The organism is Amycolatopsis sp. NPDC024027, from assembly GCF_040638975.1.
In the GTDB taxonomy this organism is placed as follows: Bacteria; Actinomycetota; Actinomycetes; order Mycobacteriales; family Pseudonocardiaceae; genus Amycolatopsis.
In genome coordinates this window covers 265-56,027 of record NZ_JBEZYY010000008.1, presented here as the reverse complement: position 1 = coordinate 56,027, position 55,763 = coordinate 265, and the positions used below count along the sequence as shown (strand labels likewise).

54 protein-coding genes and 1 pseudogene (1 of these 55 running past the window's edge) are annotated in these 55,763 nt (G+C 71.6%); 19 read left to right on the top strand and 36 right to left on the bottom strand.

Annotation, left to right across the window (positions count from 1 at the left end):
• On the top strand, positions 1-169 hold the final stretch of the coding sequence (locus AB0F52_RS21170; RefSeq protein WP_360173381.1) for a hypothetical protein. The gene continues 497 nt to the left of window position 1, outside the view; only the last 169 of its 666 coding nucleotides appear in the window; the start codon falls outside the window, past its left edge; its stop codon occupies positions 167-169.
• Here the strand turns inward: AB0F52_RS21170 and AB0F52_RS21165 are convergent.
• The gene (locus AB0F52_RS21165; protein WP_360173378.1) at positions 166-639 is read right to left on the bottom strand and encodes a hotdog fold domain-containing protein; all 474 of its coding nucleotides are present in this window, start codon (positions 637-639) and stop codon (positions 166-168) included. The two genes, AB0F52_RS21170 and AB0F52_RS21165, sit on opposite strands and share 4 nt — an antisense overlap.
• Before the next feature lie 83 nt (positions 640-722).
• Here AB0F52_RS21165 and AB0F52_RS21160 point away from each other — a divergent pair, with 83 nt between their 5' ends.
• Together AB0F52_RS21160 and AB0F52_RS21155 are read left to right on the top strand one after the other, a co-directional pair.
• Positions 723-1,310 carry an acid phosphatase gene (locus tag AB0F52_RS21160; protein WP_360173375.1) on the top strand — a complete coding sequence of 196 codons (588 nt, stop codon included), beginning with the start codon at positions 723-725 and terminating at the stop codon, positions 1,308-1,310.
• 1 nt (position 1,311) lies between these two features.
• A pseudogene (locus AB0F52_RS21155) lies at positions 1,312-1,793 on the top strand (GNAT family N-acetyltransferase).
• A 118-nt stretch (positions 1,794-1,911) separates the two neighbouring features.
• On the opposite strand, the gene AB0F52_RS21150 reads toward AB0F52_RS21155, so the two are convergent.
• Positions 1,912-2,382, bottom strand: coding sequence for a hypothetical protein (locus tag AB0F52_RS21150; protein ID WP_360173372.1), 471 nt, complete (start codon positions 2,380-2,382; stop codon positions 1,912-1,914).
• 313 nt (positions 2,383-2,695) lie between these two features.
• Between AB0F52_RS21150 and AB0F52_RS21145 the strand changes: the two genes are divergently transcribed.
• Both AB0F52_RS21145 and AB0F52_RS21140 read left to right on the top strand, forming a co-directional pair.
• Complete coding sequence (locus AB0F52_RS21145; RefSeq protein ID WP_360173369.1) at positions 2,696-3,622, top strand: diacylglycerol kinase family protein; 927 nt, start codon at positions 2,696-2,698, stop codon at positions 3,620-3,622.
• A gap of 275 nt (positions 3,623-3,897) precedes the next feature.
• The gene (locus tag AB0F52_RS21140; protein WP_003059797.1) at positions 3,898-4,152 is read left to right on the top strand and encodes a WhiB family transcriptional regulator; all 255 of its coding nucleotides are present in this window, start codon (positions 3,898-3,900) and stop codon (positions 4,150-4,152) included.
• A 344-nt stretch (positions 4,153-4,496) separates the two neighbouring features.
• Here the strand turns inward: AB0F52_RS21140 and AB0F52_RS21135 are convergent, their stop codons facing one another.
• From AB0F52_RS21135 to AB0F52_RS21125, 3 genes are all read right to left on the bottom strand, one after another.
• On the bottom strand, positions 4,497-6,017 hold the full coding sequence (locus AB0F52_RS21135; protein ID WP_103341239.1) for a PAS domain-containing sensor histidine kinase: 1,521 nt from the start codon (positions 6,015-6,017) through the stop codon (positions 4,497-4,499).
• A gap of 216 nt (positions 6,018-6,233) precedes the next feature.
• Positions 6,234-6,554, bottom strand: coding sequence for a mycothiol system anti-sigma-R factor (gene rsrA, locus AB0F52_RS21130; RefSeq protein WP_103341238.1), 321 nt, complete (start codon positions 6,552-6,554; stop codon positions 6,234-6,236).
• On the bottom strand, positions 6,551-7,174 hold the full coding sequence (locus tag AB0F52_RS21125) for a sigma-70 family RNA polymerase sigma factor (protein ID WP_013229712.1): 624 nt from the start codon (positions 7,172-7,174) through the stop codon (positions 6,551-6,553). Before AB0F52_RS21125 ends, rsrA begins: the two co-directional genes overlap by 4 nt.
• A 192-nt stretch (positions 7,175-7,366) precedes the next feature.
• Here AB0F52_RS21125 and ybaK point away from each other — a divergent pair, with 192 nt between their 5' ends.
• Positions 7,367-7,843: a Cys-tRNA(Pro) deacylase gene (gene ybaK / locus AB0F52_RS21120; RefSeq protein ID WP_360173364.1), complete on the top strand. Its 477-nt coding sequence runs from the start codon at positions 7,367-7,369 to the stop codon at positions 7,841-7,843.
• 1 nt (position 7,844) lies between these two features.
• Here the strand turns inward: ybaK and AB0F52_RS21115 are convergent, their stop codons facing one another.
• The gene (locus tag AB0F52_RS21115; RefSeq protein ID WP_360173361.1) at positions 7,845-8,453 is read right to left on the bottom strand and encodes an alpha/beta family hydrolase; all 609 of its coding nucleotides are present in this window, start codon (positions 8,451-8,453) and stop codon (positions 7,845-7,847) included.
• Complete coding sequence (locus AB0F52_RS21110) at positions 8,450-9,208, bottom strand: SOS response-associated peptidase (protein WP_360173358.1); 759 nt, start codon at positions 9,206-9,208, stop codon at positions 8,450-8,452. The genes AB0F52_RS21115 and AB0F52_RS21110 overlap by 4 nt, the downstream gene beginning before the upstream one ends.
• Before the next feature lie 115 nt (positions 9,209-9,323).
• Between AB0F52_RS21110 and rsgA the strand changes: the two genes are divergently transcribed.
• The 3 genes from rsgA to AB0F52_RS21095 all read left to right on the top strand — a co-directional run bounded on the left by rsgA (position 9,324) and on the right by AB0F52_RS21095 (position 12,257).
• Positions 9,324-10,346 carry a ribosome small subunit-dependent GTPase A gene (gene rsgA / locus AB0F52_RS21105; RefSeq protein ID WP_360173355.1) on the top strand — a complete coding sequence of 341 codons (1,023 nt, stop codon included), beginning with the start codon at positions 9,324-9,326 and terminating at the stop codon, positions 10,344-10,346.
• Between the two features lie 101 nt (positions 10,347-10,447).
• A complete protein-coding gene (locus AB0F52_RS21100) occupies positions 10,448-11,332 on the top strand; it encodes a hypothetical protein (RefSeq protein ID WP_360173352.1) in 885 nt (294 codons plus the stop codon).
• A 172-nt stretch (positions 11,333-11,504) separates the two neighbouring features.
• The gene (locus tag AB0F52_RS21095; protein WP_360173349.1) at positions 11,505-12,257 is read left to right on the top strand and encodes a hypothetical protein; all 753 of its coding nucleotides are present in this window, start codon (positions 11,505-11,507) and stop codon (positions 12,255-12,257) included.
• Positions 12,258-12,344: 87 nt separating this feature from the next.
• Here AB0F52_RS21095 and AB0F52_RS21090 read toward each other — a convergent pair whose 3' ends face one another.
• The 3 genes from AB0F52_RS21090 to AB0F52_RS21080 form a co-directional block, all read right to left on the bottom strand.
• Positions 12,345-12,470, bottom strand: coding sequence for a hypothetical protein (locus tag AB0F52_RS21090; RefSeq protein WP_360173346.1), 126 nt, complete (start codon positions 12,468-12,470; stop codon positions 12,345-12,347).
• A gap of 183 nt (positions 12,471-12,653) precedes the next feature.
• Complete coding sequence (locus AB0F52_RS21085; protein WP_360173343.1) at positions 12,654-13,145, bottom strand: hypothetical protein; 492 nt, start codon at positions 13,143-13,145, stop codon at positions 12,654-12,656.
• Positions 13,142-14,548, bottom strand: a complete 1,407-nt coding sequence (locus AB0F52_RS21080; protein ID WP_360173340.1) for a wax ester/triacylglycerol synthase family O-acyltransferase — start codon at positions 14,546-14,548, stop codon at positions 13,142-13,144. The genes AB0F52_RS21085 and AB0F52_RS21080 overlap by 4 nt, the downstream gene beginning before the upstream one ends.
• Positions 14,549-14,582: 34 nt before the next feature.
• On the opposite strand from AB0F52_RS21080, the gene AB0F52_RS21075 reads away from it, so the two are divergent.
• Entirely contained in the window at positions 14,583-15,344 is a 762-nt protein-coding gene (locus tag AB0F52_RS21075) for an RNA methyltransferase (RefSeq protein ID WP_360173337.1), read from the top strand.
• Between the two features lie 3 nt (positions 15,345-15,347).
• On the opposite strand, the gene AB0F52_RS21070 is transcribed toward AB0F52_RS21075, so the two are convergent.
• On the bottom strand, positions 15,348-15,737 hold the full coding sequence (locus tag AB0F52_RS21070) for an HAD-IA family hydrolase (protein ID WP_360173334.1): 390 nt from the start codon (positions 15,735-15,737) through the stop codon (positions 15,348-15,350).
• A 170-nt stretch (positions 15,738-15,907) separates the two neighbouring features.
• On the opposite strand from AB0F52_RS21070, the gene AB0F52_RS21065 reads away from it, so the two are divergent.
• Positions 15,908-16,366 (top strand): Rv3235 family protein, encoded by a 459-nt coding sequence (locus AB0F52_RS21065; protein ID WP_360173331.1) that lies wholly within the window; start codon positions 15,908-15,910, stop codon positions 16,364-16,366.
• Positions 16,367-16,572: 206 nt separating this feature from the next.
• Here AB0F52_RS21065 and AB0F52_RS21060 read toward each other — a convergent pair whose 3' ends face one another.
• The 8 genes from AB0F52_RS21060 to AB0F52_RS21025 all read right to left on the bottom strand — a co-directional run bounded on the left by AB0F52_RS21060 (position 16,573) and on the right by AB0F52_RS21025 (position 28,424).
• On the bottom strand, positions 16,573-17,784 hold the full coding sequence (locus tag AB0F52_RS21060) for a cytochrome P450 (RefSeq protein WP_360173328.1): 1,212 nt from the start codon (positions 17,782-17,784) through the stop codon (positions 16,573-16,575).
• Between the two features lie 66 nt (positions 17,785-17,850).
• Positions 17,851-20,745, bottom strand: a complete 2,895-nt coding sequence (secA, locus tag AB0F52_RS21055; RefSeq protein WP_360173325.1) for a preprotein translocase subunit SecA — start codon at positions 20,743-20,745, stop codon at positions 17,851-17,853.
• Positions 20,746-20,951: 206 nt separating this feature from the next.
• Positions 20,952-21,638 carry a ribosome-associated translation inhibitor RaiA gene (raiA, locus tag AB0F52_RS21050; RefSeq protein WP_103341226.1) on the bottom strand — a complete coding sequence of 229 codons (687 nt, stop codon included), beginning with the start codon at positions 21,636-21,638 and terminating at the stop codon, positions 20,952-20,954.
• Between the two features lie 933 nt (positions 21,639-22,571).
• On the bottom strand, positions 22,572-22,877 hold the full coding sequence (locus AB0F52_RS21045; RefSeq protein WP_360173322.1) for a hypothetical protein: 306 nt from the start codon (positions 22,875-22,877) through the stop codon (positions 22,572-22,574).
• Between the two features lie 911 nt (positions 22,878-23,788).
• Complete coding sequence (locus AB0F52_RS21040; RefSeq protein ID WP_360173319.1) at positions 23,789-25,525, bottom strand: LpqB family beta-propeller domain-containing protein; 1,737 nt, start codon at positions 25,523-25,525, stop codon at positions 23,789-23,791.
• The gene (gene mtrB, locus AB0F52_RS21035) at positions 25,522-27,246 is read right to left on the bottom strand and encodes an MtrAB system histidine kinase MtrB (protein WP_360173316.1); all 1,725 of its coding nucleotides are present in this window, start codon (positions 27,244-27,246) and stop codon (positions 25,522-25,524) included. Before mtrB ends, AB0F52_RS21040 begins: the two co-directional genes overlap by 4 nt.
• 7 nt (positions 27,247-27,253) lie before the next feature.
• Positions 27,254-27,931 carry an MtrAB system response regulator MtrA gene (gene mtrA / locus AB0F52_RS21030; RefSeq protein ID WP_005150760.1) on the bottom strand — a complete coding sequence of 226 codons (678 nt, stop codon included), beginning with the start codon at positions 27,929-27,931 and terminating at the stop codon, positions 27,254-27,256.
• Positions 27,932-28,109: 178 nt separating this feature from the next.
• Entirely contained in the window at positions 28,110-28,424 is a 315-nt protein-coding gene (locus AB0F52_RS21025; protein ID WP_360173313.1) for a bifunctional 3-phenylpropionate/cinnamic acid dioxygenase ferredoxin subunit, read from the bottom strand.
• 165 nt (positions 28,425-28,589) lie between these two features.
• On the opposite strand from AB0F52_RS21025, the gene AB0F52_RS21020 reads away from it, so the two are divergent.
• The gene (locus AB0F52_RS21020) at positions 28,590-29,381 is read left to right on the top strand and encodes an IclR family transcriptional regulator (protein WP_360173310.1); all 792 of its coding nucleotides are present in this window, start codon (positions 28,590-28,592) and stop codon (positions 29,379-29,381) included.
• Here AB0F52_RS21020 and AB0F52_RS21015 read toward each other — a convergent pair.
• Complete coding sequence (locus tag AB0F52_RS21015; protein ID WP_360173307.1) at positions 29,360-30,340, bottom strand: WYL domain-containing protein; 981 nt, start codon at positions 30,338-30,340, stop codon at positions 29,360-29,362. The genes AB0F52_RS21020 and AB0F52_RS21015 overlap by 22 nt on opposite strands.
• A gap of 64 nt (positions 30,341-30,404) precedes the next feature.
• Between AB0F52_RS21015 and AB0F52_RS21010 the strand changes: the two genes are divergently transcribed.
• From AB0F52_RS21010 to solA, 3 genes are all read left to right on the top strand, one after another.
• Positions 30,405-30,854 carry a hypothetical protein gene (locus AB0F52_RS21010; protein WP_360173304.1) on the top strand — a complete coding sequence of 150 codons (450 nt, stop codon included), beginning with the start codon at positions 30,405-30,407 and terminating at the stop codon, positions 30,852-30,854.
• Positions 30,855-30,941: 87 nt separating this feature from the next.
• Positions 30,942-32,996 (top strand): FAD-dependent oxidoreductase, encoded by a 2,055-nt coding sequence (locus AB0F52_RS21005; protein WP_360173301.1) that lies wholly within the window; start codon positions 30,942-30,944, stop codon positions 32,994-32,996.
• Positions 32,993-34,123: an N-methyl-L-tryptophan oxidase gene (solA, locus tag AB0F52_RS21000; protein ID WP_360173298.1), complete on the top strand. Its 1,131-nt coding sequence runs from the start codon at positions 32,993-32,995 to the stop codon at positions 34,121-34,123. The genes AB0F52_RS21005 and solA overlap by 4 nt, the downstream gene beginning before the upstream one ends.
• Here solA and AB0F52_RS20995 read toward each other — a convergent pair.
• The 3 genes from AB0F52_RS20995 to AB0F52_RS20985 form a co-directional block, all read right to left on the bottom strand.
• Positions 34,112-34,765, bottom strand: a complete 654-nt coding sequence (locus tag AB0F52_RS20995) for a dTMP kinase (RefSeq protein WP_360173295.1) — start codon at positions 34,763-34,765, stop codon at positions 34,112-34,114. The two genes, solA and AB0F52_RS20995, sit on opposite strands and share 12 nt — an antisense overlap.
• Before the next feature lie 62 nt (positions 34,766-34,827).
• Complete coding sequence (locus AB0F52_RS20990; protein ID WP_360173292.1) at positions 34,828-35,577, bottom strand: hypothetical protein; 750 nt, start codon at positions 35,575-35,577, stop codon at positions 34,828-34,830.
• A complete protein-coding gene (locus tag AB0F52_RS20985; protein WP_360173289.1) occupies positions 35,574-36,170 on the bottom strand; it encodes a papain-like cysteine protease family protein in 597 nt (198 codons plus the stop codon). Before AB0F52_RS20985 ends, AB0F52_RS20990 begins: the two co-directional genes overlap by 4 nt.
• Positions 36,171-36,417: 247 nt before the next feature.
• Here AB0F52_RS20985 and AB0F52_RS20980 point away from each other — a divergent pair, with 247 nt between their 5' ends.
• A complete protein-coding gene (locus AB0F52_RS20980) occupies positions 36,418-37,416 on the top strand; it encodes a hypothetical protein (RefSeq protein WP_003085563.1) in 999 nt (332 codons plus the stop codon).
• Positions 37,417-37,698: 282 nt separating this feature from the next.
• Here AB0F52_RS20980 and AB0F52_RS20975 read toward each other — a convergent pair whose 3' ends face one another.
• The 5 genes from AB0F52_RS20975 to ahcY all read right to left on the bottom strand — a co-directional run bounded on the left by AB0F52_RS20975 (position 37,699) and on the right by ahcY (position 40,903).
• Positions 37,699-38,124, bottom strand: coding sequence for a YjdF family protein (locus AB0F52_RS20975; RefSeq protein WP_360173286.1), 426 nt, complete (start codon positions 38,122-38,124; stop codon positions 37,699-37,701).
• 133 nt (positions 38,125-38,257) lie between these two features.
• The gene (locus AB0F52_RS20970) at positions 38,258-38,599 is read right to left on the bottom strand and encodes a VOC family protein (protein ID WP_360173283.1); all 342 of its coding nucleotides are present in this window, start codon (positions 38,597-38,599) and stop codon (positions 38,258-38,260) included.
• Positions 38,596-39,039 (bottom strand): type II toxin-antitoxin system VapC family toxin, encoded by a 444-nt coding sequence (locus AB0F52_RS20965; RefSeq protein ID WP_360173280.1) that lies wholly within the window; start codon positions 39,037-39,039, stop codon positions 38,596-38,598. The genes AB0F52_RS20970 and AB0F52_RS20965 overlap by 4 nt, the downstream gene beginning before the upstream one ends.
• On the bottom strand, positions 39,033-39,320 hold the full coding sequence (locus tag AB0F52_RS20960; RefSeq protein WP_360173277.1) for a toxin-antitoxin system HicB family antitoxin: 288 nt from the start codon (positions 39,318-39,320) through the stop codon (positions 39,033-39,035). Before AB0F52_RS20960 ends, AB0F52_RS20965 begins: the two co-directional genes overlap by 7 nt.
• A gap of 110 nt (positions 39,321-39,430) precedes the next feature.
• Positions 39,431-40,903 (bottom strand): adenosylhomocysteinase, encoded by a 1,473-nt coding sequence (gene ahcY / locus AB0F52_RS20955; protein WP_360173274.1) that lies wholly within the window; start codon positions 40,901-40,903, stop codon positions 39,431-39,433.
• Positions 40,904-40,995: 92 nt separating this feature from the next.
• Here ahcY and AB0F52_RS20950 point away from each other — a divergent pair, with 92 nt between their 5' ends.
• Positions 40,996-43,266 carry a hypothetical protein gene (locus tag AB0F52_RS20950; protein WP_360173270.1) on the top strand — a complete coding sequence of 757 codons (2,271 nt, stop codon included), beginning with the start codon at positions 40,996-40,998 and terminating at the stop codon, positions 43,264-43,266.
• 62 nt (positions 43,267-43,328) lie between these two features.
• On the opposite strand, the gene AB0F52_RS20945 is transcribed toward AB0F52_RS20950, so the two are convergent.
• From AB0F52_RS20945 to AB0F52_RS20935, 3 genes are all read right to left on the bottom strand, one after another.
• Complete coding sequence (locus AB0F52_RS20945) at positions 43,329-44,009, bottom strand: LPXTG cell wall anchor domain-containing protein (RefSeq protein ID WP_360173267.1); 681 nt, start codon at positions 44,007-44,009, stop codon at positions 43,329-43,331.
• A 268-nt stretch (positions 44,010-44,277) separates the two neighbouring features.
• The gene (locus tag AB0F52_RS20940) at positions 44,278-45,804 is read right to left on the bottom strand and encodes an amino acid permease (RefSeq protein ID WP_360173264.1); all 1,527 of its coding nucleotides are present in this window, start codon (positions 45,802-45,804) and stop codon (positions 44,278-44,280) included.
• 97 nt (positions 45,805-45,901) lie between these two features.
• Positions 45,902-46,819, bottom strand: a complete 918-nt coding sequence (locus tag AB0F52_RS20935; RefSeq protein WP_360173261.1) for a cation diffusion facilitator family transporter — start codon at positions 46,817-46,819, stop codon at positions 45,902-45,904.
• A gap of 153 nt (positions 46,820-46,972) precedes the next feature.
• On the opposite strand from AB0F52_RS20935, the gene AB0F52_RS20930 reads away from it, so the two are divergent.
• Positions 46,973-49,900, top strand: a complete 2,928-nt coding sequence (locus tag AB0F52_RS20930; RefSeq protein ID WP_360173258.1) for a BTAD domain-containing putative transcriptional regulator — start codon at positions 46,973-46,975, stop codon at positions 49,898-49,900.
• 739 nt (positions 49,901-50,639) lie between these two features.
• On the opposite strand, the gene manA is transcribed toward AB0F52_RS20930, so the two are convergent.
• From manA to AB0F52_RS20905, 5 genes are all read right to left on the bottom strand, one after another.
• Positions 50,640-51,869 (bottom strand): mannose-6-phosphate isomerase, class I, encoded by a 1,230-nt coding sequence (gene manA, locus AB0F52_RS20925; RefSeq protein WP_360174005.1) that lies wholly within the window; start codon positions 51,867-51,869, stop codon positions 50,640-50,642.
• 54 nt (positions 51,870-51,923) lie between these two features.
• On the bottom strand, positions 51,924-53,018 hold the full coding sequence (locus tag AB0F52_RS20920; RefSeq protein ID WP_360173255.1) for a hypothetical protein: 1,095 nt from the start codon (positions 53,016-53,018) through the stop codon (positions 51,924-51,926).
• Positions 53,002-53,223: a Trm112 family protein gene (locus tag AB0F52_RS20915; protein ID WP_360173252.1), complete on the bottom strand. Its 222-nt coding sequence runs from the start codon at positions 53,221-53,223 to the stop codon at positions 53,002-53,004. The genes AB0F52_RS20920 and AB0F52_RS20915 overlap by 17 nt, the downstream gene beginning before the upstream one ends.
• An 88-nt stretch (positions 53,224-53,311) precedes the next feature.
• Positions 53,312-54,667, bottom strand: a complete 1,356-nt coding sequence (locus AB0F52_RS20910; protein ID WP_360173249.1) for a phosphomannomutase/phosphoglucomutase — start codon at positions 54,665-54,667, stop codon at positions 53,312-53,314.
• Positions 54,668-54,747: 80 nt separating this feature from the next.
• On the bottom strand, positions 54,748-55,101 hold the full coding sequence (locus AB0F52_RS20905) for a DUF3499 domain-containing protein (protein ID WP_026468546.1): 354 nt from the start codon (positions 55,099-55,101) through the stop codon (positions 54,748-54,750).
• A gap of 77 nt (positions 55,102-55,178) precedes the next feature.
• Here AB0F52_RS20905 and AB0F52_RS20900 point away from each other — a divergent pair, with 77 nt between their 5' ends.
• Positions 55,179-55,643 carry a metallopeptidase family protein gene (locus AB0F52_RS20900; protein WP_103341201.1) on the top strand — a complete coding sequence of 155 codons (465 nt, stop codon included), beginning with the start codon at positions 55,179-55,181 and terminating at the stop codon, positions 55,641-55,643.
• Positions 55,644-55,763: the final 120 nt, after the last annotated feature.

Genomic DNA, 55,763 nt, shown 5'->3' with positions numbered 1-55,763 from the left:
GAACCCGCCGACGTTCCACTTCGGCGTCGTGGACCCGGATCTGGCTCTCCCGGCGACGCACGGCTGTGGCCCGCTCGGCGAGCTCGTCGACCGGAAGCTGGGGCTGCCGTCGCCGACCGGGCAGAACACGTTCCACCAGACGACGTACGTGCAGTACAAGCAGCTCTAACGCTTCTTCGGCGTCACCCAGATGGTGATCGTCCCGGTGACCACGGGCAGCCCGCCCGTGTCCGAAATGGTCACCGGGACCTCGAGGTCGAAACCTTCGTCGCCGAATTCCGGCAGCGCGGGCAGCGCCGCCACCGCGCGCAGGCCCGTCTCGGCCTTCGCGACGTACTCGACGGTCATGCCTTTCGGCAGCCAGCGGTGCGTGGTGGGGACGGTCGCCTCGGCGAGCATGCCCATCGCGATCTCGGCCAGGTTGCAGGCGGCGATCGCGTGGAACGTGCGGATGTGGTTGTAAACACCCCACCACTTCGGCGCGGTGACCTCGCAGTGGCCCGGACGCAGCTCGCGCACCGAGGGCAGCACCGTGCGGAAGTACGGCACCCGCAGGCACATCGCGGCACTGAACAGCTGTTTTCCGCCCGGCTTCCCGGCCAGCTTGTGCCACATCGTGAACGTCGGCGTCTGGGACATGGAGATCTCCTCGAGCTAAGCTACCGTTCAGTAGATAACCAGACGCCCAGCCTGCGCGCAAACGGCCGGGTATGTTCGGCCGCGTGGCGAACCGTCTCTTCCTCCTCCGGCACGGGCAGACCGAATGGTCGCTGAACGGGCGGCACACCGGCCGCACGGACATCCCGCTGACCCCGGCGGGCGAAGGCCAGGCGCGGGCCGCGGGCGGCACCCTTCGCAGCCTGGTCGGCGGCCCGTCACTGGTGCTGTCGAGCCCGCGTGCCCGGGCGCTGCGCACGGCCGCGCTGGCCGGGCTGCGCGTCGACGAAGTCACCGAAGACCTCGCCGAGTGGGACTACGGCGACTACGAAGGCATCACCACGCCCCAGATCCGGGAAACCGTGCCCGGCTGGACGGTCTGGACCCACCCGAGCCCCGGCGGCGAGAGCGCTTCGGACGTCTCCGCCCGCGCTGATCGCGTGCTGGAGCGCGGCCGGCGAGCCAGCGAAGCGGGCGACGTGATCCTGGTGGGACACGGGCACTTCAGCCGCGTGCTGGTGGCCCGCTGGCTCGGCCTGGCCGCCACCGCCGGTGTCCACTTCGGACTCGACGCGGCCGGCATCGCGGTGCTCGGCGACGAGCGCGGCGAACCCCAGATCGAACACCTCAACCTGCTGCCCGCGGAGGACTGACGTGCCCGACGACCGCATCCGCCGGATCCGCCCCGACGACGTCGAAGCGGCCGTCCGCCTGGCGTACGACCTGGCGGAGTACGAGCGCGCCCCCGACGAGTGCCACCTGACGCCGGCGCAGCTGCACGACGCGCTGTTCGGCGAGGCGCCGAAGCTGTTCGGGCACGTGGCCGAAGTGGACGGCGAGGTCGTCGGCTTCGCGGTCTGGTTCCTCAACTTCTCGACCTGGCGCGGGGTGCACGGCATCTACCTCGAGGACCTTTACGTGCGGGCGTCCCACCGCGGCTCGGGCCTGGGCAAGGCCCTGCTGGCGGCGCTGCGGCCGAGTGCGTCACGAACGGCTACGCGCGGCTCGAGTGGTCGGTACTGGGCTGGAACCCGGCGACGGAGTTCTACAAGGCCCTCGGCGCGGTCCCGATGGACGAGTGGACGGTCAACCGCCTCACCGACGCCCCGCTGCACGCCCTCGCCGCCCAGGCGTAACCCGCCCGCCCGCGGTCTCGAACGGCTCATCACACGCACCGAGGAACGTCGCGAATGACTCATTCGCGGCATCGGAGGTCCCGAATGAGTCATTCGCGACCTCTCGGCGGGGCCTGAGTCAGTCTTCTTCGTGGCCTTCACGCTCGGCACGGCGGCCGGCGAGGCCGCCGCGTTCGGCGGCTTCCGTCTCGGTCTCGCCTTCGCGCAGGCCCAGCGCCCAGGCCCGGGCCGAGCGGCGGAACAGCAGGGCCAGGGCCACGATGCCGAGCAGGGCGATCGGCACGCCCCACAACGGCTCGCCGGACGGGCCCAGCAGGTACCAGCCGAGGCCGATCACGATCAGCGCGATCACCACGCCGGGGGAGCGCGCCCACGTCTGGCCGAGCACCAGCCCGGCCGACGCGGCCAGGAATGCCAGCGCCACCACGATGAACGTGCCGGACTCGACGAAGACGTTGTTGCCCGGCTGGGCCGGCGACCGCAGGCCGTTCACCAGCACGATCACCCCGAACACCAGCAGGGCGAGCGACGGCACCGCGGTGACCACGCCGGCCAGCCGGACCTCGCGGGGAGCGGGCGAGAACTTCACTGCTGCGGCCTTCCCAGGGGTTTTCGCGAAAAACACAGTGGCCTCGACCAGGGCGAGTCACCGTGCGTGAGCCAATTCGATCGTATGCCACCCGGTCGGCCGTTTTCGCGGGACCGCCCGGGCGCCGAAAATTCAGGTGTCGTCGATGAGCGGGCGGTCGGCCCGGGTGCACTTGTCACGACGAGCGGACACTCGCGTGCGAAGGAGGACCGCCCGGCACAGGGTCGCGAAGGTGCTGTTCCCCGGGGTTGCGCCCGTCACCATGCGGCGCCGGAAGGTTCTCGGGCCGCCGGATGTCACTTACCCTGCGGTAATGCGCGCAATCCTCGTCGTGAACCCCCAGGCCACCTCGACCACCGCCGGTGGCCGGGACGTGCTGGCGCACGCGCTCGCCAGCCAGGTGAAGCTCGACGTGGTCGAGACGGACTACCGCGGCCACGCGATGGCCGTCGCGCGCTCGGCCGCGCGAGACGGCATCGACCTGGTCGTGGCGCACGGCGGCGACGGCACGGTCAACGAGGTCGTCAACGGCCTGCTCGCCGACGCCGACGGCGATCCGAACGAGATCGGGCACGTGCCGGCCCTCGGCGTCGTCCCCGGCGGCTCGGCCAACGTCTTCGCGCGCGCCCTCGGCATCTCGGCGGACTCGTTCGAGGCCACCCACCAGCTGCTCAACGCGCTGGAGAACGACCGCTCGCGCCGGGTCGGGCTCGGCCTGGCCGACGGGCACTGGTTCACCTTCAACTCCGGCCTCGGCTGGGACGCCGACGTCGTCGGCCGGGTCGCCAAGCGCCGCGGCAAGCAGACGACGGCCGGCCTCTACCTGCGGGCCGCCGTCCGCTCCTACTTCCGGCCGCCGCTGGGCCGGCCGGCCCTCACGATCCGCATCCCGGGTGAAGAACCCGCCGAGGCGTTGACCGCTTTCGTGTCGAACACCGATCCGTGGAGTTACCTCGGTGAGCGAGCCATCCACCTCAACCCGGGTTGCTCGTTCGAGGCAGGATTGGGTTTGTTCGCGTTGAACGGTCTGGGGTTGCCGACGGTGTTCAAGCATGTACGCCAAGCTTTGACTACGAAGAGCAACCAGCGCGGCCGGCGTCTCGTGCGTCACGATGACCTGCCGATGATCCGCATCGACGCAGCTGAACCGGTAAACTTCCAGGTGGACGGCGACCTCGTCGGCCAGCGGACCCGAGTGGAATTCTTCAGCGTCCCGAACGCACTCACGGTAATCGTGTGACGACGGGACCGCTGATCGCCTGCGGATAAGTGCAGGTGCCGTTCGTCGACGGAGAAGCTCCACTCAGCGCATCAGCCTTCCCTTCTGGCGGCTGTCTCGGAGAGAAACCGCAGGTCAGAGGGGTCGCTCGGCCGGGTGACCTGACTCACCGATCTTCCGGAAACCCTTGTCGAAAGCGATGCTTCGTGAAAGCATTCACAAGCACCCAAGAACACGACCGCCATTAAGACGACTGTGGCGCGGCCCTCCCGCGCCATATGAAGGAGCTCACGAACATGGACTGGCGCCACGACGCGGCCTGCCGAGACGAGGACCCCGAGCTGTTCTTCCCGGTGGGAACCAGCGGTCCGGCTCTGTCGCAGGTTACGCAGGCGAAGGCCGTGTGCCACCGCTGCACCGTCGCATCCGACTGCTTGGCCTGGGCTTTGGCCAGCGGCCAGGACGCGGGCGTGTGGGGCGGCATGAGCGAGGATGAGCGACGCGCGCTCAAGCGCCGCCGTACGCACATCGGCACGCGGACCAACGCCTAAGTTTCTCGAGATCCACCCAGGCCGAGCAGGAATTTCACCCGGCGGGCATTTGTCGTGCCCACGCCGTCTGGGGTGATACCTACCCGGTCTGAGCTTAACAACCGAGGCGAAACCACCTGGCGACGGGTGCGGTGAAACCTCACCGGGACTTCAACCTCCCACGAAGCGCTGAACGGCCCGGCACCACGCACCTGGTGCCGGGCCTTCATCGTCTCCGCGTCCGTACCCGACCGGACGACACGCGTACCCAGAAAGCGAACACGCGTACCTGGACGGACGACACAAGTCCCAGTCGTGTCGTCCGTCCAGGTACGCGTGTCGTCCGTCTGAGTACGCGGCGGGAGTCAGAGGCGGCGGGAAAGCGGGATGCGCAGCGCGGCTTCCGTCCCCGTCACGCGGGTCGCCGACGTCTCCGGCCGCACCTTCCGCAGCGACAGCGAGCCCCGCAGCTCGGACTCCACCAGCGTCCGGACGATCTGCAGCCCGAGCCCGTCCGACCGCTCCAGCGAGAACCCCGACGGCAGGCCGCGGCCGTTGTCGCGGATCACGACGTCCAGCCAGCGGGCCGAACGCTCCACGATCAGCTCGACCTTGCCCGACCGGCCCGCCGGGAACGCGTGCTCGATCGCGTTCTGCACCAGCTCGGCCAGCACCATCACCAGCGGCGTCGCGATCTCCGCGACCACCACCCCGAACGAGCCCTTCCGCGACAGCCCGACCTGCGACTCCGCCGTGGCGACCTCGCCGACCATCGGCAGCACGTTGTCCAGCAGCTTGTCGAGGTCGACGCGCTCGTCCACGGAAATCGACAGCGCCTCGTGCACCAGCGCGATCGACGTCACCCGGCGCACGGACTCCGCCAGGGCGAGCCGCGCCTCCTCCGACGACGTCCGCCGGGACTGCAGCCGCAGCAGCGCGGCCACCGTCTGCAGGTTGTTCTTCACCCGGTGGTGGATCTCCCGGATCGTCGCGTCCTTCGACAGCAGCGCGCGGTCACGCCGTTTCACCTCGGTGACGTCGCGGACCAGCACCAGCGCGCCCGCCGCCTGGCCGGCCGGCCGCAGCGGCAGCGCGCGGAACAGCACCACGGCGCCGCGGCGCGAGTCGGCCTCCGTGCGGCTCGACGGCTTCCCGTCGAGGGCCTCGATGATCCGGTGGGACACCTCGGTCGCGTCGAACGGGTCGCGGATCAGCGACCGCGTCAGCGGCGCCAGCCGCGTCCCGACCAGGTCGGACTCGTGCCCCATCCGGTGGTAGGCGGACAGGCCGTTCGGGCTGGCGAACACGACCGTGCCGCTCGAGTCGAGGCGGATCAGCCCGTCCCCCACCCGCGGCGACGTGTGCGTGTCGGTCGCGTTCGTCCCGTTCGGCGGGAACGTGCCGTCGACGATCATCTGGCACAGGTCGCCGGCACTGCCCAGGTACGCGATTTCCAGCGGCGACGGCACCCGCGGCGCGGCCAGGTTCGTCTCGCGGCTCATCACGGCGATGACCTCGTCGTGGAACCGCACCGGGATCGCCTCGCGCCGCATCGGCAGGTCGCGGTACCAGTGCGGGTCCTCCTCGCGGCAGATCCGCACCTCGCGCATGGCCTTCGCCAGCTGCGGGTGCTCCTGGACCGTGAACCGCGTGCCGACGACGTCCTCGGGGTGCGCCGTGGGCGCCGTCGTCGGCCGCGCGTGCGCGACGCAGACGAAGTCACCGCCGTCGGGCTGCAGCTCCTCGGTCACCGGGACCCAGAGCAGGAAGTCGGCGAAGGACAGGTCGGCCAGCAGCTGCCACTCCGCGACGACGGTCTGCAGGTGATCCGCCGCCTCCCCCGGGAGGCCGGTGTTGTCGGCGAGCAGTTCGGCGAGCGTGGACACGCACCCCATCCAACCAGAGCGGGACGCCATGACACACTTGAGAGGTTGACCAGCTTTGACGACGAGGAGTGAACATGTCGAAGCGCGCCCGCAAGCGTCGCGACCGGAAGAAGAACGGCGCGAACCACGGCAAGAAGCCCAACGCCTGATTCCCGGCGTCGGCATGACGAAGGCCCCCACACACCAGCGTGGGGGCCTTCGTCGTGCTCAGGCGCGCTACTCGGAGCGCTGCTCGAGGGTGATCTCGGTGCGTTCCACGGTGACGCCGCCGCGCGTGGCGACGGTCTGGCGGATCGACGCGCGCAGCCGGCTCTTCAGCTCGGCCGGGGCGTGGTCGCCGCCGCACTTGCGGGCCAGCAGCTGCTTGATGTGCTCGTCGATGCCGTACTCCTCGAGGCACGGCGGGCAGTCCTCGATGTGCGAGCGCAACGCGGCGTCACGCTCGGGGCTGCACTCGCGGTCGAGGAGCAGGTAGATGTCGGCGAGCGCCTCTTCGCAGCGGACCTTGTCGGACGCGCCTTCGCACATGTCGTTCATCGCCCGGCCACCTCTTCCTGGGCACCCCGGATGAAACCGCGCTCCCGGGCCACGTCGGCGAGCAGGTCGCGCAGCTGGGCGCGGCCGCGGTGCAGGCGGGACATCACGGTGCCGATGGGCGTGTCCATGATCTCGGCGATCTCCTTGTACGCGAAGCCCTCGACGTCGGCCAGGTAGACGGCCAGCCGGAACTCCTCGGGCAGCTTCTGCAGGGCGGCCTTGACGTCGGTGTCGGGCAGGTTGTCCATCGCCTCGACCTCGGCCGACCGCAGCCCGCTCGAGGTGTGGTTCTCCGCCTTGGCGATCTGCCAGTCGGTGATCTCCTCGGTGGGCGCCTGCACCGGCTGCCGCTGACGCTTGCGGTAGCCGTTGATGTAGGTGTTGGTCAGGATGCGGTACATCCAGGCCTTCAGGTTCGTCCCCGCCTTGAAGGAGGCGAAGGCCGCGTACGCCTTGAGGTAGGTCTCCTGGACCAGGTCCTCGGCATCGGCGGGGTTGCGGGTCATCCGCATCGCGGCCGAGTACAGCTGGTCGAGCAGCGGCATCGCGTCCCGCTCGAAACGCTCGGCGCGCTCGGCCTCGGTCGCTTCTTCCGGCGCTGAGTTCTGCGTGCTCGGCAAACCGTTCCCTTCCCGCTCGGCGTCGATGCGCGTGCGCGCATACGGCGGACCCGAGTTTACGCGGGGACCGGGCACGCCGCGGTTCGCCGGTGCCTGGGAACTGCGGCGGCTGCGTGAGCGTGCGGTGGCGAGCGTTGTTGTCACATCCGGTACAACCGATCGGGGGGATCGGGCATTCCCTAGACTTCCGCCATGGCTGGCAAGGGCACCCCGGCGACGGCGTTGCTGGTGAAGCAAAAAGTGGCGCACACGCTGCACGCCTACGACCACGACCCGCGGGCGGATTCGTACGGGCTGGAAGCGGTGGAAGCGCTGGGCCTGGACCGCGCACGCGTGTTCAAGACGCTGGTCGCGGAGGTGGACGGCCGGCTCGTGGTGGGCGTGGTCCCGGTCACCGGCCAGCTGGACCTGAAGGCGCTGGCGGCCGCGGCGGGCGGCAAGAAGGCGAAGATGGCGGACCCGGCGGCGGCCCAGCGGGCGACGGGGTACGTGCTGGGCGGGATCTCCCCGCTGGGCCACCGAAGCCGGCTTCCGGTGGTGATCGACGCCTCGGCGGAGGGGTTCGAGACGGTGTTCTGCTCGGCCGGGCGGCGGGGGCTGGAAGTGGAGCTGGCACCGAGCGAGCTCATCCGGCTGACCGGCGCCGTGGTGGCGCCGATCGGGGCCTGAGTCAGGCCAGCGGGCGCAGCACCCGCGACAGCCACTCGGTCGCCGCGCGCGAGATCGACTCCAGGTCCTTGCCCAGGTTGTGGTCGCCGTCGACCAGGACCAGCTCCTGGTGCGGTCCCGGCTTCGGGCGTCCGAAGGGGTCGCGCTCGCCCTGGATCACCAAGGTGGGGACCTCGACCGCGGCGAACTCCGGCTGGCGCGTCTTCTCCGGCCGGCCCGGCGGGTGTTCCGGGAACGCCAGGCAGAGCACCGCCACCGCCTGCCCGGCCGACGCCGTCCGGCAGGCCACCCGCGCGCCCGATGACCGGCCGCCGAACACGAACGGCAGGCCGTCGAAGCGCTCCGACAGCTCGTCCGCCACCGTCAGCCACGCCGTGTCCAGCTGGTTCGCCGGGGCCGGCGCGCGGCGGCCCGCCACCCGGTAGGGCTGTTCGACCAGCGCCACGTGCACGCCGGCCGCCCGCGCCGCGCGCGTCACCGCCACCAGGTCCTTCGCCTCGAGCCCGCCGCCCGCGCCGTGGCCGAGCATGAGCACCGCCACGCCCTCCTCGGCGCAGTGCAGGTACACCCGCGCCGGGCCGTGGGCGGTCTCGATCGGGATGGCCGTCATGACTTCGGCGCGTCGAACAGGGCGCCCTCTTGCGCCGGATCGACCCGTTCCAGCAGCTCGGGCCCGTTATTGCGGACGTTGTTCACCTTGCTCGAGATCGGCCGCAGCTCCAGCGACGCCACGATGTCGTCCGGCGTCGGCACCAGCAGGTCGGTGACGTCTTCGCGGTCCGGGTCCAGCCAGCCGTCCCAATGGGAGCGCGGCACGATCAGCGGCATCCGGTGGTGGACGTCGGTGAGCTGGCCGGCCGCATCGGTCGTGATGATCGAGAAGGTGATCAGGGGCGAGGCCTTGTCGTCGTCCTTCGGCCGCCAGCTCTCCCAGATCCCGCCGAACGCGATCGAGGAGCCGTCGGGCGCCGTCATGTAGAACGGCTCCTTCTCCTTGCCCGTGCGGCGCCACTCGAACCAGCCGTCGGCGGGCACCAGGCAGCGGCGCGACACCAGCGCGCGGCGGAAGGCCGGCTTCTCGGCGGCCGTCTCGGCGCGCGTGTTGATCATCCGCGAGCCGACCGACGGGTCCTTGGCCCAGAACGGCACCAGGCCCCACTTCATCATCCGCAGCGAGCGCTCGGCGGGCTCGTCTTCGAGGACCTGGCCGTCTTCGTCACGTGGGTGCCGCTGCACGACCGTGACCACGTTCTTCGTCGGCGCCACGTTGTGGTCGGCGCGCGCGTGGCCTTCGGTGAGGTCGATCGCGTCGAACTCCTCGATCAGCTTCGCCGGGTCCTTGGTGGCGGCATAGCGGCCGCACATCGCCAACCTCCTCCTGCCGCAGCGTCCGGGGTGCCATCGTTACACGCAGGCCAGGGCCGTGGCGAGCGGCGTGGGATCATTCGGGTGGGCACCGGCACACGAGAGGACGACGGGTTTGGCGCGCAACGACTGGAGCAAGCTGGACGAGTCCGACGTCCGGGTGCGTCCAGGCAAGGGCACCCGGCCCCGCAGCAAGCGCCGTCCCGAGCACGCCGACGCCGTCACGGCCATGGTCATCGGCAAGGACCGCGGCCGCTGGACCTGCGCGATCGACGCCGATCGGGCCCAGGTGATCACGGCCATGCGGGCCCGCGAAATGGGCCGGACCCCGGTGGTCGTCGGCGACCGGGTCGGCATCGTCGGGGACGTCTCCGGCAAACCGGACACCCTCGCGCGGATCATCCGCGTCGACGAGCGCACCAGCTCGCTCCTGCGCACGGCCGACGACACCGACCCGTACGAGCGGCTGGTCGTCGCGAACGCCGAGCGGCTGCTGATCGTCACCGCGCTGGCCGACCCGCCGCCGCGCACCGGCTTCATCGACCGCTGCCTCGTCGCCTGCTACGCGGGCGGCGTCGAGCCGGTCCTGTGCCTGACGAAGGCCGACCTGGCCAGCCCGGACGAGCTCCTGGCGGGTTACGCCGGCCTCGACATCCCGGTGATCGTCAGCCGGCACGACGAACAGCCCGAAGGCCTCGACGAGCTGCTGAAGGACCACCTGACGGCCCTGGTCGGCCACTCCGGTGTCGGCAAGTCGACCTTGGTCAACCGCCTGGTCCCGGACGCCGACCTGGCCGTCGGCGTGGTGAGCGGGGTCGGCAAGGGGCGCCACACGTCCGTCGCCGCGGTGGCGCTGCCGCTCCCCGGCGGCGGCTGGGTGATCGACACCCCCGGGGTGCGGTCCTTCGGGCTGGCCCACGTGACGGCGGACCACATCGTGGACGCCTTCGAGGAGTTCGCCGCGGCCGCCGAGGAGTGCCCGTCCGGCTGCGGGCACCTGGGCGCGCCCGAGGACCCGGGCTGCGCGCTCGACGACGTCGTCACCGAAGGGAAGGCGAGCCCGGAGCGGCTTGCGTCGCTGCGGCGCCTGCTGGCGTCACGTGGCGGCCACGATGTGACCCGCGCCACTGAGACGTGAGACAACCGGGAACCGATCGCCGATCGTCTCCGTCATATCGGTAACCAAACACCCGATCAGGCGATATGCCGAGCGGAAGATCCGACTCTGAGGGGAACTCAATGCGCAAGACCACTCTGGTCGCCGCGGGCGCCGCGCTGGTGCTCACGCTGACCGCGTGCAGCGGCAATTCCGCCACCGGCACCGCCGAACCGGCCGCCGCGGGCGGGCAGAGCCAGTCGGCGGGCCTCGCTTCGCCGTTCACCGACGCGATCCAGCTGGCGTCGGCGTCCAAGCAGAACACCGTGAAGTCGAAGTCGGCGAAGTTCACCATGGAGGGCTCCGCCGCCGGCCAGACGCTGAGCGCCACCGGCGCGATGGCGATGGACGAGACGGACACCCGGTTCTCGATGACGAGCACCGCCGCCGGGCAGACCACCGAGATGCGCCTGGTCGACAAGGTCATGTACATCAAGCTGCCCGCCGGCGAGCAGAAGCAGCTGGGTACGGACAAGGGGTGGGCCAAGATCTCGGCCGACGGCAACGACCCGTTCTCGCAGGCGCTGGGCGGCGCGCTGTCGCAGTCGGCGGAGCAGAGCGACCCGAGCAAGATGCTCGACCAGATCTCCAAGGCGGGCCGGATCATCTCGTCCGACCAGACCGAGCTGAACGGCGAGAAGGTCAACCACTACAAGGTGGAGCTCGACGTCGCCAAGGCCGTCGACCAGTTCACCGGCCAGGTCCCGGCCGCGGCGCGCGACAAGCTCACCGACATGCTCAAGGGCAAGGACGTCAAGCTTCCCGCCGAGCTGTGGCTGAACAAGGACAACCTGCCGGTGCAGGTGACCATGGACCAGGGCCCGATGATGCAGGCGCTGGGCGCGCCGGCCGGCGACGCGAAGTTCACGATGAAGTACAGCGACTGGGGCACCCAGGTCGACGTGACGGCGCCGCCCGCCGACCAGGTCGTCGACCTCGGCGAGCTGATGAAGAAGGCCGGTCGCTGACCGGACGACGCTGAGTACTGATCCGGCCGAAAGCAGGCCGGTCCGCGCGCGGCACGTGACCGCCGCGGCAAAGTCACCCGGCCGTGGCGGTGGCCGGATCAGTACCTACCGGCACAGTAGCGGCGGCTCCCCCGAACGAGATCGGGGGAGCCGCTGTGTTTTTGTTGGCGTCATGCGCAAAGCCGCCGTGGTGCTGCTGTTCACCCTGTTCGCCGGTGCGTGCACCGACCCGCCGCGACGTCCGGCGTTCGAAGACGCGCGAGCGCTGGCCGACGCCGCGACGGCGGCCACGACCAGCGGCGGCTCGGCGAAGTTCGGCACGGACGTCGCGGTCGGCTCGGTCCGGTCGAAGGGCCAGGGCCTGGCGCGGTTCGGCGCCGGCGGGACGGCCCAGGTGATGACGACGGACTTCCTCGGCGAGCCGGTGGAGCTGCGGCTGGTGGCCGGGAAGCTGTACGCGAAGGTGCCGGAAGGCTCGCGCGACGAGGTCGGCACCGGCAAGCCGTGGGTGGTGGTCGCGGCGGACGGCACGGACCCGTTTTCCCAGGTCCTCGGGGCCAGCCTGACGCAGCTGGCCGCGCAGAACGACCCGGCGCACACCCTCGGCGAAATCCGGACGGCGGGCACGATCGTCGCGGCCGAGCGCACGGACCTGGGCGGAGTGGCGGCGGAGCACTACCGCGTCGACCTGGAGCTCGCCCGGCTGGGCACCGACCTGCCGGCCGGATTGCCCGCGGACGCGGCGGGCCGGGTGGGCGGCAAGTTCCCGGTGGAGCTGTGGCTCGACGAGACGCACCGGCCGTTGCAGATCAGGCTGGACCTGTCCCCGATCCTGCCGGGCTCGGAAGCACGCATCACCACGCGCTATTCGGACTGGGGCACACCGGTGGACGTCCAGCCGCCGCCCGCGGGCGAGGTCGGCTAGTCAGGGTTGCGCGGCCAGGCCGTTTCACGCGGTCGGCCACGGCTCCGCACGGAAGGGTCCGCGGACTGACGACGCCCTCGTCCGCCCTCAGTGACGAGGGAGGTAATCCGTCGCGGTCATGATGCCGAAAACCAGGGCACCCAGGACGAGCACGATCATCGCGACGAGAACGAGCAGCACAGCGCAACCGCCGATGCCGTCCCGTTTGCGCATGCCGTCCTCATCAGCCGGGGAGGAGTTGTTCATTCACCGTGCGGTCCGGCCGGGCGGCTCCGACAAGCCCCAGCTCGTTGCGCCCCGCCCGCAAGCCCCCACAACATCCCCCGCCGAAGCCTTGGTGTGGCCGGCGCCGCACTCGCGCAGCAGCTCGACGAGGTAGAGGCAGAGGTAGGAGACTCAGAGCAGCTCCAGCAGGAACGGCAGCTCCTGCGGCGCGTACCAAGCCAGCTCGTGGTCCTCCGCGTCCCCCAAAGTGAACTCCGCGTCCGGATCCCCCAGGTCGGCCGCGTCGATCACCGCCGCCGCCGCGCTCACCGCCTCGGCCGCCTCCGGGGCGTCCACGTGGATCGCCGCCACCGCCGACAGCGGGATCGGGCCGCCGATCCGCACCACCGGTGCGTCCAGGTCCGGGCGCAGGGTCACCCCGGCGACGTCCGCCGACACCACCACCCGGCGTGGTTCGCCCTTCTCCTCCGCCGCGATCAGGCGCAACGAAGCCCGGGCCGCGTCCAGCAACGCCGCGTACTCCAGCTCCTCGTCCGACCCGCTCGAGTACGCCTCGCGCAACGCCGGCGTCAGCGCGAAGGCCGTTCCGCTGCGGGCGCGGAACTCCCCCGATGTCTCGAGGTCGCGAAGCATCGCGATGGTCGCAGGCAGATAAACCCTCACCAGTGCGCACCCTTCAGCTCTTCCAAGGACTCTTCGATCATCCCGGCGACCAGATCGACGTCGAACGCGGCCTTGCGGTCGCCGTTCAGTCCGAAGTAGACGCCGCCGTGGTAGGACGTCACCCCGATCGCCAGCGCCTGGGTGCGCATCAGCGGCATCACCGGGAACATCTCGACCAGTCTGGCCTCTCCCGCGTACATCGGCACCTGGGGGCCCGGTGAATTGGTCACCATGACGTTGAAGATGCGCCCGGACAGCGACCCCGCCGCTCGCGCGCCGAGCGAATGGAGCGTAGCCGGGGCGAAGCCACCGACCTTGAGGAGGCCGCGGGCCGCCACCGAACGGCCCGAATCGAGGTGCTCGGCCATCGCGTGCCCGATGTGCTGGAGCCGCAGGACCGGGTTCGGCTCGCCGACCGGCAGGTCCACCAGGTACGCCGCCACCTGGTTGCCGACCAGCCCCGGCGTCGAGTACGCCGGTGTCTCGGCGTCGCGGACCGCCAGCGGCACCAGCGCACGGACGGTCGTGTCCGGCGTGAGCTGGACCTCGCGCGAAAGCAGCCATTCGCGCAGCGCCCCCGTGATGGCCGCGAGGACGACGTCGTTGACCGTGCCGCCGTGCGCCGCGCGGATCTTGCGGAAGTCCTCCAGCCGCGTGCGGACCACGGCGAACACGCGACCGCCGGACACCCGGACGTTCAGCGGTCCCGGCGGCGCCGGGCTCACCAGGGTGCGCAGCGTCGACGCCACCCCGCCGACGGTCTCGGCGAACTTGCCCGCCGCCGCGAACGCGTCGTTCGCCGCCGACCGGACGTTCTCCACCACCTCGCCCGGCCGCTGGACGCCCTCGCTGATCGCGTCCAGCACCAGCTGGGTGCGGCTCGGCTCGCGGCGCGGCGTCCAGGTGTCCTCGAACGGCTCGGGCTCGGCCGGCTCCAGGTCGAGGATGAGCTGGCCGAGGTCGATCGTGCCGACACCGTCCACAACGGACTGGTGGGTCTTCGTCACCAGCGCCACCCGGTCGCCGGCCAGCCCCTCGATGAAGTACGCCTCCCAGAGCGGCCGCTCCGGCGCCAGCCGCCGCGACATCAGGCGGGCGACCAGGTCGAACAGCTGCTCGTCACTGCCCGGCTGGGGCAGCGCCGAGCGCCGGACGTGGTAGTTCAGGTCGAAGTCGGCGTCGTCCACCCACACCGGCCGCGCCAGGTGGCCCGGCACCTCGAGCACGCGCTGCCGGTACCGCGGCAGGTAGGCCAGCCGCCCGCCGATGAGGTCGACCAGCTGTGCGTAGCCGAACCCGGAGCGCGGCCGCTCGAAGATCGCCACGCCGCCGACGTGCATCGGGGTCGCGTGGTCCTCGAGGTAGAGGAACGAGGCGTCCAGCGCGGAAAGGCGGTCGGGCATGGGCCGATCCTTTCATGATGCGAGACTGCGGGGTGTGGGTGATGAGTCGACGATCTCGCCGAAGGACCGCTTCCTGACCGTGTACGGCCGGAAGCCGGTGCTCGAGGCACTGGCGGACGACGGCCTGCGCGTGGACAAGGTGATCCTCGCCGACACCGCCCGCGGGCCCGGCGCGGCGGAGATCCAGCGCGCGGCGAAGGAGGCCGGCGTGCCGGTGCAGCGCGCCAGTGCCCACCGGGTCAAGGTGCTCGCCGGCAACGGCAAGCAGGACCAGGGGGTGCTCGCCGACGTCCTCGCACCGCGGATGCGGGCGCTTTCCGCGGCGTTGGGCGACCGGCGGCCGCCGTCGCGGGTGCTGCTGCTGGACGGCATCACCACGCCCGCGAACGTCGGCATGATCCTGCGGACGGCGACCGCGGCCGGCTTGGACGGGGTGATCGTGCCCCGGCGCGGCGTCGCGGCACTGGACCCGCTGGTGGTCAAGGCGTCGGCGGGGGTGGCGTTCCGGGCGCCGGTGCTGCGCTGCGGCTCGGCGCGCGAGGCCGCGGAGATGCTGACCGAAGCGGGCTACGGGCTCTACGCGCTGGGTGCGTCGGCTCGCACGACGGTGTTCGACATCGACCTGCCGCAGCGCGCCGCGTTCGTCCTCGGCGGCGAGACGGCCGGAGTCGGCCCGGAGGTCGGCGAGCTCGTCACGGAGTGGGTGTCCATCCCGATGCCGGGTGACGTCGAGTCGCTGAACGTCTCGGCCGCCGCCGCGGTGCTGTCGTTCGAGCTGGTCCGCCGCGCGCGCTGACCCTCACCCGGCCGCGAACAGCACGGTGAGTTCGTCCAGCGTCTCGCTGACCGACCGGTGGTGCACCCCGACCATGCCCGCCTCGACGGCGCCGCGGACGTTCGTCGCCGAGTCGTCGACGAACGCGCAGCGCGCGGCGGGCAGCCCGAGCCGCTCGGCCGCGATCAGGTAGACCGCCGGGTCCGGTTTGGCCACGCCGACCTCGCCGGAAAACACCAGGGCGTCGAAGAAGCCGGACATCGTGTTCTTGACCTCGTCCGAGGCCCGGGGCGCGTTGGACAGCAGCGCGGTGCGGACGCCGCGCTCGCGCGCGGACGCCAGGTAGTCGTAGAACCGGCCGGCGTCGGGATCGGTGAGAACGCCGGCGAAATCGACCAACAACCCTTTCAGCATCCGGCACACCATAGCCGGGGCGGGGACGCGGTGTCTCGCCGAGCGGGGGTTTACCGCAATGGCCGGCGGGAATCCACGGCTTCGGCGGTTTCCGCCCGGATCGTGCGATTCCGGTGTCTTTTCGGACCTGTTCCCCCTCTAAGCGAATGCCGAGCCAGGGAGGGAAGGAAATGATCGAGGAACACCGGTTGCGAACGCTGGTCCACTGCGAGGTGCCTCGCCGGGCGGACCGTCCGGAAGAGGGGACACCGAGCGTGCACCACCGCGGCGACGCGCGGTACCCGGCGCCGAGGCAGCTCGACGCGGGCGAGGTGGGCCACCTGCTGAACATGCTGCTGGAGGCCTACGACGGCCGCCGCCCGGCGGCGCAGGTCCGCGCCTTGGTGGCGCCGGAGGTGTACGCGGGGTTCATCGGGCCACGCCGGACGCGGCCACGGCACCGGACGCAGACGATCCACACGTGCACGCCGGCGCCGGAGGTGGTCGAGGCGTGCGCCCGCGTGGAGGCGGACGGCCGCTCGTTCGCACTGGCGGCCCGCTTCACCCGCACCCCGACCGGCTGGCGGTGCGTGCGGTTCGCGCTGTTGAAACCGCAGCAGCCGGCCAACCCGATCCGGCGGGCGGCGTGAGGCGGGGAGGCAGCGGCCGTTCACCGCCGACGGCCTCGACAACGGCGGCCCGGGCAGGTTCCGGCAAAGTCGTGTCGGTTCGGGTCCCGGCGGGCTCCTCGAAGGTCGCGAATGACTCATTCGGGACCTCGGAGGTCCCGAATGAGTCATTCGCGACACCGCGGGCCACCCGCCGCCGGCCGGATCGGCGCGGGTTCGCGCTCGAACTAACCGCCGCTCGACACGGGGAGGGTCGACAAACCGCGCAAGGTCGCCGTCGGGTTCCACTCCGGGGTGCCCGCCAATGTCAGGCCCGGGCGGTGTCGGGCCAGTTCGCGGAATGCGATGCGGGCCTCCAACCTCGCCAACGGCGCTCCCAAGCAGAAGTGGATGCCCTGGCCGAACGCCAACTGGCGGCCCGGCTCCCGCGCCGGGTCGAAGGATTCCGGGGAGGGGCCGGTTGCCGGGTCGCGGTTGGCCGCGCCCAGCACCATGATCAGCTGGCTGCCCGCCGGTACCGCCAGCTCGCCCAGCTCCGTGTCGCGCAGGGCCGTGCGGGCCGTCAGCTGGACCGGCGAGTCGTAGCGCAGCACCTCCTCCACCACCCGCGCCGCGTTCTCGCCGTCCGTGCCCAGCGGTTTCAGGCCGTCCGGGCCGCGCAGCAGCGCCAGGACGCCGTTGCCGATCAGGTTCGTCGTCGTCTCGTGACCGGCGATCAGCAGGAGCGTGAGCGTCACCAGCAGCTCGCCCTCGGTGAGCACGTCGCCCGCGTCGGACACCGCCACCAGTGCCGAAAGCAGGTCGTCCCCCGGCTCGCGCCGCCGCTCGGCCGCCAGCGAACGGAAGTAGCCCACGAACGCCTGGCGGGCCTTGACCGCCGGTTCGAACGTCTCCGGGCGCTGCAGGAACGGCGGGTCCAGCGCCCGCGCCATCGCGTGCGACCACTCCGCGAACCGCTCGCGATCGTCCAGCGGTACGCCGAGGAGTTCCGCGATCACCTCGACCGGCAACGGCTTCGCGAGCGCCGTCATCACGTCGAACTCCGCCGGCGCGCGGGCGACGAGGGCGGCCGCGATCTCCTCGATGCGCGGCGTGAGCTGCTCGACCATCCGCGGCGTGAACGCCTTCGCCACCAGCCGCCGCAGGCGCGTGTGGTCCGGCGGGTTCAGCGAGAGGAACGCCCGGACCACGCGTCCTGATTCGTCGACCGGCTGGTCCGGGAGGCGGTCCGCCGGATCCAGGTACTCGGGTTCGGGGTGCCCGAACGCCGGGTCGCGCAGCACCTGCGTCGCCTCGGCGAGGCCGCTCACCACGAACATCCGCTCGTTCAGGGCCGCGACCGGCCACCGTTCGCGCCACCGCCGGTACGCCGGGTACGGGTCCGGCCGCCGTTCGGCCGCGAACAACGCGAAGAACTCCTGCGGATCCGCCGGCGTCACCAAGCCCCTCCCCCGTTCATGACACCGGGGCGCGCGGACCAGCCGCGCGCCCCGGTCACACCCGTGTCAGCGACGCGGGCCCTTCTTGCCCTTCTTGGCGGCGTCACGCTGGGCGGCGCGACGATCCCGGCGGGTACCGCCGGCGCCACCGCCCGCCGCCTGCGCCTCGCCCTCGGCGTGGGACTCGACCTCGCCGTCCTCGCCCGGCCCGGACAGCGTCATGCCCGGCTGCTGGCCACCGCCACCGAGGCCCTTGCCGCGCAGGGCGGCCGGGACGGACTCGGTGTCGGTCGTCGGCGGCTGCGGCGGCGCCGGACGCGCGTGCCGGCCCTCCGAGGACGCGACCGCCTGGCCGTTGCCGGTGGGGACGCCCGTCGGCACCGCCGCGGCTTCCTCGGCCGGCGGGGCCTCGGCGCGCTCGACCTGCAGGTTGAACAGGAAGCCGACGGCCTCCTCCTTCAGCGAGTCGAGCATCGCGCGGAACATGTCGAAGCCCTCGCGCTGGTACTCGATCAGCGGGTCGCGCTGCGCCAGCGCCCGCATGCCGATGCCCTGCTTGAGGTAGTCCATCTCGTACAGGTGCTCGCGCCACTTGCGGTCGAGGACCGTCAGCATCACCTGGTGCTCCAGGGTCCGCATGCCCTCCGGGCCGACGAGCGCGTTGATTTCCGCTTCGCGCTTGTCGTAGGCGTTGCGAGCGTCCTGGACCAGCGCCTCGCGCAGGCTGCTCTCGTCGAGGTCGCCGTCCTCCATGAGGTCGTCCCACTCGATGCTCACCGGGTACAGCGTCTTCAGCGCCGTCCACAGCTTCTCGTGGTCCCAGTCCTCGGCGTAGCCGCTGGCCGTCGCACCGTCCACATAGGCGTTGACGACGTCGACGAGCATGCCCTCGATCTGGTCGCGCAGGTTCTCGCCGGCCAGGACGCGGTGGCGCTCGGCGTAGATCACCTTGCGCTGCTCGTTCATGACCTCGTCGTACTTGAGGACGTCCTTGCGCTGCTCCATGTTGATCTGCTCGACCTGGGTCTGCGCGCTCTTGATGGCCTTGGAGACCATCTTGTGCTCGATCGGCACGTCGTCGGGCAGGCGCATGGTCGTCATGACGCGCTCGACCATCGTCGCGTTGAAGCGGCGCATGAGCTCGTCACCGAGCGACAGGTAGAAGCGGGACTCGCCCGGGTCGCCCTGCCGGCCGGACCGGCCGCGGAGCTGGTTGTCGATGCGGCGCGACTCGTGCCGCTCGGTGCCCAGCACGTACAGCCCGCCCGCCTCGCGGACCTCCTCGGCCTCGGCCTTGGACTCGGCCTTGACCTGCTCCAGGACCTCCGGCCAGGCGGCCTCGTACTCCTCGGAGTGCTCGACCGGGTCGAGGCCGCGCTCCCGCAGCACCTGGTCGGCGATGAGGTCGGGGTTGCCGCCCAGCACGATGTCGGTACCACGGCCGGCCATGTTCGTGGCGACCGTGACGGCGCCCTTCTGGCCGGCGCGCGCGACGATCAGCGCCTCCCGGTCGTGGTGCTTCGCGTTCAGTACCTCGTGCGGGACGCTCAGCTTGACCAGCAGCTTCGACAGCCGCTCCGACTTCTCGACGCTCGTGGTGCCGACCAGCACCGGCTGGCCCTTCTCGAACCGCTCGGCGATGTCCTCGGCGACGGCCTCGTACTTCGCTTCCTCGGTCTTGTAGATCAGGTCCGCCTGGTCGACGCGGACCATCGGGCGGTTCGTCGGGATCGGCACCACACCCAGCTTGTAGGTCTGGTGGAACTCGGCGGCCTCGGTCTCGGCCGTACCGGTCATCCCGGCCAGCTTGCCGTAGAGGCGGAAGTAGTTCTGCAGCGTGATCGTGGCGAGGGTCTGGTTCTCGGCCTTGATCTCGACCTTTTCCTTGGCCTCGATCGCCTGGTGCATGCCCTCGTTGTAGCGGCGGCCGTGCAGGACGCGGCCGGTGAACTCGTCCACGATCATGACTTCGCCGTTGCGGACGATGTAGTCCTTGTCGCGGTGGAAGAGCTCCTGGACCTTGAGCGCGTTGTTCAGGTACCCGACCAGCGGGGTGTTGGCGGCCTCGTACAGGTTGTCGATGCCGAGCTGGTCCTCGACGAACCGGACGCCCTTCTCGGTGACGGCCACCGTGCGCTTCCGGACGTCGATCTCGTAGTGGTACTTCGAGTTGATCAGGTTCGTCTTCTCGACCCGCTCACGCGACCCCATCGTGGTGGTGTCGATGCCGTTCATCAGCGGGACGAGCCGCGCGAACTCGACGTACCAGCGCGACGACTGGTCCGCCGGGCCCGAGATGATCAGCGGCGTCCGGGCCTCGTCGATCAGGATCGAGTCCACCTCGTCGACGATGGCGTAGTAGTGGCCGCGCTGGACGCAGTCGTCCAGGCTCCACGCCATGTTGTCGCGCAGGTAGTCGAAGCCGAACTCGTTGTTCGTGCCGTAGGTGATGTCGGCGTTGTACTGGGCACGCCGGACGTCCGGCTGCTGCTCCGAGAGGATGACGCCGACCTCGAGGCCGAGGAAGCGGTGGATGCGGCCCATCCACTCCGAGTCGCGCTTGGCCAGGTAGTCGTTCGTCGTGACGACGTGGACGCCCTTGCCGGGGATGGCGTTGAGGTAGGCGGGGAGGACGCAGGTGAGCGTCTTGCCCTCGCCGGTCTTCATTTCGGCGACCTGGCCGAGGTGCAGCGCCGCGCCGCCCATCAGCTGGACGTCGAAGTGACGCTGGCCCAGCACCCGCTTGGCCGCTTCCCGGACGACCGCGAAGGCCTCCGGGAGCAGGTCGTCGAGGGATTCGCCGTCGCCGTTCCGCTTGCGGAACTCCTCGGTCTTGGCCCGCAGCTCGGCGTCGGTCAAGTCCTTGACGTCGTCTTCGAGGGTGTTGATGTGATCGGCGATGTTGCGCAGCCGCTTCACCATCTTGCCCTCACCCGCGCGGAGCAGGCGGTTCAGCACCATCCGGTCGACCTCACTAGCTGAATATGAGCACGCCCAGGCCGGTCCCGGGCAGGTTCTCCCGCGGTGGCGGCCGAGTTCGGCGCCACCTTCCCACCCCCATCGTAGGGAACGGTGGCCGTCGTGTGCACACGCCGTACGTCCTGACATGCGGAGGGCCCGCACGCGAGCGCGTGCGGACCCTCCGTCCGGCCTCCTCCGAGCCCGGCTCAGCCGAGCCGGATCACGCCGTAGTCGAAGCCTTTCCGCCGGTAGACCACGCTGGGCCGGCCCGCGTCGGAGTCGTTGAAGAGGTAGAAGTCGTGGCCGACCAGTTCCATCTCGTAGAGAGCCTGGTCCACCGTCATGGGGTCGGCGGTGTGCTGCTTCTCGCGGACGACGCGGCCGGGCTGGTGACCCAGGTCGTCGTCGGCCCAGCTCTGCTGCTGGGGCAGGTGGAATTCTTCGGCACTCGCGAAGCCGTTCGACTGAGGTTCGGCTTCGGGTGCGTCCAACACCGCGGTACGCGCGGCGGGACTGGCTGCGGCCGGGGATCCACCACCCGGCAGTGCCGAGGTCGCTTCGGCGACCGATTCCGGACGGCTGCGGCCGTAGTGCACGCGCCGCCGGTCGTGTGTCCTCCGCAGCCGGTTTTCCAGCTTGGTGACTGCGGAATCGAGCGCCGCGTAGAAGTCGGCGGCACACGCTTCAGCGCGTACGGCCGGGCCCCGCCCCTTTCCGGTGATTTCGACGCGCTGGCAACTCTTGGCCTGGCGCCGGTTGGGTTCGTGGAACAGTTCCACGTCGTACCGGATGACTTTCCTGTCGTAGCGCTCGAGGCGGGCCAGCTTTTCGCTGACAAGTGCCCGATAGTGGTCGGGCACCTCCACGTTGCGGCCCTTAACGACGATGTCCATACACGACCTCCCTCGCTGAGATGACTGCGAGCTGATGTGTTCACACACGGCGCCGGTATTGCGGGGACGTAAGCCCGGATCGCGGGCTGAGAAGGAACTCGGAAACGGTGGACGACGTCTCGTTCCGGTGACCGAGCGCGGACTCAGCGCACCTCCGGCGCCAGGGACATGGGCTCGTCACCTCCCTGCCTGCGGGGATTGCTGATTGCGGAGCACGTTAGCTTCCTCACGCCCGTTACAACAGCCCCCGAGCCGGGGGATGTCAGGGGATGGGACTCGGTCACCCCGCGCAGTGATCGCGAAGTGGGCACCGCAAAACACCCGCTGGTCGGACGCGGCGCGGTCGCCGTGCTTTCACACGGACGGCGCACCGCTGCCTGCTGGTGGACGCCGAGGGTGACAGCCCGGTCTCCCGCAGCCGCCACTCCGGTGGAGTGGTGCGGCGGCCGAGTGATCGTGATCGACACCCTCATGCCCGGACAACGGGCACCGGTCCGCTCGCGTTCCCGGCGGTTGTCACTCGTGTAGGTGACGGAAGGTTCACCCAGGCGCGAGAAGGGGTTCTCGGTGGGCCCTTTTTTGCGGCTTGAGCTGGGGAGAAGTTGGTTGCGGGGCGGGTCGGTGGGCGTTTGATCGGGGTGAGGCGCGGAACCGGTACCACGGTTGTTTCGGGTTTGGTGGGCACGGTTTGCCTCGCCCGGTCGAGGCCGGCTCCGGCTCGGCCCGGAGCGTCGAGCCGGAGCCGTCGCCACCACGGTTGTTTCCGGCGTGCTTCGGGTTGCTGCGCACGGCTTACCTCACCCGGTCGAGTCGGCGCGGCTCGGCCGGGAGCCGTCGCCTCGGCCGCTCTCGCCGGCCTGCGCGCTTCCCGGGGAAGGTCCACAGTGGTGCACATGGATCGGTTTTCAGCGCACGGCGGCGAGCCCGGCCGGTTCAGCCGGCGGCCAGCAGGGTCAGGACGGCGGAGACCGTAACTCCCGCCGCCGCGAGAGCGCTGGTGCAGGCGGCCGCCGTGGCCCCGGTGGTGATCACGTCGTCCAGGACCACGACGCTGAATCCCGGCGGCGGGCGCCCGGCCTCACGGAACCTCAGGTGGCCGGCGAGGTTGGCCATGCGCTGTTCGCGGCTCAGGCCGACCGCGTCGCGGGCCGCGCCCGCCAGCTCCAACGCCGGCGCGACCGCGACTTCGATGCCCCGCGCCGCCAGGACGCTCGCTGCCGCGTGGGCCAGGCGTTCCACGTGCGGGCCGCCTCGCACCCGCGCCGCCGATGGGCGGCTCGGGGCCGGGACCAGGCAGATGGCCCGGGCCGAGGGGGCCGCCGGGTTCGGGGGTGTGGTCTGATCCGACCCGACCGGGGGAGGCGTTGGAGCGGCACGAGCGCCGCTCGATCGACCCGGGCTGGGATCCGGGCAGGTCGAGGCTCCGCCGGACCCCGCCGGAACGGCACCCGACCGGACCGACACCTCACCCGGCCGAGCCGAACCAACACCCGGCCAGGCCGAAGCCCCGCCGGACGCCACCGGACCGGGACCTGACCGAACGGCCACCCCACCCGGCCGAGCCGAACCAGCACCCGGCCGGACCGCCACCCCACCCGGCCGAGCCAAACCAACACCCGACCCGGTCGAAGCTCCGCCCGACCCCGCCGGAACGGCACCTGACCGAACAGGCATCCCACCGGACCCAACCGGCACCCCGCCCGGCCGACCCGAACCGGCATCCGGCCAGGCCGAACCTGCACCGGACTCAGCCGGACCGGCGCCCGACCGAACCGGCACCCCACCCGGCCTGCCGATCGCGACCGGCTCCATCGGCAGCGCCATCACCGCCTCCGCCACCACCCGCCCCAACGACGGCGCCAGGTCGCGACGCCCGCGCTCCTTGTACGCGATCAGCAACCTCCGGCCCACCCCGCGGTACCTGGCCAGCGCGAACACCCGCACCAACCCGGCCGTCGGCGCGCGCACCACCTCCCGGGCCGCGCCCCACACGCCCTCGCACCGGGCGCAGCACGGCTCGCCCCGGGCTCCGCACGCGGCGCAGCGGCTGGGGATCAGCAGATCGAGCAGTCTCTTCAGCACACCGACAGTGTCACGACCGGCACCGACAGTTTCGAACGCCCGGACGTCACCCACCCGAGTGAAAAAGATCAGCCCGGATAAAAGGGATCCGCGTCCTTCATCGTGTGGCTGTGCGGGCGCCACACCTCGCCCAGCACCGATGCCGTCCACAGGCCGTTGGCGTCCGCGACCACGATCTGGCGGCCGGGGGCCGCCGTCACGCCGTGGACCGTCGGGGTCAGGTTGCTGCTGTTGAACGCGTCCATCCGCTGGCCGTCCACCGTCACCTTGACCACCGGCTGGGACGGCGACTTCGTCACCGCCACCAGGCTCTCCGGCGCGACCCAGTCGACGTCGACGACGTCCTCGAGGTCGTGCGGCTGGAGGTGGCGCGGTTCGCGCAGCGACACCGAGTCGCCGTTGGCGACCACCGAGGCCACCCACAGCTGTCCCTTGATCACCGCCGCGACGCGGGCGCCGTCGCGGGAAAAGCGCAGTTCCGTCAGGTCGCCCTGCTGGGTCAGGTCCGTGGCGTTGACGCTCAGCGCCGTCCACTGGCCGTTCTGGTCGAGCACCATCCGGCCCACCGACGGCCCGTCGACCACCGTCCACAGCTCGCCGGTGCCGGGGCGCCACGTCGGGCGGGTCAGGGAGCTGCCACCGAGGGCGGTCAGCGCCAGGTCGTGGCCGAGGTCGCCGATCCGCAGGCGCACGCCGCCGCCGCTGCGCTCGACCACCGCCAGGCGCTTGCCGTCGATCGACTGGGCCGCGCTCACGACGTCGTACCCGCCGTTGCCCGCCGGGCCCGGCACCGGGGCGCCGTCACCGAGGGAACGGACCCGGCCGCCGACCGTCATCAAGCCCGGCAGCTGCAAGCTGATCGACAGCGACGCGCCGTACGCGGGCAGGTCGCTCTGCCGCCAGTCCGGGTGGTTCGGCACGAGCGGAGCGCCGTCGGCGAGGATGCGGATCCGGGCCGACGTGACGTACTGCAGGGACAGCACGATCTGCGCCGCGATCAGGTTCCGGATGTCTTCGGGCACCCCCGAGAGCCCGGTCAGCGGCACCACCAGCGTCCCGTCGTCGAGGCTCTTGACGTTCGTGTCGATCTCGATGGGTTCGCCGAGCAGGTTCTTCACCGCGCCGGCCAGGCTCGTCGACGGCCCGCTGACCAGCAGGTCCATCACCCGGCCCGGCAGCCCCGACTGCGGCTTCGCGAGGACGTAGCGCCGGTCGGGGACGAAGGTGGCCGACGACTCCGAGTAGAAGCTCACCGGCACCGGCGTGTAGTTCTCGGTGAAGTCGGACTCGGTCGCGTACAGGTCGGCCGGCGGGTCGACGATGCGCCACTGGCCGTTCGGCTGCTTGCGCACCTTCACCTGCAGCAGCGCCGAGCTGTAGTCCGGCACGAACGCGCTGTTCTGGTCCAGCGTGCCGATGTCGATCCCGCGGACGTTGACGACCTGCGTGCCCGGGTCCGGCGGCGGGCCGGTGTCGTAGACCGTGCCGAAGGTGTCCTGGATGATCGTCAGGCTGCGGCTCGGCCGCCAGCCCGCCCGGCCCTGCTCGTCCAGGTACGCCCGGGCGGCGACGTTGTTCTGCCCCGGCTTGAGCGTCGCCCCGACGAAGGCGCGGACCAGCGACAGCGGGTCGATCCCCGGCGGCGGCTCCGGCACCACGTCACCGGAGCTCTGGCCCTGCCGCTCGCCGGACACCACCTGGGGCTGCGATTCCAGCGGCACGTTCGCGCAGCCCGCGAGCAGCACCGCGCACAGGACCGAAAGCAGGACCTTCGCCCCGGCGCCCCGGCGAGCATGTGGTTTCACTGACCGATTCCCTCACGTTCGGCGAAGATCGCCTCCGGCGCCGGCGTGACGTCGATGATCCCGAGCGGCACCTCGCCGGCGAACCGGTCGGGCGGCGGCAGGACCAGCGGCGGGTCCCCGGCGGGCACGCCCTGCTGACGCGGCAGCAGGAGCCGGAAGCAGGCGCCGTTGCCGGGCTCGCCCCACGCGTCGAGCTCGCCGCCGTGCAGGCGCGCGTCCTCCTGGCTGATCGCCAGGCCCAGCCCGGTGCCGCCGGTGCGCCGGTTGCGCGACGGGTCGGCGCGCCAGAACCGGTTGAACACCAGGTCCGCCTCGCCGAGCCGCAGGCCGACGCCGTGGTCGCGGACCGTGATGGCGACGGCGGTTTCGTTCGCCCCGACCGTCAGCACCACCGGCTTGCCCTCGCTGTGGTCGACGGCGTTGGCGAGCAGGTTGCGCAGGATCCGCTCGACGCGCCGGGCGTCGACCTCGGCGATCACCTCTTCCTCGGGCAGCACGAGCTCCACCGAGCTGCCCGCGTTGCCGGCGATCACCCGCACCTGCTCGACCGCGCGGGTGGCGATCGGGCGGACGTCGATGAACTCCGCGGACAGGTCCTCGACACCGGCGTCGAGCCTGCTGATCTCCAGCAGGTCGCCGAGCAGCGCTTCGAACCGGTCGAGCTCGTCGACCAGCAGTTCCGTCGACCGCGCGAGGCCGGCCGGGAACTGCTCGCGGGACGCGTGCAGCACGTCCGCGGCCATCCGGACGGTGGTCAGCGGGGTGCGCAGCTCGTGCGAGACGTCGGAGGTGAACCGGCGCTGCAGGCCGCCGAACTCCTCGAGCTGGCGGATCTGGCGCTGGATGCTCGCGGCCATCCCGTTGTAGGACACCGCGAGCTTCGCGAGGTCGTCTTCGCCGAGCACGGCGAGCCGCTGGTCGAGGTCGCCGCCGGCGAACTGCTCGGCCGCCGCGGCGGCCTGCCGGACCGGCCGGACCACCTGCCGCGTCACCAGGTTCGTGATGCCCGCCAGCAGGAGCAGCAGCACGAGCCCGCCGACCAGCAGCGTGTTCTGCACCGTCGAGACGGTGTTCTGCTCGGTCGTCAGCGGGAACAGCAGGTACAGCTGCAGCGGGACGGCCACCGTGCTCAACGGCGTGCCGACGATCAGGTACGTCGTACGGCCGCCGCCGGACTCGGGGACGGTGTGCTCGAGGAAGCTCATCTGGTCGGCTTCGACGAACTGGCGCAGCCGCGGCGGCACGTTCTCGAACGGGCCGGCGAACGCCAGCGTGGCGCCGGACTGGTCGTGGCCGCCGCTGGCGAGCACCGGGACGAACGTCCCCGCCGCCGACCCGGCCGCGTCCTGGCTGGTCGGCGTGATCGCGATCTTCTTCAGCGCGTTCTCGAGCCGGTTCGTGAGCGCTTCGACGTTCTCGGAACCGAGGCCGACGAGCTCGCCGGCGGCCGTCTCCGCCGCCGCGCGGGTCTGCGCGACCGCCGCCGTGCGCTTGGTGTCCAGCAGCCGTTCGGTGATCTGGTTCTGCAGGACCATGCCCAGCACGAAGACCACGGCCGAAGACAGCGCGAGCGTCGACACGGTGACGCGGAACTGCAGCGAGTGCTTCCACAGCTCGTTGAACGCGACCGCGCGGCGGCGCGCGAAAACGACGACACGCCGCACCAGGCGTGCCGTCGAACGCGCGAACGCGGGGAGCCGTCTGCCGGTCTCCGTGATCATCGACTCATCACGGCGGGCCGGCCTTGTACCCGACGCCGCGAACGGTCAACACCACCTCGGGGTGTTCCGGGTCCTTCTCCACCTTCGAGCGCAGCCGCTGGACGTGCACGTTCACCAGCCGGGTGTCGGCCGCGTGGCGGTAACCCCACACCTGCTCGAGCAGCACCTCGCGGGTGAACACCTGGCGCGGCTTGCGGGCCAGGGCCACCAGCAGGTCGAACTCCAGCGGGGTCAGCGGGATCGCCTTGCCTTCGCGCGTGACCTCGTGGCCCGGCACGTCGATCGCCAGGTCGCCGATGGTGAGCGATTCCGCCGGCTCGGCCTCGGTGCGGCGCATCCGGGCCCGGACCCGCGCGACCAGCTCCTTCGGCTTGAACGGCTTGACGACGTAGTCGTCGGCGCCGGACTCCAGGCCGAGGACGATGTCGACGGTGTCGCTCTTGGCGGTGAGCATGACGATCGGCACCCCGGACTCGGCGCGGATCGCCTTGCAGACGTCGATCCCGTTCATCCCGGGCAGCATCAGGTCGAGCAGGACGAGGTCGGGTTTCAGCTCACGCAGCGCGGGCAGCGCGCGTGAGCCGTCGGCGACCACCGCCGTGTCGAACCCCTCCCCACGGAGCACGATGGTGAGCATCTCCGCGAGGGCGGGGTCGTCATCGACCACGAGAACACGTGCCTTCATGTCCACATGTTCGCACTAGTTCCGGCGCCCGCACGCACGACCCGCGTGTTTGACCACCAGAAAGATCAAGATCGCGAGAGCTCCCTGCTCCATCCGGGTGCCGGTGGACGGTCCGTGAAGGCCGCATCGAGGGACTCCGGGGCCTCCGATGTGACCTTCACGGACCTGCGAGGAGAGTTCAGGGAACGGCCGGCACGGGCGCGTCGACGTAGACGGCGCCGTCGGTGACGACCACGCGGTGGGTCCGCACGGAGGCTTTCGCCGGCAGGCAGGTGGGCGCGCCGGTGCGGAGGTCGAACCGCGCGGCGTGCAGCGGGCACTCGACGAAACAGCCTTCGAGCCAGCCGTCGGCGAGCGAAGCGTCCTGGTGGGTGCAGGTGTCGTCGACGGCGAAGAAGCCGTCTTCGGTGTGGAACACCGCGATCGGAGCGGGACCGTCGAGGCGGAGCGCCTCCCCCTGAGGCAGGTCGGCGACGGCGCAGGCTCGGATCATCGGGGCCTCCGGAGAACGACTGGCGGGATGCCGGGACGGTACGTGAAAGTTGCGCATTGCGAGATGATGTGCAACTTGCGCAACAATCCGGCTTCGGGTACGCCCTCGTCAAGAGATTCCCCCACTCAGCCGATAGGCGCCCCGCGAAACGGATACTGTTGCGCCATGCGAAACCAGGACTCGGGCAACGCAACTCAGAGCCAGGTGCAATCGGTCGACCGGGCCATCAGCGTGCTGGAACTGCTCGCGCGCAACGGCGAAACCGGCATCACCGAGATCGCGGGCGAACTGGGCGTCCACAAGTCGACGGCGTCGCGCCTGCTCAGCGTCCTGGAGACCAGAGGCCTGGTCGAGCAGCTCGGCGAACGCGGGAAGTACGCGATCGGCTTCGGCATCGTCCGGCTGGCCGGGGCCGCGACCGGCCGCATGGACCTCGCGAAACTGGGCCGGGCCAGCTGCCTGGTGCTGGCCGACGAGCTGGGCGAGACGGTGAACATCGCCATCGCCGACGACGGCGTCGCCATCAACATCAGCCAGGCCCGCGGCTCGGCCGCGATCACCACGCAGAACTGGACGGGCCAGCGGACACCGCTGCACGCGACCTCGAGCGGCAAGATCCTCCTGGCGTACATGGGCGAAGCCGAGCGCAAGCGGGTGCTGAAGCGGAAGCTGGAGCAGTACACCCCGCGCACGACGGTCGAGCCGGACGAGCTGATGACCGAGCTGGAACGGGTGCTCGAAGACGGTTATGCGGCCTGCTACGAAGAACTCGAGCTCGGCATGCACGCCGTCGCCGTGCCGATCCACGGCCCGGGCGGGGACGTCGTCGCCGCGATGAGCGCTTCCGGGCCGTCGTACCGGCTTTCGAAGCAGCGCGTGAAGCAGATCGTGAAGCCGATGACCGAGGCGGCGGAGGAACTTTCCGCGCAGCTGGGCTATTTCCGGGACCAGGGGTAGAGCCGCGCCATTTCGCGGATCGTCTTTCCCAGGTGCGCCACCAGTTCCGCGGGCGACAGCACCTGTGCGTCCGCGCCGAGCCGCAGCAGCCCGGCCGCCGCGTGGGGCACGCTCTCCAGCGGGACCTTCGCGCGCTGCCAGCCTTCGGCGTCCGCGGGTTCGAGGGTGCGCGCCGCGAGCCGCGCCGCTCGTGGGCCGAGGATGTCCGGCAAGGCGGCGATCCCGGCGGGCGACAGGCGCACGACGGCGGTCTCCCCCGCTTCGCTCTCCTCGTACCGTTCGACGTGCGTGCGCCAGAAATCCGCCAGGTCGAAGCCGGCCGGCCGGGTGAAGTGCTCGTCGAGCGCCCGGAACTCCTCGATGTTGCCGACGCGGTAGGTCCGCGGCTCCGGCCCGGCGACGAGGTACCAGACGCCGGCCTTGAGGACCAGGCCGAGCGGGTGCAGCCGCCGCGTCACGACCCCGGGCGCCGGCGACCAGCGGCGGTACCGGACCTCGACGACCTGGTCCTGCCACAGCGCCTCCGCGGCCGCGAGCAGCTGCGGCACCGGATCCGCTTCGCGGTACCAGCCGGGTGCGTCGAGGTGGAACCGCTGCCGGATCCGCACCGACGCGTCGCGGTACGGCGCCGGCAGCGCGGCCATCAGCTTGAGCTCGGCGGCGGCCACCTGGGCACCCAGCCCCAGCTCGGCCGCCGGTTGCGGCAGCCCGGTGAGGAACAGGGACCCGGCTTCGCCCTCGGTCAGCCCGGTCAGCCGGGTCCGGTAGCCGTCCATCAGCTGGTAGCCGCCGTTCGGGCCGCCTTCGGCGTAGATCGGGACACCGGAGGCGGCGAGCGCTTCGACGTCCCGGTACACGGTCCGCGCGGTCACGCCGAGCTCCGCCGCCAGCCGGGCGGCGCTCATCCTCCCCCGGTTCTGCAGCAACAGCAGCAGGGACACCAGCCGGCTCGCGCGCACCCGGCGAAGTCTGCCAGCAGCCACTGACAAAAGATGTCAGTGATGGCACCCCAGGATCGTGGGCATGAACGACTTCGACTTCTTCATCGGCTCCTGGACCGTGACGAACCGGCGGCTCGCCAAGCCGCTGACCGGCAGCGACGACTGGACCGTCTTCCCCGGCACGGCCACCTCCCAGTCCCTCTTCGAGGGTGGCGGCAACCTGGACGAGATCGTCTTCCCGACCCTGGGCTTCCGCGGCTGCACCCTCCGGCTCTTCGACGTCGAGCGCGAGGAGTGGTCGCTGTACTGGGCCAGCGACCGGACCGGGCTGCTCCAGCCGCCGGTGGTCGGTGCCTTCGACGGCGACCGCGGCGACTTCTACGGCGACGACACCCACGAAGGGGCCCCGATCAAGGTCCACTTCGCCTGGACGGGCACGACCACCGCGACCCCGCGGTGGCAGCAGGCGTTCTCGGCCGACGGCGGGCGGACCTGGGAAACCAACTGGGTGATGGAGTTCGCCCGCGCCTGAGGGGACACCGTTTCGGGTGCTTGACACTGCGTCGCGCATAACGCACGTTGTTGCCGAAGACGCAACCTCGCCCGGAGGGATCCCGCGATGGCAGCACGGCCCCGGGTGGTCGTCGTCGGCGCCGGCCTGCTCGGCTGTGCACTGGCCGACGAGCTGACCGAGCGCGGCTGGACCGACGTCACCGTCGTCGGCGCCGACGCCGCGGCCGACCACCCGGGCCTGGTGTTCCGCACCCACGCCGACCGCACGCTGACCGCGTTCGCCCAGTACACCGTCGAGAAGTGCAGCGGGCTCGACGGCCAGTGGTGCTTCAACCCGGTGGGCAGCCTCGAAGTCGCGACGTCGCCGGAGCGGCTCGAGGACTTGAAACAGCACCACGGCTGGGCGACCTCGTGGGGCGTGCGCGGCTACCTGCGCACGCCCCGCGAGTGCGCCGACCTGCACCCGCTGCTCGACGAAACCCGGGTTCTCGGCGGCTTCCACGTCCCCGGCGACGGCCTGCTGCACGCGCCGCGCGCGGCCGAAGCCCAGGCCCGGCGCGCCAAAGCCCGGGGCGCCCGGTTCGCCGCCGAGGAGGTCACGGCGATCGAGCGCAGCGGCGGCCGCGTCACCGGCGTCGTCACCGCGGCCGGGCGGATCCGCGCCGACGTCGTCGTGTCGTGCGCCGGCGAGCTCGCCGGCCTGGACCTGCCGCAGGTGCCGCTGACCCACGAATACCTGCTGACCTCGCCGTTGCCGGACCTGGCCGGGCACAACGACGAACACGTGCAAGCGGGCAAGCCCGTGCTGCGCCACCTCGACACCGGGATGTACGTGCGCGAGCACGTCGACCGGCTCGGCGCCGGGGTGGCCGTGGCCGCCGATCTCCTGCCCGCACTCCGCGACGCCGGCGCCGGAACCACCACGACGGTGGTGCTTCCCGGCACCCCGGACGGGCGGCCGCTGCTGGGCGAGCACCCGGACGTCGACGGCTTCTGGGTCGCCGGCGCCGTCCGGCCCGAGCACTCCGCCGGTGTCGCCCGCGAACTGGCGCGCTGGCTCGTCGACGGGCAGCCGTCGCTGGCCCTGCACGGCTGCGATCTCGCGCGGTTCGCCCGGTTCTCCCGGTTCTCTTCGGGCTCGGTCCGCACCGGCCCCTTCCACGAACGGCAGATCGCGCTGGGTGCGCAGTTCGGTTCCGCGGACGGCTGGGCGCGGCCGGAGCGGTATTCGGCCGAGGTGGCTGCCGAAGCGGCCGCCACCCGCGAGCGCGTCGCGATGTTCGACCTGACGCCCGAACCGCGGCTGGCCGTCACCGGCCCCGGCGCGCTGCCGTTCCTGCAGGCCATGACGACGGGCGACCTCGCGAAGACGCCGGGCACGGTGACCGCCACGTTGCTGCTCGGCGAGGACGGCGGCGTCCGCGGCCGCCTGACGGTGGCCCGCCTCGGCGACGAGCGGTTCCACGTCGGCGCCGGCGGGCGTCTCGATTTCGCTTGGCTGCGACGGCATCTCCCGCGCGACGGCACGGTGCAGATCCACGAGACCACGCCCGGCACGTGCTGCCTCGGCCTGTGGGGCCCGCTCGCCCACGAAGTCCTCCCCGGACTGTCCACGACGGATTTTTCGGCCGAAGAGACGTACGTCGGGGATGTCCCGGTCGTCGCCCTGCGACTGTCCACAGTGGGCGAACCGGGCTGGGAACTGCACACCACGGCGGATTTCGGGCGCCGCCTGTGGGACACGCTCCGGGGCCACGGCGTGGCCGTCGCCGGTCACCAAGCCCTCGCCGGCCTGCGGCTGGAGGCCGGCGTCACGACACCCGGCGTCGACTTCACCACCGAGCACGACCCGTACGAAGCCGGACTTGGATCCGCCGTCCGGATGGACAAGGGCTACTTCGTCGGCCGCGACGCGCTGGCGGGGCGTTCCGCCGCGACGGTGAGCCGGCGGCTGACCCGGCTGACGACCGGCGCGGTCGTCGGAAGCGGGGATCCCGTGTACGTCGACGGCCACCCGGCCGGGTACGTCACCAGCGCCGGGTACGGCCACACCGCGGGCAAAGCCATCGCCCACGGCTGGCTTCCCGTGGAATACAGCCGGCCCGGGACACCGGTGCAGGTCGGGCACTTCGGCACGCGCGTCCCGGGGAGGGTGGCATGACGCACTACGACGTGATCGTCGTCGGCCTCGGCGGGATGGGCAGCGCCGCGGCGTACCGGCTGGCGCAGCGCGGGCAGCGGGTGCTGGGCGTCGACCAGTTCGCGCCGGTGCACAACCGCGGGTCGAGCCACGGCGGTTCGCGGATCACGCGCCAGGCGTACCTCGAAGGCCCCGAGTACGTGCCGCTGCTGCTGCGGGCCCACGAACTGTGGGACGGTCTCGAGCGCGACAGCGGACGGCGGCTGTTCACCCGCTGCGGCGGGATCGTGGTCGGCACGGCGGAGTCGCGGACGATCACCGGCAGCACGGCGTCGGCCCGCGCCTTCGACATCCCGCACGAACTCCTGGACGCGGCGGAAATCCGGCGCCGGTTCCCGACGATGGCGCCGGCTCCGGGCGAAGTCGCGCTGTACGAGCCGGGTGCCGGGCTGGTGTCCCCCGAAGGCAGCGTCGCCGCGCACCTGCAGCTCGCCGCGCGGTGCGGCGCCGAACTGCACCACGAGGAGAAGGTCTTCACCTGGAGCACCACGGCCGACGGGGTCCGCATCGGGACGTCGCACCGCTACTACACGGCCGGCCGCCTGGTGCTGTGCCCCGGCGCGTGGGCCGGCGAGCTGCTGCGCGGCTTCGGCATCGCCTTCACGGTCCGGCGGCAGGTGCAGTACTGGTTCGCGCCTTCGGGCGGGATCGGGCCGTTCCGGGAGCACCCGGTCTACATCTGGGAAGGCGACGGCTACACGTTCTACGGCTTCCCGGCGCACAACGCGCCGGCGGACGGCGTCAAGGTCGCGTTCCACAGCGGCGGCCGGACGTGCACACCCGACGGCATCGACCGGGCGGTGTCCGGCGCCGAGGTCCACGAGATCGCGTCCGTGGTGAAGCGCCACCTGCCGACGCTGCCCGGCGCGTTCCTCCGGGCCGCGACCTGCATGTACACCGACACGGCCGACGAAAGCTTCGTGCTCGCCCCGCACCCGGAAGAGGAGCGGGTGGTGCTGGCGTGCGGGTTCTCCGGCCACGGCTTCAAGTTCGCCCCGGTGGTCGGCGAAATCCTCGCCGACCTGGCGGTGGACGGCGCCACCGCGCACCCGATCGCGCGGTTCGACCCGGCCCGGCTACTGCCCTAGCAGCGTCGTCGCCAGCGCTTCGTGGTCCACGCCCGCAACGCCGTCCAGGACGTGCCACGGCGCGAGCCAGCCCGACGCGGCCAGCTCGTCGTAGACGGCCGCGCACCGCCGCTGCAGGCCGTCGTCGGTTTCGAAGGCGTCGCGCTCCCGGCCGGTCTCGGTCTCCGCGCGGCGTTCGGCCCGCTCGGCCGCGACCGCCGGGGCGACGCGCAGCAGCAGGTGCAGGTCCGGGCGGGGCAGGCCGAAGCGGTCGAGCTCGAGCTCCCACACCCACTTCACGACTTCGCCGGCCGCGTCCTGCCGCAAGCGCGCGGCCGCGTACGCGGCGTTGGAGGCGACGTACCGGTCGAGCAGCACGACGTCGTGGGCGTCCCGCAGCTCGCGGATGCGGTCCGCGGCGCCGCTGCGGTCCAGCGCGTAGAGCATCGCCATGCCGTACACGGAGTCGGCGAGATCGCCGTGCCCGCGGTGCAGCGCCTCGCGGACGAGGTCCGCGTGCACGCTCTCGCCGTAGCGCGGGAACGCCAGCGACGCCACGCTCGCGCCCTTGGCGCCCAGCGCCGCCGTCAGCCCGTCGGTCAGCGTCCGCTTGCCCGCGCCGTCGAGCCCTTCGATGACCACCAGTCGACCCACGAGCGTCACAGTAACGGTGGTGGACCGGCGGGCTCGGTGGAAGGGGATCGACGCCGAGCCCGCCGGTTCGTCTAGGCGGCGTGCCGCCGCAGGTGGAGCACGTAGCCGGCGCCGCTGACCGCGAGCACGCCGACGAGGATCAGCAGCGGCACCCAGCCGGTGTCGTGGCCGGACGGCGCCGGGCCGCCGTCGCCGCGGGGCATCACCTGGGACGTCGCGTCGAAACCACCGGCCTCGCCGTCGCGGGCGTAGACCGAGCCGGGGAGCTTGTCGGCGTAGCGTGCTTCGACGGTCTGCTGGTACCCGATGACCGCTTTGCCGTCCGACAGCGAGGTGATGCGGCCGTCGCGGACCGCGTACCAGGCGTCGACCTGCGGTTCGTGCAGCAGCTGGGCGCCCGCGGGCAGCTTCCGGGCGTACTCGCCCTCGACGTCACCCGAGGCGATGTTGCCGACCTGCCAGGTGCCGTCCGCGCCCCAGACAGACCAGAGCGTCGCGGTCCGGCCGTCGGAGGCCCGCACGGGGATCGCGAAGTAAGCGAAGTCACCCGGCGCCGCGTCGGGCTTGCCCGCGACGAAGTCCGGCGAAAGCTCGTACACGGCGTAGGCGTCCGGCGCGATCCGGACCGAAACCGGCCCCTGGGCGCCCGGGGCCTGGGCGAAGAACCGGACGAGGACGTCCTGGAACCCCGCGGCCGCGCTGTGCGCCGCGGAGGCATCGGCGCTGCTGATGCCGGCGGCCTGGGCCGCGCCTGACACCGGAGCCGTCATCAGCAGCGCCGCGCCGGTCAGCACGGCGAGCACGAGCGCCCGCCTGCTCATCGGGAGATCCCGGTGAGCGTGTGCGTCCAGGTGAAGGACGAATTCTGCGTGTAGTAGCCGTAGGTGGACCAGTTGTAGCGCTTGGCGGGGCCGGGGTCGCCCCAGAACACCCAGTCGCCGCGGGTGTCGTAGCCGTAGAGGACGTGCACGTGGCCGCCGCCCGAGTTCCAGCCGACCCGGGTCTCGACCGGCTGGTTCGCGGCGGTCTGCGTCCGGACGTCGGCGTAGGAGATGCGGCGGTCGAGGTAGCGGCCCGGCGAGCTGAAGCCGAGCCGGGCGAAGGCGCGCTGCGGGTCGGCGAGGGTGCCGGGGAGGTTCGCGCACTCCGCGTTGGTGTCTCCGATCACACCAGTCACGCCGTGGGCGAGCTGGCAGAACCGCGTCTGGCTGACGACCGCGCCGTGGTAAGCGGCGATGGTGTTGCCCGCGCCGGCCCAGCACCACTGGTTCTTCTGCTGGAGCTGCAGGACGATCTGGTTCCGGTAGGTCGACGGCGCTCCGGGCGCGGCTGCTTGGGACTGCGTCGGCGCGACCAGGCACAACAGCAGGCTCACAGCCAGTACGGCGTGGACCTGGCTCGACTTCACCAGCACAGACGGCCTCCTGTGGCGGAGTGGGCGAACCAGCGGTGGTCACAACGGTGAACAACGCGGTCACAAGGAGCAAGAACGCCATCCGGAGGAACGGACCGTTCCGGGGGACAGCCGGAACGCGGAACGCTCACCTCAACGAGGCCAACCACCCTGAACGGGGGTCGGCACGGCCACCCTACGCTGCTACCGTGAACGTTCCGCGGTGTTCACGCCCAGCGCACACACTGGTCGGGTGAAGGGACGAGCGGTGGCACAAGACGGGAACCTCCCACTGATCATCGATGGCGCCCGCACGACCCGGGCATCGGTCGCCGAACTGCCGAAAGAGCTGACCGAGGCACTCCGCACCGGCGAGTTCCACCACGCCCTCCGGCTGGCGATCGCCTACCGCGGGCTGTCGCTGGCCCGGCTGCGCGCCCACCTCGCGCTGCGCGGGGTCCAAATCGGACAGTCGACGCTGAGTTACTGGCAACGCGGACTGCGTCAGCCCGAGGTGCCGAAGGCGCTGCCGGCGGTCCGGGCTCTGGAATCGGTCCTCCAGCTGCCGGCGGACGCCCTGGTGGTGCTGATCGGCCCGCGCCTGGTCCGCCGCGGCCACCAGCCGGCGGCGTCGTTCCACGATCTGCGTTCCGGTGACATGGGGTCGATCGTCGAGGACCTGCTGGCCGAGCTGGGCGCGTACCCGTCGTCGAACCACTACAACGCGGACCTGGAGCTGCTGTCGGTCCACGACACGATCACGTTCGACGCGGAGCACCGCCAGGTCAGCCTGCGCACGCGCTTGGTGACGCGCGCCCGCCGCCACGGCCCGGACCGGTACCTGACGGTGTACAACGGCGACCCGGGCTGCCGCATCGACGACGTCGAGCTGATCACGGACGAGGGCTGCCGGGTGGGCCGGATGCGCCGCAACCCGGACGCGGACACGATGGCAACGGAGCTGCTGTTCGACCGCAAGCTGGCCGAGGGCGACATCCACGTGTTCTGCTTCGAGGTCCGCGACGACTCGGGATCGGCGTCGCCGGGCTACTACCGGATGCTGCGCGACCGCTGCGCGAGCTACCTGGTCCAGCTGCGGTTCGACCGCAACGCGCTCCCGGCCCGCTGCACCCGCCAGGTCCGCGCCCGCGACGACGCCCTGCCGGTGGTGGCGGAGGAACTGGCCTGCGACATGGGCGGAGTGAGCAGCGCGTTCTTCAGCGACGCGGGACCCGGGTTGGCCGGGGTCGCGGTGGAGTGGAACTGAGCCGTGTCGTCCCTCCAATCACGCGAGATGCCCCTCCAATCACGCGAGATGCCCCTCCAATCACGCGAGATGCCCCGCTGATCACACGAGATGCCCCTCCGGTCACGCCTGATGGCCGCTTGAGCACGGTCGGCTCGCGCACCCCGAAGGCCGCCTCGCGTACCCAGCGGGTCGGCCCGCGTACCCAGCGGGTCGGCTCGCGCTCCTAGAGGGTCGGCTCGCGTGATTGAGCAGCCAACTCGCGTGATTGGGCGGCCGACTCGCGTGGCTGGTTGGGCATCGCTAGTGGCCGCGGTGTTTGGCGCGGGCCTTGGCCCGCGCCAAGGCCCGGCGGCGAGCGGCCTCGGTGGCCGCGCGGCGTTTGCGGGCCGCTTTATTCTCGGCCGCTCGGTGGGTGACCGCGTCGCGCAGGGCGCGCTGGGCGGCCGTGCCGATGCCCTTGTCCTCTTGGGCCTTCTTCGCCAGCTTCGCGAGGCGCTTGGCGTTGAGACGGGCGGTCGGCCGCTGCTCGGCCGGGGTCGGCGGGGCCGCGCGGGCTTCGTCGGCCAAGCGGGCGAAGTCGCGGCCGGCGGCGAACGCCGACAGCTCGGCGTTGGTGGGCTCGGTGCCGAAGACGTGGCGCGCCGCTCGGACCAGGCCGTCTTCGTGGATTTCGTAGACGCCGATCCAGAACCGGCCGTCGTGGTACAGCGTGAACACCCCGCTCATCGGGAAACCTCCAGGCGTGACGGATCAGCCTGGCGTCACCGGTTTCCCGCCGAAGCGGGACAACGAGCCCTGAGCGAGCCGCCCGGACTACCTACCGGGCCGTGAGGTTCGTGAAGCCAAGAACGGCACCAGGCTACGCCGGACCGCCACCGATGCCGAGCTCGTTTCCCTCGGGGTCGCGGTAGATGATCTTGCGCACGCCGTTGCCGTACGTCTCCCGATCAGCGGGCTCGATGCCGCGCGCCGAGATGGCGGCGACGCGCGCGTCGAGGTCGTCGACGAAGAGGGTATGAAACGCCCGCCCCGCCCGTTCGGGCCGCAACTCGACGACGACCGACCCGTGCCCGGTCACCTCCCAGAGCGCTTCGGTGTCGCTGACGACGTACGTCGGCGGCGAGCCGAAGAGCTTCTCGTACCAGGCGAGCGCCCCGGCGTAGTCCCGGACGCCGATGCCGGCGAAGAGGTCGACGCTCACCGCACCTCGAATCCGTTGGCCTTGGCGGCATCGGCCTGACGCTCGTCGCGGGTGACGAAGGTGACCGGCTCACCACCGGTGAGTTCGGCGGTGTCGTGCATCGCGACCGCGAGGTGGATCGCGTCGAGCGTGCGCACCGGGTAGTCGTCGGTGACCAGCCGCCGAGCTGCCGGGAAGATCCGATGCGGTGCCAGCGGGATCACCCCCAGCACCGTGCGCGTGTCCTGGTCGAACTGGGCCAAGAACTCGCGGGCATCCGGGATCCGCCCGGTCCGCTTGGCCGCGGCGAAGGCGCTGGCGCACTCCAGCCGGGTCAGCTCGCTGGTGAGCACGAGGTGCCCACCGTCGATCAGGAGCTCCCGCAGTTCGGCGTGGTCGGCCTCGTCGGTGAGGTAGGCCCCGACCACGGCGCTCGTGTCGGCGTAGAAGACGGTCACCATTCACCCCGGGTCCAGTCGAGTGCCTCGCTGACGGCCGTGCCCCAGCCACGCGAGCGCTTTTCCAGCTCGTCGTGCCCCGGCGCTTCGCCCTCCGGCACGAACGCGATCAGTTTGCCTTCCGCCACCAGGCGGTTTCTCCGCTCGAGCGCGGTTTCCGTCTTTGCCACAACGCCCCTCAACGCCTCCGTGACCAGGTCGTTCATGCTGCGCCCTTGAGCTTCGGCCAGCGCCTTCAGCCGGGCGTGCAGCTCGTCGTCGATCCTCGTGATCAACTGTTTCACGACTCCATGATAACACGTCACATATTTGTGCTATCACTGTCACAAGCGCAAAACAAAGGGCCGCCCCGAACACTTCCGGGGCGGCCCTGGCCAGCTGAAACGCGAAAACCTCAGTACCGGTAGTGCTCCGGCTTGAACGGGCCTTCGACGTCCACGTCGATGTACTCGGCCTGCTCCTTGGTGAGCTTGGTCAGCTCGCCACCCAGGGCGTCCAGGTGAATGCGAGCCACCTTCTCGTCGAGCTTCTTCGGGAGGCGGAAGACCTCCTTGTCGTACTCCTCGTGCTTGGTGAACAGCTCGATCTGCGCGATCACCTGGTTCGAGAAGCTGTTCGACATCACGAACGACGGGTGCCCGGTCGCGTTGCCCAGGTTGAGCAGCCGGCCCTCGGACAGCACGATGATCGTGTTGCCGTTCGGGAAGATCCACTCGTCGACCTGCGGCTTGATGTTGATCCGGCGGATGCCCGGGTACCGCGCCAGGCCCGCCATGTCGAGCTCGTTGTCGAAGTGGCCGATGTTGCCCAGGATCGCCTGGTGCTTCATCTTCGCCATGTGCTCCACCAGCACGACGTCCTTGTTGCCGGTGGTGGTGATGATGATGTCGGCCTCGGGCAGCACGCTCTCGAGCTTGCGGACCGCGTAGCCGTCCATCGCCGCCTGCAGCGCGCAGATCGGGTCGATCTCGGTGACGATCACCCGCGCGCCCTGGCCGCGCAGGGACTCCGCCGCGCCCTTGCCGACGTCGCCGTAGCCGCAGACCACCGCGACCTTGCCGCCGATCAGCACGTCGGTGCCGCGGTTGATGCCGTCGATCAGGGAGTGGCGGATGCCGTAGCGGTTGTCGAACTTCGACTTCGTCACCGCGTCGTTGACGTTGATCGCCGGGAACAGCAGCTCGCCCGCCGCCGCCAGCTGGTAGAGGCGCAGGACGCCGGTCGTGGTCTCCTCGGTGACGCCGCGGATGCCCGCGCCGATCTTCGTCCACTTGTCCTTGTCCGAAGCGACCGACGCGCGCAGCAGCTCGAGGAACACGCGGAACTCGTCCGAGGTGTTCTCGTCCGGGGTCGGCACGACGCCCGACTTCTCGTACTCGGTGCCCTTGTGCACCAGCATGGTGGCGTCACCGCCGTCGTCGAGGATCATGTTGGGACCCTCGCCGTCCCAGGTGAGCATCCGCTCGGTGCACCACCAGTACTCCTCGAGCGACTCGCCCTTCCACGCGAAGACCGGGACACCCTTGGGCTCCTCGGGCGTGCCGTGCGGGCCGACGACGATCGCCGCGGCCGCGTGGTCCTGCGTCGAGAAGATGTTGCAGGACGCCCAGCGCACCTCGGCGCCCAGCGCCACCAGCGTCTCGATCAGCACCGCGGTCTGCACGGTCATGTGCAGCGAGCCCGACACGCGCGCCCCGCGCAGCGGGTAGACCTCCGCGTATTCGCGCCGCAGCGCCATCAGTCCCGGCATTTCGTGTTCGGCGAGGCGGATTTCCTTGCGGCCGAACTCGGCGGCCTCGAGGTCGGCGACGGCGAACTCGATGCCGTTGCGGGTCTCGTGCCGCTTGGCAACGCTTTCGGGGGTCATAGTGGCGATTCCTCCAAGACTCGATGACACCAGAACACTACCGTTGTCCGCTCGACTGTCCCTAGAAGTGTTAGGAGGCCCTTACCGTGCCCATGCCCGGCTCGGACACCCGCGTCGTGGAAATCCGCGTCGCCGGGCTCGTGGGCACCAGCGGGGAAACGCTGCTCGACGCGGTTTCGACCGTCGACGTCGCCGGCGACGGCCTGGGCCGCGTGGTCCGCCCGGCGGACCGGCTGCGCCGCCCGGCACCCGGGCCGGTGCTGCCGGCGCTGGGCCGGTCGATCCCCCGGACGCTCGAGGGCTACCTCTGGCACGGCATGACCTCGGGCGGCGCCGCGAAGGCCACCTGGGCGCTGCTGTTCCCGTTCTCCCTGGCCAACGTCTGTTTCTGGATGCTGCCGCCGGTCCCGCCGGGCCGCCGCCTCGCGCGTGTCCTCGGCGCCGTGTGCCGCGGGCTGCTGCGCGTGGGTGCCCTGTTGCTGACGATGCTGCTGATGGGCCAGCTCGCGGCGATCGCGCTCGACCTCTTCGCCACGCAGTGCCTCGCGCCCGGATCGGGCTGCCTGCCGGCGGTCCCCGACGTGCTGCGGACGGCGGGCGCCCGGATCGCCGTCGGCGTGCTGCCGCTGCTGGCCGTGATCTTCGTCCTGCACCGGATTTCCAGCGCGACCTGGGCGGTGCACGCCGACGGCGACCTCACCGGCGGCCCGCTGCGGATGCGCGCCGACCCGGAGACACCGGCCCTGCGCTGCCTGCACACCGTCGCGGCGCTGGCCTCGGTCGCGCTGCTGCTGCTCGGGGGCCCGTTCCGCGCACCCGGCGGCACCGTCGATCTCGTGGCCTGGATCGTCACGCTGGCGGTGGTGCTCGCCACCGTCGCCGCGGCCGCGATCGGCGTCGACACCGGCCGGTTCGCCCGGCCCGGCGTGCTCGCTTTCGCGACCCTGCTCGTCGTCGTGGCCGCGGTGCGGCTCGTGCTTTCGCACGGGCCGGGCGCGGGCCCGCTGCCCGGCACGAACGCCGTCGTCGAAGGCCTCGGCGCGGCCCTGGTCGCCGTCACGGTGCTGTTCGCCCTGTTCCTCGCCCCGGCGGCGCTGCTGGCCCGGCCCGGCTGGAAGCACAAGCCGCAGCGGCTGCGGCCGTGGATGGGCGGCTGGGCGGCCGCGCCGGTGCTCGCGCTGGCCGGCCTGCTCGGCGGCGGGTTCGGGGCGGGGCTCGCCGAAGCGCTCCGACACCTTTCCGGGGCGGAGCACCTGAAGGTGCCCGACACGTATTTGCTGGTCACCGTCCTGTGGGGCGCCGGGCTGGCCCTGGCCGCGGTGCTCGGTGTGCTGGGTTTCGCGGTCGCCGTCCCGTTGCGGCGGCTGCGGCGGGGCACCCCCGAGATCGTCGAGCTGATGGAGCACGACGAGCGCCAGGAGGCCCAGGCCGCGGCGGCCTGGGCGCGCTCGGCCTGGGAACGGCGGCACCTGCACCACCTGGCGCTGGCGGTCGCGAGCGCGATGTCCGCCGGCGGCGCGGCCCTGCTGGTGCTGCGGTTCGGGTTCGGGCTGGTCCCCGGCTGGTTCGGCCCGCTGTCCGCGATCGGCGTGGTCGCGCTCGGCGCGCTGGCCGCCGGCCTGCTGCGCGTGGTCTACACGGCCGCGCGCACCCCGCAGCGCAGCCGCCACCTCGGGGCGCTGGCCGACCTCGTCTGCTTCTGGCCGCGGGCGGCGCACCCGACGGTCCCGCCCTGCTACGCGCTGAAGGTCGTCCCGGAACTGGCCGCGCGGGCGCGTGAGCACCTCGCCGAACCCGGCACGCGCGTGGTGCTCTCCGGCTACAACCTCGGCAGCCTGCTGACGATCATGGCCGCCGCCCGGCTGGCGGCCGAACTGCCGGAAGCGGACCTCGAGCGCGTCGGCGTGCTGACCGCCGGGTCGCCGCTGCAGTGGGGCTACCAGCGCGCTTTCCCGGCGTTGCTACCGCAGGAAGCGCTGGAACGGCTCTTCGCCGATCTGGACGGCCGCTGGCGGGCACTGTGCCGCGGCACCGACATCTTCGGCGGCGGCGTGACGACCTGGCGGCACTCGGTCGCCGACCGGCGGCTGCACGGTGTCGGGTTCCTCCCGGACGGCGGCTGCGGCCCGGTGTCGGCGGCGGCCGACGCCAACGGCGTCCTGATCCTCGGCGGCGACCACTGGCTGCCGGACCCGCTGCGCGGCCCGACCGGGCGGCACCGCTGGGCGCCGGGGGTGCTCAAGCACCAGGACTACGTGGTCGACGCCGAGTGGGACCACGCCGTCGCGATGGCGGCCGGCCTCGGCAAGCCGTCCTGGGGCGAGCAGGGCTCGCTGTTCGGGGACTTCCCCCCGAAACGGTGAAGGCCCCTCGCGCGCGGAGCGAGGGGCCTTCAGCCGTGGACTAGCTCGGCTTCACCAGCGGACTAGGAAGCCTTGCGGCGGAACTTCAGCAGCGCGAGCAGGCCGCCACCGGCGGCGAGCAGCAGCGCGCCGACCCAGATCAGCCAGCTGTTGTCGAAACCGGTGTTGGCCAGGCCGCCACCGGTGCCCGACTCGTTGCCCGCCGGGACGACGGCCGCGGCGGTCGTGCTGGTCGGCGAGACGGAAGTCGCCGAGGTCGCCGGGGTGCTCGGCTTCGTGGCCGTCGTGGTCGGCGGCGTCGACGTCTTGGTGGCCGGCGTCGTGACGGGCGCGGTCGGCTTGGTGGTCTTCGAGCCGCACAGGAACCACTTGTCGATCTTCGGCTGGCTGCCGTTGAAGTTGAACGGCGCGCGCAGGTCGTTCCACGGCGCGTTCTTGTCCAGCTTCTTGCCCGGCGTGTAGTCGTTGAAGCCGTCGTCGCCGCCGACGACGACGATGCGGGTGACCGTGACACCCTCGTTGACCGACTTGATGTTCAGCCGGGTGTTGTTCTTCGTCAGCTCGGAGACGACGTCCTTCTGGTCGAGGACCTGGCCGTCGGCACAGGGCGTCGGCTTACCCGGCGTCGGGTGGGGACGGTTGTCGTCGCTGTAGCAGGCCAGGGCGGAACCGGCGGTCCCGATCAGGGCAGCGGTGGTGAGCGCCATGACCGCCACGGCGCCGCGGAAGGAACGTCTGCGCATGAGTTCTCCAGTACCGAACGGGGATGAACGGCAAAATCGGGGGACGCGGCACCACTGAACGTGGGAATCACGCGGCTGTAATTCACCCGTCAGTGGCACACGAAGGATCGAAAGGTATCGCACGTCACCCAGCCGCTTACAGGGGGTCCCCCTTTGGGTACAAATCGCAAGATCGTCTTGATCAAGTCGTAACCTCGCATTAAGCAACCAAACGCAAAAAGCCCCGCCGACCTGGGCGTCCAGGCAGGCGGGGCTTTTATCGCGCAAGTCAGGCTTCGGGCGACTTCACGGGTTCGTCGACCCCATCGGCCTGCCGCTTGCCGAGCAGCGAATGCCGGCGGCTGTACCCGAAGTAGAGCACCACGCCCAGCACCATCCAGGCGACGAACCGCAGCCAGGTCAGCACGGTCAGGTTCAGCATCAGCCACAGGCAGGCGAGGATGGCCAGGATCGGGACGAGCGGCACCAGCGGCACCTTGAACGCGCGCGGCAGGTCCGGCCGGGTCCGGCGCAGGATCAGCACGCCCGCCGACACGAGCACGAAGGCGAAGAGCGTGCCGACGTTGACCATTTCCTCGAGCTTGTCGGCCGGGAAGAAGCCGGCCGCCAGCGCGACCAGGCCACCGACGATGAGCGTCGCCCGCTTCGGCGTGCCGTGCTCGCCGGTCTTCGCCAGCCCGCGCGGCATCAGGCCGTCGCGGGACATCGCGAAGATGATCCGGACCTGGCCCAGCATCAGCACCATGACGACGGTGGTCAGACCGGCCAGCGCGCCGAACGAAATGATGTTCGCCGCCCAGTCGACGCCGTTCGCGGAGAACGCCGTGGCGAGGGTCTTGTGGCTGCCGTCGCCGGCCTTGGTCGCGAGGTCCTTGTACGACGTCATGCCGACGACCACGAGCGACACCGCGACGTACAGCACCGTGACGATGGCCAGCGAGCCCATGATCCCGCGCGGCACGGCCTTCTGCGGGTTCTTCGTCTCCTCCGCGGTGGTCGCGACGATGTCGAAGCCGATGAACGCGAAGAACACCAGCGAAGCGCCGGCCAGCAGGCCGAAGACGCCGAACGAGCTGCTCGCGCCGCCGGCGATCAGGGAGAACAGCGACTGGTCGACACCCGTCTGGCCGGCTCCGCCCGTCTCGCCCGGCGGGATGTAGGGCGTGTAGTTGGCGCCCTTGATGTAGAAGAACCCGAGGATGATCACGAACAGCACCACGGCGACCTTGATCCCGGTGATCACCATCGACACCCGCGACGACAGCTTGGTGCCGACGGCCAGCAGCGTCGTCAGGATCGCCACGACGAGCAGCGCGCCCCAGTCGACGGTCACGCTGCCGATGTCGAACGTCGTCTTGGTGCCCTTGCCGAAGAGGTAGCCGAGCACCGTCTCCAGGTACACCGACCAGCCCTTGGACACCGCCGCCGCACCGACGGCGAGCTCGAGGATCAGGTCCCAGCCGATGATCCACGCCATGAACTCGCCGAAGGTGGCGTAGGAGAACGTGTACGCGCTGCCCGCGACCGGCACGGTCGAGGCGAACTCCGCGTAGCAGAGCGCCGCCAGCGCGCAGGCGATCGCGGCGAACACGAAGGCCAGCGATACCGACGGCCCGGCGTAGTCACCCGCGGTGCGCGCGGTCAGCGTGAAGATGCCGGCACCGATGACGACCGCGACGCCGAAGACCGTGAGGTCCCACGCGCTCAGGTTCCGCCGGAGCTTGGTGTCCGGCTCGTCGGTGTCCGCAATGGACTGTTCGATCGATTTCGTGCGCCACAATCCCGTTCCGGGCACCGTTGACCTCCTGCGGCTGGCCTGCATGTATCGCAGTAGGTCACCCTATCGGGTCAGGTCCGTGACGGCTCACCGAAAAGGCGGGGCAGATCTTCGGCTAATGCGTGAGATTGCGGTCCAGGTCCGGTTCGAGGTAGATCAGCTTGGCCACCGGCACCTTGGCGCGGACACGGGCCTCCGCGTCGTCGATGGCCATCGCGACCTCGGCGGTGTCGAGCCCCGGCACCAGCGCCAGCTTCGCCGCGACGAGCAGCTCGTCCGGGCCCAGGTACTGGGTGCGGATGTGGATGACGCGCTCGACCTTGCCCGCGGCGAGCTCGTCGACGATCGTCGCGAGCACGCCCTCGTTGGCGCCTTCGCCGATGAGCAGGCTCTTCATCTCGATGATGAGGATGATCGCGATGACGCCGAGCAGCGCGCCGATGGCGAGGGTGCCGATGCCGTCCCAGACCGGGTTGTCCGTGACGACCGACAGTCCGACCCCCAGCAGGGCGAAGACGAGACCGAGCAGCGCGCCGGCGTCCTCGAGCAGCACCACGGGCAGCTCGGGCTCCTTCGCCTGGCGGATGAAGCCCCACCAGGTCGTGTTGCCCTTGATCTTCTTCGACTCGCCGATGGCGGTGTAGAAGCTGTAGCCCTCCAGCGCGACCGCGACGACCAGGATGATCACGGCGACGATCGGCGACTCGAGCGGCTCCGGGTGGCCGATCTTGTGGATGCCTTCGTAGAACGCGAAAGCCGAGCCGAGCGTGAAGAGCATCAGCGCGACGATGAAGGAGTAGAAGTACCGGTCGCGGCCGTAGCCGAAGGGGTGCTCCTGGTCGGCTTCCCGCTTCGACGTCTTCTGGCCGAGCAGCAGCAGGCCCTGGTTGGTGGTGTCGGCCAGCGAGTGCACGGACTCGGCCAGCATCGACGACGACCCCGTGACGAGGAAGCCGGCGAACTTCGCCGCCGCGATCCCGGCGTTGGCCCCGAGTGCGGCGAGGATCGCCTTGGTTCCGCCTCCAGCTGACACGACCGCTCCCCTGGTAGGTCCTGAAATGTCCGGGTGGAGCCTAATGGGAACCCGCGGCGGCGACCGTCCCGACCGGGTGAACCGCGGCCGCCGGTTCTGTCGTACCCCTTCGCTACCGTGGTTTTTCCTGCCGACCACACCCGGGAAGGTGACATGGCGCACTTCGCCGTGCTCGGTCCGCTCGCCGTCGAGAGCCCGCCGGGCCGGTGGGCGGTTCTGCGCGGTGCGCGGCAGCGCACGCTGCTGGCCGTGCTGCTGCTCAACGCCGGCCAGCACGTCCCCGTCGACGTGCTGGTCGAGGCGCTGTGGCCGGAGGGGCCACCCAAGTCGGCCACGTCCAACCTGCACACCTACCTCTCGCGCCTGCGCGACCGGATCGAGGGCCTGCGGGTGGAGCACGGGCCGCCCGGCTACCGGCTGCACGTCGAACCGGAGGAGCTCGACCTGCTCGTCTTCCGGTCCGCGGTCGCCGAAGGGCGGCGGACGGGGGATCCGGTGGCCGCCGCGGGGCACTACCGGCGGGCGCTCGCGCTGTGGCGGGGGCCGGTGCTGGCCGGGCTGCACGTGCCGCGGCTCGGCGCCGACATCGCCCGGCTGGAGTCCGAACGCCTCGCCGTGTTCGAGGACTGCGTCGACGCGGAGCTGGCGGCCGGGCGGCACGGCGAGCTGACCGGCGAGCTGCAGGCCATGATCGCCGAGCACCCGCTGCGCGAACGGCCGGCCGCGCAGCTGATGATCGCGCTGCACCGGGCCGGGCAGCAGGGCAGCGCGCTGGAGGTCTACCGGCGGCTGCGGAGCACGCTGATCGAGGAGCTCGGCGTCGAGCCCGGGGCGGAGGCCCGGCGGGTGCACGCGGCCGTCCTGCGCGGCGAAGACCCGGTGCCGCGGCTGCCGCCGGCGGTGTGGCCGGTCTGCCAGCTCCCGCCGGACATCGGGGACTTCACCGGCCGCGACGCCGAGCTGGCGGAGCTGACCGGCGTGCTCGGGGCGGGCGGCGGCGTCCCGGTCGCGGTGCTCAGCGGCGAGCCGGGCGCGGGCAAGAGCACCCTCGCCGTGCGCGCCGCGCACCGGCTGCGCGCACGGTTCCCGGACGGCCAGCTGTACGTGCCGCTGGCGGGCCGCGAAATCGGCGAGGTGCTGGCCGACCTGCTGCGCGCACTGGGCGTCCCCGGCCCGGCCGTCCCGGACGACGTGCGGGCGCGCGCGGCGGTGTTCCGCGGCCGGCTCACCGACCGGCGGGTGCTGGTGGTGCTCGACGACGCCGTCGACCCCGAGCACGTCCGCACGCTGCTGCCGGGCACGCCGGGCTGCGCGGTGCTCGTGACGAGCCGCCGCCGGCTGAGCGGGCTCGCCGGCGCGCACCGGCTGGCGGTCGGCCCTCTCTCCGGCGCCGACGCCGCCGAATTGCTGCACCGGCTCGCGGGGGCGCGGGTGGCCCGGGAACGTGCCGACGCCGAGCGGATCATCACCGCGTGCGCGCGGCTGCCGCTGGCGCTGCGGATCGCGGGCAGCCGGCTGGCCATCCGCCCGCACCTGCGGCTCGGCGAGCTGGCCGGCCGGCTGGAGGACGAGGTCCGGCGCCTCGACGAACTGACCGTGAGCGATCTCGCCGTCCGGAGCAGCATCGCGCTGAGCTACGAAGGCCTGCGGCCGCCCGCGCAGCGAGCGTTCCGGCTGCTCGGCCGGTGCCGCCTCGCCGACCTGCCGGCCTGGGCGGTCACCACTCTGGTGGACGACCCGGACGAAGCCGTCGAAGAGCTCGTCGAAGCGAGCCTCCTGGAGGCGCGCGGGGCGGACGCGACAGGCGAAGGCCGCTACCGGATGCACGACCTCGTCCGGCTGTACGCGGCGGAGCTCGGCGAACCGGCGCGCAGCGAAGGCCTCCGGACGGTGCTGGCGGCCACGCTCGCCCTCGCCGACGCGGCGGCGGCCCGGCTCCCGCGCACGGTGCCGATGCCGTCCCCGGCCCACGAGCCGCCCGCGCAGCCGTTGCCGGATGAGCTGGTGGAGCGGCTGCTGGCGCGTCCGGACGACTGGTTCGCCGCCGAGCGCGCGAACCTCCTGGCGCTCATCGGCACGCTGGGCCCGCGGGACGCCCTGCTGCTGCTCGACCGGCTCGGCGTCTACCTGTACCTGCACGGGCAGTACGCCGACATGCGCGCGGCGTACGAGGCGGTCTTGGACGCGGGCCCACCGCTGGCGACGGTCGCCGAGGCCACGCTGACGCTGTTGCGGCACGCGCGCGGCGAGTACGAGGAGGCCGCAGTCCGATACCGCGCGTGCGCCAAGGAACTGGAGGCACACGGCGACCGCCGCACCCACGCGTGGGTTTCGGCGAACCTGGCGCACTGCCTGATCGGCCTCGGCCGCGCGGAGGAGGCCCTGCAGACGGCGGCCCACGCCCGCGAACTGTTCACTGTGGACGGTTCGCCGGCCGAGCTCGGGTGGGTCCGGGCGGCGGAGTCGGCGGCCTTGCTGCGGCTCGGCCGCATCGAAGACGCCCGCGAAGTCGACCGGACGGCGCTGGCGGCGGCCCGCTCGACCGGCGACGCCCGGGTGCTCGGCGAGGCGTTGCACGGGTTCGCGTGGTCATCGCTGCTGACGGGCGAAGACGCGGGCGCGGTGGCGGCGATCGCGGAGTCGGTGGACCTGCTGCGCGGCACGATGGCGCGCTCGGCGCTGGCCAAGTCGTTGCGAACCCGGGGCGCGATCTCGGCGGCAACGGGCGCGCGAGAGGAAGCGACGGCGTCGTTCGGCGAGGCCCGCGAGCTGGCGCGAGAGCTGGACGAGCGGCCGCGAGAGCTGTCGTGCACCCGGGCGCTGGCGGCGGCCTGGATCGGCGAAGGCCGGGCGGCCCAGGCGATCCCGGTGCTCCGGGCGTGCTTGGACGAGTGCCGCGAGATGGGCGGCAGAGCGGCAACCGGCCTGACGTGGCTGGTGTTGAAGCGCGCGTACGAAGCCACGGGAGAGCCGGCAGCGGCCGAGGCGGCGGCGACCGAGGCCGCGGAGCTGCTCGACCCGCGCGACGCCAGCGCGGCCGCGCTTCGCCGGGCGCTGCTCGCTCTCACCGAGCCGGCCTGAGGGGGCCCGCCTGGCTCGCTGGGGCGCTGCCTCCGCACCGAACCGGCCTGACCGGACCGCACGGCGCTTACCTGACCTGCCAGGCGCCACCCCGCACCGAACCGGCCCGACCGGGACCGTACAGCGCTCACATGGCTTGCTCCCGCGCCGGGCCGCCCTGCCGAGTGCCCCTCGATAACCTGGCCTGGCACGCCAGCTGGCCTGGCCGGGCGCCAACTTTTGGCGTGCTCGGCCAGGACGCCCCCCTCGCCGAGGTGATCCACCGGGCAAGACGGGATGGTGCTGCCCCTCACCGCACCACCCGCCTCGCCTCGGCCGCCGGGTTGGCCGCCGAGGTGGTGCCGCCCCCTCGCGGCACCACCTCACGCCCACGGACGCCGGGCGAAATCGACCGGCGCCACCCCCTGCGGACCCGGCGGCGCGCATCAGCGCACCAGGGTCCCCCTTGGTGTCGATCGTGGCGGACGCCGCCACACGGAACGCACACAGAAACCCGCGGCACACCCGCGCACCAGACAGGCGGCCCCGCCCACCTCGGCGGTCGGCCCGCGTACCTGGACAGTCGACTCGCGCACCAGGACTCGTTGGCTCCGGCACCTGGGCGCCGGTTTCCGGCCGACCCACCAGGCACGCAGGCCGACCCTCCGGGCACGCCGGCCGACCCGGCAGGTACGCGAGCCGACCCCATCATCAGGTACGTGAGCCGGCCTGCTGGAGACGTGTGGCGACCCGGCGGGGGTCAGTCCTCGCAGTTGCCTGCGGTCGCGCGGAAGAGCTGCGCCCGTTCCCCACCCAAGGCGCGGATCTTCACCGGCGGGTCCGCCGCCGGCAGCCACACCGACTGACCACGGCGCAGCTCGACCCGCTCGCCGTCGTCCGCTGTCACCAGGAGGTTGCCCGCCGTGCACAGGAGGATCTGGGGGCCCACGCTGTCGACCGAAATCTCGTCGTCCTGGCCCGCCGCCCACTCCACGCGGGACAGCTCGAACTCCGGGGCGTCCGTGCGGTACACCGCCATGCGCCCCCCGGAATCACCGCACTGGACCGGCATTTCGCCGCACGCGAAGTCGACCACGCGCAGCAGCTCGGGGACGTCCACGTGCTTCGGCGTCAACCCGCACCGCAGGATGTTGTCCGAGTTCGCCAGGATCTCCACGGCCGTACCGTGCAGGTACAGGTGCAGGTTGCCGGCCGGCAGGTAGATCGCCTCGCCCGCGCGCAGCGTCAGGCGGTTCAGCAGCAACGCCGCCAGCACGCCCGCGTCGCGCGGGTGGGCCTCGCCGAGCTCCAGGATCGTGCGGCACTCGACCGCGAACTCGCCGTGCTCCTGGACGTGCCGGATGCACGCGTCCAGGACCTCCGGCAGCAGCCTGTCGAGTGACGACTGCGGCAGCGTGATCCACGTCGTGAACAGCGCCCGCAGCCCGGACGGGTCCGGCTGGGCCTCCAGCAGCCCGGTGTAGTTGGCCAGCCCCGGCGTCTCGATCGCCTTCAGCAGCTTCATCGTGCGGTCGGGAGCACGGAACCCGGCCAGCGCGTGGAACTCCGTCAGCGCGCAGACCAGCTCCGGCTTCGCCGTCGGGTCCGGGTAGTTGCGGTTCGCCGCCTCGCGCGGGATGCCCAGCCGTTCCTCGCGGGCGTGTCCCTCCGCGGCCTGGGCCGCCGACGGGTGCGCCTGCATCGACAGCGGCTCCTCCGCCGCGAGGATCTTCAACAGGAACGGGAGCCGCCCGCCCCACCGCTTCGCGCAGCGCTCGCCGAGCTGGGTCACCGGGTCGGCGTCCACCAGCTCGAGCAGGCTCCGCTCGGTCCCGTCGGGGCCGATGACGTGCGACGGGTCACCCGGGTGGGCGCCCATCCACAGCTCGGCCTCGGGGTGCGGCGCGGGTATCGGCCGGCCCAGCAGCTCGGGGATCGCCGTCCGCGATCCCCAGGCGTAGGGCCGCACCGCGTTGCGCAGCAGCTCCACTGTCACCTCAACTCCACTCCTCCGGCACCGGCCGGAGCCGGTGCTGGGCGGGTCTCACGCCGTCGCGGGCGCGAAGCGACCGGCGCCGCCGATGCTGCCCGCCGCCAGCCCGAGATAGACCGCCGCCAGTTCGAACCGCAGCGCCAGCACCGCGGCCCGCACGATTTCGTCGGCCTCGATCTCCTCGGCCGGCGCGATGACGTCCGCACCCGGCAGCAGATCCTCGGCCTGGTAGCGCGCCGCGTCCGTGGCCGGACCGGTGCGCACCGAGAGCAGCAACAGCCGGGTGGGGATGTCACCAGAGGGATCGTCCGGATCGGCGAAGATGTCACGCTCCGCGGCACCTGATTGCGCCGCCCGCCGCAATGCGGGGCGCGCCAGGGCCTGACGATAGTCCTCGACGTCGCACACCGTGGCCGCGTGGGCGGCGAACGCGTGCGCAGCGTGTTCGCCGACGGCGACCGCGACCGGGTCCAGTCCCCACAGCAGCGGCACGCGGTCGGCGACCCGCAGCGCGAGCGCCTTGGCCGGGTTCTCGAACGAATCCCGGGCCAGGTAGTCCTTCCCGGCTTCGAGGTCCAGCTGGTCGGCGAGCACCTGGACGTCGGAGATCAGCAGGCCCAGCGCGTTCGCGGTGAGCAGCCCGGCGGCCAGGCCGCGCGGGAACGCCAGCTCCGCCGGCACCGGGATCCGCGGCGCCAGCAGCACGCCCTTGCCCGCCACGGCGGCCGCCACCGGGCCTTCCGCCGGCGCCGAAAGCACCACCGAAGCGCCGTAGCGGGCAGCACGCTCCAGCGACGCGGCGAGTTCTCTGTCACCCGGGTCGTCGGTGTGCGCGAAGACGACGTCGAGCGCGCCGATCCAGCTCGGCACCACCTCGGCGACGACCACCGGGACCGGGCACGACGGCGCCAGCAGAGCGGCCAGCAGCCGGGTGAGGGTGCGGCTCACCCCCGGCCGGTCGATCAGCACGACGGCGCGCGGGCGGCCCATGTCGAGCCGGTCGGACAGCTCCAGCTCCGCGGCCAGCTCGGCGGCCGCCCGCACCTGGGCGCCGGCCATCGCGGCAGCCCGAAGCAGCCCCGCGCTGTCGGCCTCGGCCAGCCGCGCGGGGTCGTCGAGCAGCGTGTCGTCAAGCACTGTCGGCATCGGAGTTTCCGTGGTCCCCGGGCAGGGTCGCTTCGTCCAGGAGCAGCACCGGGATGCCGTCACGGACCGGGTACACCCGGCCGCACTCGGTGCAGGTCAGTGCGTCGGCCTCGGGGTCGTCCGGCGCTCCGGGGCGCAACGGGGCGTGATCCGGCGACGGGCACGCCAGGATCTCGAGGAGCTGGGGGTCGAGCGTGATGGCCATGGTTCCTCCATACCACGCGAAAAGGTGTGATGAAGGGCACCTTCAGGACACAGTTCGGCCCGCGGGCCCGCCCTTCATCGTGGACGGGTCAGCTGCGGATGATCGCGAGTACTTCGTCCACCAGCCCTTGCACGGCCTCCGCGTTCGCGGCCTCGACGTTCAGCCGGAGCAGCGGTTCGGTGTTCGACGGGCGCAGGTTGAACCAGGCGCCGCCCGGCAGCTGCACGGTCAGGCCGTCCAGCTCGTCGAGCTCGACGCCGGAGCGGGTGCCGAAGCTGTCCTTGACGGCCATCATCTTCGCGACCTGGTCGTCGACCGTGGAGTTGATCTCCCCCGAAGCCGCGTAGCGCGAGTACGCGCTGGTCAGCTCGGACAGCGGGCCGGTCTGCTCGCCGAGCGCGGCGAGCACGTGCAGCGCCGCCAGCATGCCGGTGTCGGCGCGCCAGAAGTCGCGGAAGTAGTAGTGCGCGGAGTGCTCGCCGCCGAAGATCGCGCCGGTGCGGGCCATCTCGGCCTTGATGAACGAGTGCCCCACGCGGGTGCGGACCGGCTTGCCGCCGTGCTCGGCGACGATCTCCGGAACGCCCTTGGACGTGATCAGGTTGTGGATGATCGTGCCGCCCGGGTCCTTGGCCAGCTCGCGGACGGCGACCAGCGCCGTGATCGCGCTCGGCGAAACCGGCTCGCCGCGCTCGTCGACGATGAAGCAGCGGTCGGCGTCGCCGTCGAAGGCGACCCCGGCGTCCGCGCCGACCTCGCGCACCTTCGCCTGCAGGTCGACGATGTTCGCCGGGTCGAGCGGGTTGGCCTCGTGGTTCGGGAAGGTGCCGTCGAGCTCGAAGTACATCGGCACGATGTCGATCGGCAACCCGTCGAAGACGGTGGGGACGGTGTGGCCGCCCATGCCGTTGCCGGCGTCGACCACGATCTTCAGCGGCCGGCTGCCGGACAGGTCGACGAGGTTGCGCAGGTAGGCGGCGTAGCCGGCGAGGACGTCCCGCTCGGTGATCGTGCCGCGCTGGCCCTCGAAGCCGGGCACGCCCTGCTCGACGGTGTCGCGGATCTCGGCCAGCCCGGTGTCCTGGCCGACCGGCGAGGCACCGGCGCGGCACAGCTTGATGCCGTTGTACTTCGCCGGGTTGTGGCTGGCGGTGAACATCGCGCCCGGCATGTTCAGCGAACCCGAGGCGAAGTACAGCTGGTCGGTGCTGGCCAGCCCGATGCTGACCACGTCGAGGCCCTGCGAGGTGACGCCCTCGGCGAACGCGGCCGCGAGCCCCGGCGAGGAGTCGCGCATGTCGTGGCCGATCACCACCGACGGCGCCTCCGGCTTGATGAGCAGGGCGAACGCGGCGCCGAAGTCGCGGACGAGGTCCGCGTCGAGCTGCTCGCCGACCACGCCGCGAATGTCGTAGGCCTTCACGATGCCCGAAAGGTCTGGCACGCCGTCTCCCCGCGAATAGTCGTCCCGGCGCCCGCTGCGCCGCGCGGAAAGCCTACCGGCGGGGTGAGAGGGTTACGCGTTCAGGCGCGGCCGGGGAGGACCCGCAGGTGGCCGCGGCGCCCGGAAGGCCCCTCCGGCTCGGGCGCGGGAGCCGGTTTGCCGGGACGGCCGGCCTCGCGCACGGCCTCGGCCAGCGCGGTCAGTTCGTCGGCCGACGGGTCCGGCGCGGCGAAGGCCCCTTCGTGCCGGACGACTTCCCAGCCCTTGGGCACGGTCAGCCGCAGCGCGTGGGCTTCGCAGAGGTCGTAGGAGTGCGGCTCGGAGGCGGTGGCCAGCGGGCCGACGACGGCGGTGGAGTCGCTGTACGCATACGTCAGCGTGGCCACAGCTGGCTCGAGACAGCCAGTACGCGAACACTTCCGTACGCTCCGCACAAAACGAAACGATAGCGCGTCGCCGCAAGGTCTCCAGCGCGACACGCGCTGAACCGCGGTCGCATAGACTTCCGGACGTGGCGACGGCTCGTGATTACCGACAACGGCGGCGCTCGCGGCGGGACCGGCACGGCCGGGGCCTGCGCGGGACGCTGTATCCGGCGACCCTGCCCGCCGCCGCGAGCCGCGCGGAACGCTTCGACGCACTGGTGCTGGACGCGCTGGAGCCGATCGAAGCCCGCTGGCGCCACGAGCTGACGAAGCTCGACGTGGCGGTCGACGACGTGCCCGAGATCCGGGAGAACGGCCACTCGCCGGCGGACGGCGTGCTGCACGACGGCGCCGTGCCGCTGTCCCGTCTGGTCCCGGCGGGGGTGGACCGCACGGGGCTGCCGACGCGAGCCCGGATCGTGCTGTACCGGCGGCCGCTGGAGGCGCGGGCGAAGGACCCGTCGGAGCTGGCGGAGCTGGTCCACGACGTGCTCGTGGAGCAGGTCGCGGGGTACTTGGGCGTGGAGCCGGACGTCATCGAAGGCGAGTAGCTCGGGGCGGGCACCGACGTGGGGGCTGTAATAAAAAGGGCCCCCCCAGGGGCCCAAAAGGGTATAGCGCGCACCCCGCGCCCCCCGCCCCCCCGGGGGGCCCCCGGCGCCCCCCCCCCA

Coding starts and splice junctions, on each gene's coding strand:
- AB0F52_RS21095 (WP_360173349.1), top strand. CDS start 11,505: ATGCGCAAAGCCGCCGTGGTGCTGCTGTTCACCCTGTTCGCCGGTGCG.
- AB0F52_RS20920 (WP_360173255.1), bottom strand. CDS start 53,018: ATGCCGACAGTGCTTGACGACACGCTGCTCGACGACCCCGCGCGGCTG.
- solA (WP_360173298.1), top strand. CDS start 32,993: ATGACGCACTACGACGTGATCGTCGTCGGCCTCGGCGGGATGGGCAGC.
- raiA (WP_103341226.1), bottom strand. CDS start 21,638: ATGGACATCGTCGTTAAGGGCCGCAACGTGGAGGTGCCCGACCACTAT.
- AB0F52_RS21145 (WP_360173369.1), top strand. CDS start 2,696: ATGCGCGCAATCCTCGTCGTGAACCCCCAGGCCACCTCGACCACCGCC.
- AB0F52_RS21005 (WP_360173301.1), top strand. CDS start 30,942: ATGGCAGCACGGCCCCGGGTGGTCGTCGTCGGCGCCGGCCTGCTCGGC.
- AB0F52_RS20965 (WP_360173280.1), bottom strand. CDS start 39,039: ATGGTGACCGTCTTCTACGCCGACACGAGCGCCGTGGTCGGGGCCTAC.
- ahcY (WP_360173274.1), bottom strand. CDS start 40,903: ATGACCCCCGAAAGCGTTGCCAAGCGGCACGAGACCCGCAACGGCATC.
- AB0F52_RS21025 (WP_360173313.1), bottom strand. CDS start 28,424: ATGATCCGAGCCTGCGCCGTCGCCGACCTGCCTCAGGGGGAGGCGCTC.
- AB0F52_RS21020 (WP_360173310.1), top strand. CDS start 28,590: ATGCGAAACCAGGACTCGGGCAACGCAACTCAGAGCCAGGTGCAATCG.
- AB0F52_RS21010 (WP_360173304.1), top strand. CDS start 30,405: ATGAACGACTTCGACTTCTTCATCGGCTCCTGGACCGTGACGAACCGG.
- AB0F52_RS21065 (WP_360173331.1), top strand. CDS start 15,908: ATGATCGAGGAACACCGGTTGCGAACGCTGGTCCACTGCGAGGTGCCT.
- ybaK (WP_360173364.1), top strand. CDS start 7,367: ATGGCTGGCAAGGGCACCCCGGCGACGGCGTTGCTGGTGAAGCAAAAA.
- AB0F52_RS21140 (WP_003059797.1), top strand. CDS start 3,898: ATGGACTGGCGCCACGACGCGGCCTGCCGAGACGAGGACCCCGAGCTG.
- secA (WP_360173325.1), bottom strand. CDS start 20,745: ATGGTGCTGAACCGCCTGCTCCGCGCGGGTGAGGGCAAGATGGTGAAG.
- mtrA (WP_005150760.1), bottom strand. CDS start 27,931: ATGAAGGCACGTGTTCTCGTGGTCGATGACGACCCCGCCCTCGCGGAG.
- mtrB (WP_360173316.1), bottom strand. CDS start 27,246: ATGATCACGGAGACCGGCAGACGGCTCCCCGCGTTCGCGCGTTCGACG.
- rsrA (WP_103341238.1), bottom strand. CDS start 6,554: ATGAACGACATGTGCGAAGGCGCGTCCGACAAGGTCCGCTGCGAAGAG.
- AB0F52_RS20990 (WP_360173292.1), bottom strand. CDS start 35,577: ATGAGCAGGCGGGCGCTCGTGCTCGCCGTGCTGACCGGCGCGGCGCTG.
- AB0F52_RS21110 (WP_360173358.1), bottom strand. CDS start 9,208: ATGTGCGGCCGCTATGCCGCCACCAAGGACCCGGCGAAGCTGATCGAG.
- AB0F52_RS21165 (WP_360173378.1), bottom strand. CDS start 639: ATGTCCCAGACGCCGACGTTCACGATGTGGCACAAGCTGGCCGGGAAG.
- AB0F52_RS21100 (WP_360173352.1), top strand. CDS start 10,448: ATGCGCAAGACCACTCTGGTCGCCGCGGGCGCCGCGCTGGTGCTCACG.
- AB0F52_RS21080 (WP_360173340.1), bottom strand. CDS start 14,548: ATGCCCGACCGCCTTTCCGCGCTGGACGCCTCGTTCCTCTACCTCGAG.
- AB0F52_RS21090 (WP_360173346.1), bottom strand. CDS start 12,470: ATGCGCAAACGGGACGGCATCGGCGGTTGCGCTGTGCTGCTCGTTCTC.
- AB0F52_RS20915 (WP_360173252.1), bottom strand. CDS start 53,223: ATGGCCATCACGCTCGACCCCCAGCTCCTCGAGATCCTGGCGTGCCCG.
- AB0F52_RS21070 (WP_360173334.1), bottom strand. CDS start 15,737: ATGCTGAAAGGGTTGTTGGTCGATTTCGCCGGCGTTCTCACCGATCCC.
- AB0F52_RS20930 (WP_360173258.1), top strand. CDS start 46,973: ATGGCGCACTTCGCCGTGCTCGGTCCGCTCGCCGTCGAGAGCCCGCCG.
- AB0F52_RS20975 (WP_360173286.1), bottom strand. CDS start 38,124: ATGAGCGGGGTGTTCACGCTGTACCACGACGGCCGGTTCTGGATCGGC.
- AB0F52_RS20950 (WP_360173270.1), top strand. CDS start 40,996: ATGCCCGGCTCGGACACCCGCGTCGTGGAAATCCGCGTCGCCGGGCTC.
- AB0F52_RS21115 (WP_360173361.1), bottom strand. CDS start 8,453: ATGACGGCCATCCCGATCGAGACCGCCCACGGCCCGGCGCGGGTGTAC.
- AB0F52_RS20945 (WP_360173267.1), bottom strand. CDS start 44,009: ATGCGCAGACGTTCCTTCCGCGGCGCCGTGGCGGTCATGGCGCTCACC.